We start from the raw sequence: 53,971 nt of genomic DNA, 5'->3' as shown, positions 1-53,971 counted from the left end.
GTCAATTACCATTCGCCCTTTCAAGAAGGCACTCCCACGCTTTCATCACATAACTAATGGCACGCCGAAGTGCCTTTTTTGTGCCTGTCGCTTGCCTTTCGGCACGCTGGTGGATCACAAGTTTTTTTCTACATGCTGTAAACAGGAGCCAACCACATCATGCAGCTACGCAATCGACAGGATTTCTGGTCGGGGGTGATGTTCATCATCCTCGGGCTGGGATTCGCCTGGCAGGCCAGCAGCTACCAAATGGGTACTGCCGCCCGCATGGGCCCAGGGTATTTTCCTTTCTGGCTCGGCATCGTGCTGGCGTTGTTGGGAGCCGTGGTATTGCTCGGCGCGCTGTCCAAGAAAGCCGAGGAAACGCATGTCGACAAATTCGACTGGCGCATCGTGTTCCTGGTGGTAGGCTCCGTCGTCGTGTATGGCCTGGTGCTCAAGCTCCTGGGCGTGTACATCTCCGTCTTCATCCTGGTCCTCATCAGCAGCCTGGCCAGCCATGAATTCAGCCTGAAGGTCGCCGTCGCCAATGGCATCTTCCTGGTGGTCTTCACCTACTTGGCGTTCATCAAGGGGCTGGGGCTGATTTTCCCGCTGTGGCCGTCGTTTCTGGGCATGAATTGAGGAGCTAACGGCCATGGAATTGTTTGACAACCTGATGCTGGGTTTCTCGGTCGCGTTCACGCCCGAGAACCTGCTGTACGCGCTGCTGGGCTGCGTCCTGGGCACCCTGATCGGCGTGCTGCCGGGCATCGGCCCGGTCCCGACCATCGCGATGCTGCTGCCGATCACCTACGTGCTGCCGCCGGTGGCCGGCCTGATCATGCTGGCCGGCATTTACTACGGCGCCCAGTACGGCGGCTCCACCACGGCCATCCTGGTGGCCCTGCCTGGAGAAACATCCGCGGTGGTGACCGTGCTGGACGGGCACCAGATGGCCCGCAACGGCCGTGCCGGCGCCGCCCTGGCGATCGCCGCCCTGGGTTCGTTCTTCGCCGGCTGCGTGGCCACGCTGCTGCTGGCTGCCTTCGCGCCCCCGCTGGCCGAGGTCGCCTTCAAGTTCGGCCCCGCCGAGTACTTCTCGCTGATGTGCCTGGGCCTGGTGGGCGCCGTGGTGCTGGCCTCGGGCTCGCTGCCCAAGGCCATCGCCATGATCATCCTGGGCCTGTTGCTGGGCATGGTCGGCACCGACGTCAACTCGGGCGTGGCCCGCTTCGACTTCGGCGTGCCGGAACTGCAGGACGGCATCGACTTCGCCATCGTGGCTATGGGCGTGTTCGGCTTCGCCGAAATCATGACCAACCTCGAGCAGAAGGAAAACCGCGTCGACATCACCGACAAGATCGGTTCGCTGTACCCCAACAAGCAGGAGTTCAAGGAATCGTATCCCGCGGTGCTCCGCGGCACGGCCCTGGGCTCGGCGCTGGGCATTCTGCCGGGCGGTGGCGCCGTGCTGTCGTCGTTCGCGTCGTACACGCTGGAAAAGAAGATCTCGCGCAATCCGGAACGCTTCGGCAAGGGCCACCCGGCCGGCCTGGCTGGCCCGGAATCGGCCAACAACGCCGCCGCGCAGACCTCCTTCATCCCGCTGCTGACGCTGGGCATCCCCGGCAACGCCGTGATGGCGCTGATGGTCGGCGCGATGACGATCCACAACATCCAGCCGGGTCCGCAGGTCATGACCAGCCACCCGCAGCTGTTCTGGGGCCTGATTGCCTCCATGTGGATTGGCAACCTGATGCTGGTGGTGCTGAACCTGCCGCTGATCGGCCTGTGGGTCAAGCTGCTGAAGGTGCCCTACCGCATCCTGTTCCCCGCCATCCTGGTGTTCTGCACGATCGGCGTGTACTCGCTCAACTACAACCCGTTCGACGTGTTCACCACCGCCATGTTCGGCATCGTGGGCTACGTCTGGTCGAAGTTGAAGTGCGAAGGCGCGCCGCTGCTGCTCGGCCTGGTGCTGGGCCCGATGATGGAAGAGAACTTCCGCCGCGCCCTGCTGCTGTCGCGCGGCGACTTCACCACCTTCATCACGCGCCCCCTGTCGGCCTCGCTGCTGGCGATCGCGGTCTTCCTGGTGATCCTGGTCGCCCTGCCCGCGATCCGCAAGAAGCGCGAACAGACGTTCGTCGAAGAAGACTGACGCAGGACGCTGCCGCCTCACGGCAGTCCTTGCGCGCAAGAGCCCCCGGCCCGTCCGGGGGCTTTTTTTCGTCGAAATTTGACCCTTTAAAAGAAACCAATAACTACAACAAACTACAAACTGTGGTAGAACCGTTTTCTTCTACGTTAAGCTACGGGTTTACCCCACGCGATCGTTCGACATGAATTTCGACTGGAACAACCCCTATCCCACCACGCGGATTCCAGTGTTCGCCCGCAATGTCGTCGCCACCTCGCAACCCCTGGCCGCCCAGGCCGGATTGCGTGTTCTGGCCAGCGGCGGCAATGCGGTGGACGCCGCCATCGCCGCGGCCGCGACGCTTGCCATCGTCGAACCCGTCAGCAACGGGCTGGGGTCGGATTGCTTCGCCATCGTCTGGGACGGCTCCCGGCTGCATGGCCTGAATGCCTCCGGCCCGGCGCCGGGCGCGTGGAACCTGGACTACTTCCGCCGCAAGCACCAGGGCGCGATTCCGATGCGGGGCTGGGACAGCGTGACCGTTCCAGGCTGTGTGGCCGGCTGGGCTGCCCTGCATGGCAAGCTGGGCAAGCTGTCCTTCGCCGACGTGCTGGCGCCCGCCATCGAATATGCCGAGCGCGGCTATGCGGTAACGCCCGTCGTGCAACGCAAATGGGCCGCGCAGGCCGACATCCTGCAGCCCCAGCCCGGCTTTGCCACGCATTTCATGCCACGCGGCCGCGCGCCGCAGGTCGGCGAGCACTTCGTGCTGCAGGGCGCGGCAGCGACCCTGCGCCGCATCGCCGCCAGCGCGGGCCGGGACTTCTACGAAGGCGAGACCGCCCACAAGCTCGTGGCCCACGCGCAGGCGCACGAAGCCGCGCTGACCCTGACTGACCTACGCAACTACGCGCCCGAATGGGTTACGCCCATCAGCCAGGCCTATCGCGGCCACACGCTGCACCAGATTCCTCCGAACGGGCAAGGCATCGCGGCGCTGATCGCGCTTGGCATCCTGCAGCATTTCGACCTGGCCTCGCGTCCCGTCGACCATCCGGAAACGCAGCACCTGATGATCGAGGCCATGAAGCTGGCCTTCGCCGACGTCTACGCCCACGTGGCCGACGCGCGGCACATGCAGATACCGCCTGAACAGATGCTGCAGGCCGACTACCTGGCCTCGCGGGCGCGGCTCATCGATCCGAATATCGCCCAGGCCTACGGCTCCGGCCATTCGCCCCAGGGCGGCACGGTCTACCTCACCGCCGCCGACCGCAGCGGCATGATGGTGAGCTTCATCCAGTCCAATTACATGGGCTTCGGCTCCGGCGTGGTGGTGCCGGGCACCGGCGTCAGCCTGCAGAACCGCGGCTACTGCTTCGGCCTGGATCCCGAGCATCCCAATGTGGTGGCCGGCGGCAAGCGGCCCTTCCACACCATCATCCCGGGCTTTCTGATGCGCGACGGCGCGCCGGTGATGAGTTTCGGCGTCATGGGCGGCAACATGCAGCCCCAGGGACAGTTGCAGACCCTGGTGCGCATGCTGGACTACGGCCAGCAGCCGCAGGCGGCCTGCGACGCGCCTCGCTGGAAATGGAACAGCGGCCTGACCGTGGACGTCGAGCCCGCCCTGGGCGCGAGCATGGCCGAAGGACTGCGCGCGCGCGGCCATGTCCTGGAAGGGCTGGACGACCCTTACATGGACTTCGGTTCCGGCCAGTTCATCTGGCGTCTGGGCGACCCCGCCGTGGACGGTTATGTCAGCGCCAGCGACAGCCGGCGCGACGGGCTTGCCGCCGGCTTTTGATTGCCCCGCTATTGCGGTAACGTTGCGGTTGAAAACAACCGGAGTTCCCTGCATGGCATCGATCGGTACCAAGAGCTACGACGCGGTCGTGGCTCAGAAAGTCGCATTCCTCGGCCTGGGCGTCATGGGCCTGCCCATGGCCGGCCATCTGGCGCGCGCCGGCCACCACGTCACCGTCTATAACCGCACGCCCGCCAAGGCGCAGGCCTGGGCCTCCGAATTCGGCGGCCGCCATGCCGCCACGCCGCGCGAAGCGGTCGCCGGTGCGCAGATCGTGTTCGCCTGCGTCGGCAACGACGACGACCTGCGCAGCGTGGTGCTGGGCCCGGACGGCGCGTTCGCCGGCATGGCGCCGGGCGCGGTCTTCGTCGACCACACCACGGCCTCGGCGGACGTGGCCCGCGAACTGTACGTGCAAGCCAAGGAACTGGGACTGAACTTCATCGACGCGCCAGTTTCCGGCGGCCAGGCCGGCGCCGTGAATGGCGCGCTGACCATCATGTGCGGCGGCGAGCAGGCCGTCTTCGACGCCATCAAGCCGGTGGCCCAGGCCTTCGGGCGCGCCGTCACGCTGGTGGGAGCCCCCGGCGCCGGCCAGCTTGCCAAGATGGTCAACCAGATCTGCATCGCAGGCATCGTGCAGGGCCTGTCGGAGGCCGTGGCCTTCGGCCAGGCGGCCGACCTCGACATGAAGCTGGTGCTGGACGTCATCAGCAAGGGCGCCGCGCAAAGCTGGCAGATGGAAAACCGTGGAGGCACCATGGTCGATGACAAATTCGACTTCGGCTTCGCGGTGGACTGGATGCGCAAGGACCTGGGCCTGGTGCTGGCGGAAGCGCGCAACAACGGCGCCCGGCTGCCCCTGACCGCGCTGGTGGACCAGTTCTACGGCGACGTGCAGAAAATGGGCGGCGGCCGCTGGGATACGTCCAGCCTGGTCAAGCGCCTGCGCGACTGACGCCGCGCCTGCGTCCATGCGAAAGCGGGTCTGCGGCCCGCTTTTTTCATTGCTGATCGCGTCAGGAAGAGCGCCCCGTGGACGCGGTAGCACGCTACATGACGGACATCGCTCAAGCCGCCTGCAAGGCCGGCTGGACCGCGCCCGGCACCGACTCGTCGATGCGCTGCTTGGCCAGGGCCAGACCTTCCATCGCGGCCAGCTCGCCCATCGCCAAGCCTTCGGCCGCGATAAACGTAACATCCGTCATCCCCATGAAAGCCAGCATCTGGCGCAGATAAGGCGTCATCGTGTCCGACGGCGTGCCTTCGGCCTTGCCGCCCCGGGCGCTCAGCACAAACACCTGCTTACCCTTGACCAGCCCTTCGGGCACGCCTTCCGGCGTATAACGGAACGTGACGCCGGCGCGGGCCAGGTAGTCCAGGTAGCTCTTGAACTGCGCCGGCAGATTGAAGTTGTACACAGGCACGGCGAACACGATGCGGTCGGCGGCCATCAGTTCCGCCACCAGCTTGTCGCTCAGTTCGACGATGCGCCGCTGCTCCAGGCTGCGGGCGTCGGCGGGCGTGAACAGCGCGCCGGCGGTGGCGCCGTCGAAGTAAGGGATGGGTTCGGCGCCGATGTCGCGCAACGTGATGGATGCACTCGGATCCGTCTGCTTGATGCGGGCGACCATGTGGTCGGCCAGTTGCCGGCTCTTGGAACGGTCGCCGAGAATCGAGGAAAGAATCACCAGGGTTTTCATTGCAAATATCTCCGTAATTGCCCCGCCATGCCGCGGGTCGCCAGGGTCTGCAAGCGCCAGGCCCTGCACCGCAGGACCCGGGCCGGTCTGGCTCGCCGCCCGGCGGGCGGTGGCAGATCCCGAACACATGGCGTCACTGTAGCGGGCATCATTAGCAACATAAACCCGGTTAACATGAACTGTTCGTTCCAAACTTAGAACAATCATGCAAGATCTCAATGACCTGTACTACTTTTCCCAAGTCGTCGAGCAAGGCGGTTTCAGCGCCGCGGCCAGGGCGCTGGACATTCCCAAGTCGCGCCTGTCGCGGCGCATTTCACATCTGGAGGAAAGCCTGGGCGTGCGCCTGCTGCAGCGGACCACGCGGCGGCTGCGCCTGACGGCGGCGGGTGAGCGTTATCTGCACTACTGCAAGGAAATGGCCGCGTCGGCGCGCGCCGCCGACGACGCCATGCGTCAGCTGCAATCCGAGCCCGCCGGGCCGGTGGTGGTGAGTTGCCCGGTGTCCATCGCCCAGGACATCCTGGCGCCGCTGCTGCCCGAATTCCTCGATGCCTGGCCCGCGATCTCGGTGCAACTGCTGGTGTCCAACCGGCGCGTCGACCTGATCAGCGAAGGCGTGGACCTGGCGTTGCGGGTCCGCACCAAGCTCGACACGGACGCCGAACTGGTCGTGCGCCACCTGGGCACCGCGCGCGGCACGCTGGTCGCCAGCCCCGGCTACCTGCAGCGCCACGGCGCGCCGGATACGCCCCAGGACCTGGCCGCCCACACCACGCTGAGCTTCAGCGACCCTCAGCACGAGGTGCGCTGGCCACTGCGCAACGACAAGGGCGAAGAGGTCCATATCGAGCTGAAGCCGCAGCTGTCCTGCAACGACTTCATCGTGCTGGTCGAGGCCGCGGTGCGCGGGCGCGGCATTGCGCTGCTGCCGTCCATCGCCACGCAAGAGGAACTGCGCCGCGGCCAGCTGGTGCCCGTGCTACCGCAATGGCAGTCGCCCGAAGGCATCGTGCACTGCATCTACCCGTCGCGGCGCGGGATGATGCCCGCCGTGCGCACGCTGCTGGACTTCCTGTCGCAACGCATCCCCGCCACCTACCAACGGCTGGAACGCGCCCCATCGCCAACGGTGACGGCCGCATAAAAAAACCGAGCCTGTCGCATGAGGCGGGCACCGCCACATCGGGATACCGCGGATCCGGCTCAGCCGGTCCGCAGATATGCCCCCTTGAGGGGGAAGCGCCAAAGGCGCTTCGGGGGTGGGCTATCAATACCCGCGATTGCGTTCCACCACGCCGCTGATCGGCTCGCCGCGCATCAGCTGCGCGACCTTGGCCGCGATCTGGGCGATGCTCTCGTCGCGCAGCGTGCGCGCGGCGATGTGCGGCGTCACATGGACACGGGGATCGCGCCAGAAAGGATGGTCCTTCGGCAAGGGTTCGGTGCGGAACACGTCCAGCGTCGCGCCGGCGATCTCGCCCTCTTCCAGCATCTCGACCAGGTCTTCCTCGACCAGATGGTCGCCGCGGCCGACGTTGACCAGGTGCGCGTCCGGCAACAGTTGCGACAAGGTATCGCGGTTGAGAATACCCACGGTATCCGGCGTCAGCGGCAGCACGTTCACCAGGAAGCGGGTGCGGGCCAGGAACGCCGGCAGCGCCTGCTCGCCGGCATAGGATTGCACGCCGGGCAGATCCCGCGGCGTGCGCGACCAGCCAGCCACCGGATAGCCGAACCCGGCCAAGGTCTGCGCCACGCGCGCGCCCACCTGGCCCAATCCCAGCACACCCACCGGCCAATCCGCCGGGCGCGTGCCTTCGCGCGTGTCCCAATGCTGACGCGCCTGGGCTTCGTCGAAGGCCTGGAAATCGCGCGACACGCGCAGCAACGCATACAGCGCGTACTCGGCCATCTGCACCGACATGCCGGCGTCTTCCAGCCGCACGATGCGGACTTGCGGCGGAATTTCCTTCATCTTGAGCAGCGCGTCCACGCCCGCGCCCAGGTTGAACAGCGTCCTGATGCCCGGCTCATGCGCGAACAACTCGGCCGGCGGACGCCAGACCAGTGCGGCCTCGGCGCCGGAAGGCGGACCTTCCGGGTCCCATACGGAAATGCGGCAACCGGGCATGGCCGCCTGCAGGCGCGGCACCCAGGCATCGGGATCGTGTAGCGGACAAGCGAAGAGAATGTGCATGAAGGATCGTCCAGCGCTGAGCAATGGGGAAGGTGCAAGCATGCGGCAAGGTGCCGCACAAATCAAACGGCCCGGCGGAATACTCCGCCGGGCCGTCTTCCCAGCCGCCTCGAACCGCTTCAGGCCGCGGGCGCGACTTCGGGCTTGTCCTTGGCCTTGCCACGACGCAGGAAGGCCCAGACCTGCAGCAGGATCAGCAAGGCGCTGGCGCCGATGAACCAGGCGCTGATGGGCCGCTGGACGAACACCATCAGATCGCCGCGCGACAGCAGCAGCGCGCGCCGGAAGTTCTCTTCCACCATTGGGCCGAGCACGAAGCCCAGCAGGATGGGCGCCACCGAAAACTCCAGTGTCATCAGCACGGCGCCGATCACCCCGAACGCCAGCACTTCCCAGATCTGGAACAGGCTGTTCTGGGTACTGAATACGCCGACCGCAATAAAGAACAGGGCCGACGGAAACAGGTAGCGGTAGGGCACCTGCAGCAGTTTCACCCAGACGCCGATCAGCGGCACGTTCAGCACCATCAGCAGCACGTTGCCGACCCAGAAGCTGGCGATCAGCCCCCAGAAGATGTCCGGATGCTCGGTGATGAGCTGCGGACCGGGCTGAATGCCCTGGATCAGCAGCGCGCCCAGGATCAGCGCCATGACCGCGTCGCCGGGTATGCCCAGGCTCATTGTGGGGATGAAGTCCACCTGCGTCTTGGAGTGCGAGGACGCCTCGGGCGAGGCCACGCCCGCGATCATGCCGGTGCCGAATTTCTCGGGCGTCTTGGATATCTTGCGCTCCAGCGCGTAGGCCACGAAGGTGGTAATGGTGGGGCCGGTGCCCGGCATGGCGCCGAACAGCGTGCCCACCAGCGTGCCGCGCACCATCGGCATGAACGCGGTCTTGAGCTCCTGCTTGCTGGGCCGCATGTCGCGCAGGCGCAGCTTGGCGCCGCTGCCGATGATCGTCATGCGGTTCACGCTCATCAGGAAGTCGGCCACGCCGAACAGGCCCATCGAGATCGCCACCAGCTCCAGGCCGTCGGAAAGGTCCAGCAGGCCGAACGAGAAGCGGATGGTGCCGGTGTTCACGTCGGTGCCGACCACGCCGCACATCAGGCCGAACAGCGTCATCGCCACGCCCTTCAACGGCGAACCCCGGGACATGGTGGCGCCGGCCAGCAGGCCCAGCAGCATGATGGAGAAAATCTCCGTCGGCCCGAACTTGAACGCCACCTCAACCAACAGCGGCGAGGCGAAGATCATGACGATGATGCCCACCGATGCCGCGAAGAACGAGCAGATCATGGTGATGCCCAGCGCGGTGCCGCCCTTGCCCTGCTTGGTCAGCGGATAGCCATCCAGGCAGGTGACCGCGTGCGGTGGGTGTGAAGGCAGGTTCAGCAGGATCGCGCCGATGGCGCCGCCATACTGCGAACCGTAGAAGATGCCGGCCAGCATCAGGATGGCCGGCACCGGCTGCATCACATAGGTGAGCGGCAGCAGGATCGAGATCGCCGACAGCGCGCCCATGCCAGGCAGCACGCCGATGAGGTTGCCCACCAGCACGCCGAAGAACGACCACATCAGGTTGTGTAACTGGAAGGCGACGCCGAAGCCGTACCAGAGGTCCATCAAGGATTGCGAGATCATGGCGCGTCAACCCCAGCGAAAGAGCGGCAGCTGCAATTGCAGCGCCCACCAGAAGACCACGACCGCGATCACCGACATGCCCAAGGCAAGCACCAGGGCCTGCTTGATCGTGTTGTTGCGGTCGCCCAGCGCGGAAATGAAGACGATGGCGAAGGTCGCCGGCAGCAGGCCGCCGTAGTGGCCCAGGCCCAGAAACGCCAAGGTGCCCAGCAGGATGCAGACGCTGCCGCGCAGGTCGGGCAGGCTATGGCTGTGGGCTTCGCCCGGCACAGGCTCGGACGGCGTGCTGGAACGCGCGGAAATGGCGATCAGCACGCCTGTCAGTGCGAGCAGGCCGCCCAACGCGGCGGGAAAGCACCCCGGCCCCATGTGGCTCAGGGTGCCGATGTGGTAGTCGCTGCCGCCGTAGATCGCCCCCAGCCCGATCAAGACCATCAGGGCGCCCCCGTAATAGTCTTTTCTGTTGATTGTTTTCTGCACTTCCATCCTCCTCAAGCAGGACCCGTGCCGGTCCTTGAGACGCCGTCCGAAATGCGCGGCGCCCAGCCCATTGCTGCAGGCTGGAAGTCAGGTTACGCAAGCAAGCTGCGAATCCGCTTTCCATCCGCTGTCGCGCCCCTGAATCCAGGGGTAATCCCTGAGCACGGACGCCAGCCCTTTGAAAGCCGGAGGAAAAACAGGAGGGGGTTACTGATCGCCCTTGAGTTCGATTTCGACGGCGCGGGGATATGGCGACACCGTCGGCGCCAACGGCAGCCACAGCACCGACGCCAGGCCGACGCCGCCCTGGTCGTTGGGCTCTCCGTCACGCAGCTCGATGTCGCCGTCGTTACGGCGCGCATAGGCCCGCGCGATCGCCAGGCCCAGGCCCGAACCCGACGAGGCGGCCTCCGGCCGGTCCGTGCCGACACGCTCGAAACGCGCGAAGGCGCGCGCGCGCAGCTCCGGATCCAGGCCCGGCCCATTGTCGGACACGGCGACTTCGACGCGGCCGTTGGTCCGGCCGACCGAGACCGTGATGCGCGCGCCGGCAGGCGCGTAGTGGATCGCGTTGTGAACCAGGTTGGACAAGGCCTCGTGCAACTCGGCCTCGCTGCCGGACACGGGCAACGACGCATCCACGCCGTCCTCGGCGTCGGCGCAGCTCCAGCCCAGGTCCTGCTGCTTTTCGTGCGCCAGCGGCAGATACTTCAGCACCACTTCGCGCGATACGTCGTTCATGTCCAGCAGTTGGCGCGGCAAGGATTCGGCCTGGTTGGCGTGCGCCAGCGACAGCAGCTGCTCGGTCAGCCGGCGCGTACGCCCCAGCTGGCCGACGATGGCCCGCAGGCCTTCCTGCGCGCGCGCCGGATCGCGCTCGCGGAGCGCGTATTGCGCCTGAGTCAACATGATCGCCAGCGGCGTGCGCAGCTGGTGCGAGGCGTCGGCCAGGAATTGCGACTGCTCGTCCAGCACCCGCCGATAGCGCGCGATGTGGTGATTGACGGCATCGACCAGCGGCGCCACTTCGCTCGGCACGCGCGCCGCGTCCAGCGGCGTCAGGTCATCCGGACGGCGGCCGCGGATGTCGGCGCGCAGCCGGCGCAGCGGCTTGAGCGCCCAGGACACTCCCCACCAGACCAGCAGCGCCACCAGCGCCAGCATGCGCGCGTCGCGCAGTATTTCCTGGCGCTGCGCGTTGCTCTCGGCCTCGATGCGCTTGCCCGTACTTTCCGCCACCATCACCAGCACCTGCCGGTGCATGCCCTGGTAGTACAGGTCGCGCACCACGGCCACCACACGCACGGGATCGTTGCGGTACACACTGTCGTAGAAAATGGGCAGGCCGTTCGAACGCGGCCATTCAGGCGGACGCGGCATCTCGGGCATGCCCAGCAAGGTCTTGCCCTGCTCCGTGGGCACCGGCGCGCCGTCGGGCAACGGCGGATTGATTTCCTCGATGCGGAAGTACTTGCGCAGGCCGGCGCGGGATTCCAGCATGACCTGAGCGTAGAGCGGCGTCGCCACCTGCAGATTGCCCTCGGGCGTGAACTCCAGGCTGCTTTCCAGCACCCGGGCGGGCTCCACCAGGGCGCTGTCGTAGGCCTCGTTGGTGATCGCCGCCAGCGTGCGGTAGTCGTACAGGCTGTCGATGACCAGCAGCGCGATCACGCCCGGCAGCAGCAGGATAATGAGCAGCGCCCGGATGCCGATCCGTGGCGGTCGGGATGGGCGCGCGCCCGCCGAGTCGGATGCGTCGGAATCGGATCTGGGTTCTTTCACGACCAGCCTGCTCTGGGAACGGGAGCCCGCCACACGGCGGAAAGCGCGATTATGGCACTGGAAGCGTCTTTCATCGGGATGCGCGAGCGGCGATCCCTGAGGAGACAGGGCAATGGCCGGCCGCCGGCGGAACCGGCCCGCCGCCGGTCGAGCCGTCCTGCGAACAGGCCGTCAGCGCTGACGGCAGCTAGTTGCCTTCGGCAGGCGCTGCGGCCACGCTTTCCAGCATGTAGCCCAGCCCGCGCACCGTGACGATGCGCACGTCGCTGCCCGCCAGTTTCTTGCGCAGCCGGTGCAACACCACCTCGATGGCATCCGGGTTCGCTTCGCTGTCGTGGGTGAAGACCTTGCCGAACAGCTGCGACTTGTCCACCGGATAGCCGCTGCGGGTCAGCAGCGCCGCCAGGGCGGCGTGCTCGCGCGGGGTCAGGAACAGCAGGGAGCCGTCCAGCGTGAAGGCGCGGCTTTCGCTGTCGTAGGACAGCGAACCGCATTGCAGCCGGGGATGCTGGCGACCGCGGCTGCGCCGCACCAGGGCGGTCAGGCGGGCTTCCAGCTCTTCCAGGGCGAAGGGCTTGGTCAGGAAGTCGTCGGCGCCCAGGTTCAGGCCGCGCACGCGGTCCTGCAGCGCGCCCTGGGCGGTCAGCAGCAGCACCGGCGTGCGGTCGTCGCGGTTGCGCATTTCGCGCAGCACCACCAGGCCGTGCTTGTCCGGCAGGCGCAAATCCATGACGATGGCGTCGTACTCGTTGCCGGCCATGAAGGCTTCGGCGCTGCGGGCGTCCGCTGCGTGGTCGGGCACGAAGCCGCTCTGGGCGAGCGCGCGCATCAGCCAGGACGCCATGTCCCGTTCGTCTTCAACCAACAATATGCGCATGACCGTCCGTTCCTTCGGGCAAGTTCTCAGCAGCCCGCTGGCCATGCACGCGCTGGCGCAGGTAGCGGGTTTCGTGATGACGCCGGAAGAGTATGGCAGATAGCTCGTTCAACGCCTGGGTATAGACATCGCGCTTGAACTCGATGACGGCGTCCAGCGGCACCCAATACTGGCTCCAGCGCCAGGCGTCGAATTCGGGATGCTGCGTCGCGCGCAGGCATACGTCGCTGTCGCGTCCGATAAGGCGCAGCAGGAACCAAATCTGCTTTTGTCCTTTATAGTGGCCCCGCCACTCACGCCGGACGAAATGATCTGGCACGTTATAACGTAACCAATCTCGTGTACGCCCCAAAATACGGACATGCTCGGGCTTCAAGCCCACCTCTTCATGGAGCTCGCGATACATGGCCTGCACCGGGCTTTCGCCGTACTTGATGCCACCCTGAGGGAACTGCCAAGCATGTTCCCTGATCCGCTTGCCCCAAAAGACCTCGTTCCTGCCATTGACGAGAATGATGCCGACATTGGGGCGGTAGCCTTCGCGATCAAGCATGGGCCACCCCCACCGAATTCAATACAATTACAGTCGATTATACGTATCTGCAGCCACCTTTAACCATGCGCGCATCTACCTACCACCTCAATACCCTCAAAGAAGCCCCCTCCGAAGCCGAAGTCGCCAGCCATCAGCTGATGACGCGGGCCGGCATGATCCGCAAGCTGGCCGGAGGCATCTACACCTACATGCCCCTGGGGCTGAAGGTCATCCGCAAGATCGAGGCCATCGTCCGTGACGAGATGAACGCCGCCGGCGCCCTGGAGCTGCTGATGCCGGTGGTCCAGCCGGCCGAACTCTGGCAGGAATCGGGCCGCTGGGAGCAGTACGGCGCCGAACTGCTGCGCATCAAGGACCGCCACCAGCGCGATTTCGTGCTGCAGCCCACGTCCGAGGAAGTCATCACCGACATCGCGCGCAACGAGATCCACAGCTACCGCCAGCTGCCGGTGAACTTCTATCACATCCAGACCAAGTTCCGGGACGAGCGCCGTCCCCGCTTCGGCCTGATGCGCGGCCGCGAATTCACCATGAAGGACGCCTACTCCTTCGACCGCGACGAAGCCGGCGCCCAGCGCAGCTACGACACGATGTACGCCGCCTACATGCGCATCTTCAGCCGCCTGGGCCTGGAGTTCCGCGCCGTGGCGGCCGATACCGGCTCCATCGGCGGCACCCGCAGTCATGAATTCCAGGTCATCGCCGAAACCGGCGAGGACCTGCTGGTCTACAACAGCGACTCCGAATACGCGGCCAACATCGAGCTGGCCGAGGCGCCCAACCTGTACCCGGTGCGCGGCGAGGCCCGCCAGCCCATGGCAGAAGTGGCCACCCCCGGCGCGGCCAAGTGCGAGGACGTGGCCAAGCTGCTCGGCATCCCGCTGGAACAGACCGTCAAATCCATCGTCCTGGCCACCGAAGGCGACAAGGGCCAGGTCCAGATCTGGCTGCTGATGCTGCGCGGCGACCACGAGCTGAACGAGATCAAGGCCGGCAAGCTGCCCGGCCTGGCGGGCTTCCGCTTCGCCACCGAAAGCGAGATCGTCGAGCATTTCGGCTGCAAGCCCGGCTATCTGGGCCCGGTCGGCACCGCCAAGCCGGTCCGCGTCGTGGCCGACCGCACGGTCGCCCACATGGCGGATTTCGTCTGCGGCGCCAACAAGGAAGACTTCCATATCCAGGGCGTGAACTGGGGCCGCGACCTGCCCGAGCCCGAGCAGGTCGCCGACCTGCGCAACGTGGTCGCCGGCGACCCCTCGCCGGACGGCAAGGGCACGCTTTCCATCATGCGCGGCATCGAAGTCGGACACGTCTTCTATCTGGGCAAGAAGTACTCCGAGGCCCTCAAGGCCACGTTCCTGGACGAGACCGGCAAGCCCGCCACGCTGGAAATGGGCTGCTACGGCATCGGCGTGACCCGCATCGTGGGCGCCGCCATCGAACAGAACCACGACGCCCGCGGCATCATCTGGCCGCGCGCCATCGCCCCCTTCGAAGTGGTGATCTGCCCGGTTGGCTGGGGTAAAAGTGAAACGGTGCGTGACACCGCCCAGAAGCTCTACGAATCGCTGCTGGCGCGCGGCGTGGACGTCATCCTGGACGACCGCGACGCCCGTCCCGGCGTCATGTTCGCCGAGTGGGAACTGATCGGTGCGCCGCTGCGCGTAACAGTTGGAGAACGCGGCCTGAACGACGGTGTGGTGGAATTGCAGGCCCGTCGGGAAACCGAAGCGGTCAAGATTCCGGTACAGTCCGCGCTTGAGCAAGTGCTGGCAAAGCTGGACACGCTCTAACCCTATAGCTACTACGGACTTTTCGCGTCCCGAATACGCAACGCCCATATCAGCATCGTGACCGATCCGAAGTCCCCAGAATCCCTCTTCCAGGTCCGCGTCTACTACGAAGACACGGACGCTGGAGGAGTGGTTTTCTACGCCAACTACTTGAAATTCCTCGAACGCGCCCGCACCGAGTGGCTGCGCGATCTGGGAATCAACCAGTCCGGCCTGGCCGTATCAGAGCAGCGGCTGTTCGTCGTCAAGGCGCTGGACATGGCCTACCGCAAGCCGGCCCGGCTGGATGACTTGCTTACCATACGCAGCCGAGTCACACGACTGGGCCGAGCTTCGATACACTTCGCGCAGCGCGCGGAACGCGACGGGGAACTGCTTGCCGAAGGCAACATCCAAGTCTGCTGTGTCGACGCCGTTCAAATGCGGCCGGCGGAACTGCCGGCCGACCTACGCGCCAAACTGGGATCAATTCAGGAATAACCATGCAAGCCACCAACGACATGTCGTTGCTTTCGCTGATTTCGCACGCCAGCGTGCCGGTCCAGCTGATCATGCTGATGCTCCTGGGCATCTCGATCATGTCCTGGACCTACATCTTCGCCAAGCGCCTGGCCATCAAGCGCGCCGACTCCCAGACTCGCCGCTTCGAGGATGACTTCTGGTCGGGCGGCGACCTGTCCATGCTGCAGCAGGCCGTGGCCTCGCGCCGCGACGAACAAGGCGCCCTGGCCCGCATTTTCGACGCCGGCATGACCGAATTCCTGAAGGCTCGCCGCGGCGGCGGTTCCGGCGGCGACGCCACCGCCCTGCTGGACGGCCCGCGCCGCGCCATGCGCGCCGCCTACCAGCGCGAAATGGACTCGCTGGAATCGCACCTGAACTTCCTGGCCTCGGCTGGCTCGGTGTCGCCGTACATCGGCCTGCTCGGCACGGTCTGGGGCATCATGCACGCCTTCATCGGCCTGTCGAACATGCAGCAGGCCACGCTGGCCTCGGTCGCGCCCGGCATCGCCGAAGCGCTGATCGCCACCGCCATCGGCCTGTTCGCGGCCATCCCGGCCGTGGTCGCCTATAACCGCTTCACCAATGACATCGACCGTCTGTCGATCCGCTTCGACAGCTTCGTCGACGAGTTCCTGAACATTCTGCAACGGCAGGTGCGCTAATGCCCTCGGTAAGCTCGCGCGGCAGGTCCGGCCGCCGCATGAAGGCCGACATCAACGTGGTGCCCTACATCGACGTGATGCTGGTGCTGCTGGTCATCTTCATGGTGACCGCGCCCCTGATCACGCCGGGCCTGATCCAGCTGCCGTCGGTCGGCGCCGCCTCCGACGTGCCGGTCAAGCCGCTGGAAGTGCAGATCTCCGAAGACGGCAAGATCGCGCTGCGCATGCGCGAGCCCGGCGCGACGATGCAGGACATCGCCCGCCCCGAGCTGGTGGCGCAGGTGCGTTCGCGCATCACCGCGGAAACCCCGGTGGTCATCGCCGCCGACGGCAAGGTGCCCTACGAGACGGTCGTGAAGGTCATGGACGAGCTGCGCACCAACGGCATCACCCGCCTGGGCCTGCTGGTGGACCAGTCCGCCGGCGGCAACCAGCCCGCTCCCGCGAAGAAACGCTAACGCGACGCTCTCCCGCCGGCTCGCCGGCACGCAACGCCCATGACGCCACCCATCATTCGACACCGCAGCGGCCCCCCGGCCACGCCGCCCAACAATGACAACCGGAAAGCCTTGCTTCTGGCCTTGTTGGTGCACGCGCTGCTGCTGGCCGTGTTGATCTTCAACCTGAACTGGCGCACGGAAACGCCCGGCCCGGTGGAAGTGCAGCTCTGGGCGAACGGCAATTCGCCCGTTTCGCCGCCGCCCACGCCCGAGCCGCCCAAACCCCAGCCGCAGCCCAAGCCGCAACCGGAACCCGAGCCACAGAAGCAGCCGGATCCTCCCCCGCCTCCGCCCGAGCCCAAGGTCCAGCCGCCCAAGTCGGAAGTCGACCCCGAGATCGCGCTGCAGCAAGCCAAGAAGAAGCGCGAGGAAGAGGAAAAGGCGCGCGAAGCCGCCGAGGCCGCCAAGGAAAAGGCGCGCCTGGAGGAAGAGCGCAAGCAGGCCGAGCTGAAGGAAAAGAAGCGCCTGGAGCAGGAACGCCAGGCCGCTGACAAGGCTGCCGCCGAGAAGGCCGCCGCGGAAAAAGCCGCGGCCGAGAAGGTCGCCGCCGAGAAGAAGGCCAAGGAAGACGCCGCCAAGAAGGCCGCCGCCGACAAGGCTGCTGCCGAGAAGGCGGCCGCCGAAAAGGCAGCGGCTGAAAAGGTCGCTGCCGAAAAGGCCGCCGCCGAGAAGAAGGCCAAGGAAGAGGCCGCCAAGAAGGCCGCCGCCGACAAGGCCCTCAAGGACGCTTTCCGCAACGACGCGCTCGGCGCGGCAGGCATCCCGGGCGGCACCGCCGACCGCAACCAGACCGGCGGATCCGGCGGCCGCGACGCGGGCTACGGCGCCAAGGTCCGTGCCTGCGTGCAGCCGGGCGTCGCTTATCCGACGCCTCCCCGCAGCGGCGCGGAGAACCCCACGGCCGAATACCAAGTAAAGTTGAATACTTCTGACGGCAAGGTCACCGCAGTTACGATTACCCGCTCTTCGGGCATCCCGGCGTTCGACCGCGCGATCGAAGCCGGCATCCGCCGCTGCAACCCCTTCCCGAAACCTTCGAATGGCCGCTACGAACCGAGTATCTACGGTGAGTACAGCATGTACTAATAGACAGGAGATTGCTGATCATGACTCCCGCCCATAGCCGAAGCGCCCCCCTCCTTGCGTTCTGGCGAACGTACGGACTGGCGCTGCTGCTGGCGTTCGCCAGCCTGCTGGCCGTCCGGCCTGCCCACGCGCAACTGCGCGTCGACATTTCCGGCACCGGCGCCACCCAATACCCGGTGGCCATCGCCGATTTCGCCGTGGACGATGCCCACGGCCGCGCCCTGGCCGAGGTGATCCGCGCCGACCTGACCCGCACGGGCCAGTTCCGCCTGATCAGCGCCGCCGGCGCCGGCCTGAACGTCGATTCGGCCATCTCGCACGACGACTGGCGCTCGAAGGGCGCCGACTTCCTGGCCTATGGCAGCATCGTGCGCGGCGCCGACGGCCGCTACGACGTGCGCTACCGCCTGGCCGACACGGTCAAGAAGGGTCAGCTGGACGGCGTGGCGTTCTCGGGCACCGAGCAGGAACTGCGCCGCGTCGCCCACCAGATCGCCGACCGCATCTACGAAAAGATCACCGGCGTTCGCGGCGTGTTCTCCACCCGCATCGCCTATGTGCTCAAGCAGGGCCCGACCTACGAACTGCAGGTCGCCGACGCCGACGGCCAGAATCCCCAGGTCGCGCTGCGCTCGCGCGAGCCGATCATCTCGCCCTCCTGGTCGCCCGATGGTTCGAAGCTGGCCTATGTGAGCTTCGAATCCGGCAAGCCGGTCGTGTACGTGCACACCCTGGCCACCAGCGCCCGCGTGCCCGTGGCCAACTTCAAGGGCAACAACAGCGCCCCGGGCTGGTCGCCCGATGGCACCCAGCTGGCCGTGGCGCTGACGCGCGACGGGTTGTCGCAAATTTACATCGTCAGCGCGGCCGGCGGCTCGAATATGCGCCGAGTTACGCGTTCTCCCGGGATTGACACCGAGCCGAGCTTTACGCCAGACGGCCGTTCCATTATCTTTACCAGTGACCGCAGCGGCGGGCCGCAAATCTATCAGACCGGCCTGGACGGTGGCGATGCTCGCCGCCTCACGTTTAATGGTGGTTACAACATCTCACCCCGAATTTCCCCCGATGGATCGACGTTGCTGTACGTTGCAAGACGCGACGGCGCGTTTCGAATCGCCTCGTTGAACCTGTCCTCAGGCTCCGAATCCTTGCTGACTGATGGTCGTGACGATCAGTCTCCGAGCTTCGCGCCGAATGGCATGCAAGTCCTCTACGCCGCCGTGCAGAACGGCCGTAGCGTGCTTGCGGGTGTGTCGAGCGATGGCCGCGTACGGCAGACGCTTTCGGTACTGAATGGGGAAATACGTGAACCGACTTGGGGCCCATTTACCCGATAACACGTGTGACTCTCTTTGCAAAGGAACTATCATGAAGTCGCGCATTGCCAAAAGCCTAACCATCGCCGCTCTGGCCGCCACCCTGGCAGCTTGCAGCTCCGTCCCTCTCGACGATAAAGCGGGTCAGGGCGGAGGCGCTGGCCAAGGACAGGCCTCTGGCCAGATCCTTGATCCCTTCAACCCCCAAAGCATCCTGGCGCAACAGCGCTCGGTATACTTTGACTTCGACAGCTACTCGGTGTCGGACCAGTACCGCAGCCTGGTGGAAACCCATGCCCGTTACCTGGCCTCGCACCAGCAGCAACGCATCAAGATCGAAGGCAACACCGACGAGCGCGGCGGCGCCGAATACAACCTGGCCCTGGGTCAGCGCCGCGCTGACGCGGTTCGTCGCATGATGACCCTGCTGGGCGTCAGCGACAACCAGATCGAAACCATCAGCTTCGGCAAGGAAAAGCCGAAGTCGAGTGGCACGTCGGAAGCCGACTTCGCGGAAAACCGCCGCGCCGATATCGTTTATCAGCGCTAAGCTTTTCGTATAGTCGATTGCCCCACGACGCGTCGGGACGGTCAGCCGGCCGTCCCGGCGTTTCTTTTTTCACCCGGGAATTTTCATGCGCGATAACGTTCTGTCCCTGCGTCCCCTGATTGCCTCCGCCGGTCTGGCGCTGGCCGCCCTGGCCGCTCCCGTCCAGGCTTTCGCCGACGACGAGGCCCGCCGGGCCATCCTAGACTTGCGCCAGCAGGTGCAACAGCAGAACGAACAGAACCAGCGCGCCCGGCTGCAACTGGCCGACCAGATCCAGGCCTTGCAGCAGGAAGTCGCCCAATTGCGCGACCAACTCGAACTCGTATCCCGCCAGCAGCCCGGCGCCAAGGGCGGCGGCGCGGCCGGCAGCGCCAACCCGCCTGGCGCGAATGCCGGCGATCCGCAGGAACAGGCCGCCTATGACGGCGCGATCGACCTGTTCCGCAAGGGCCAGTACAAGGAAGCCTCGGAATCCTTCGCCGCCTTCACCGCGCTCTATCCGGCCAGCCAGCTCGCTCCGAGCGCCCAGTTCTACCTGGGCAGCAGCCGCTACGCGCTGAAGGACTTCAAGGGCGCGATCGAGCAGCTCACCAGCATGGTCCAGAAGGCCCCCGACAACGCGCGCGCCCCCGATGCCCTGCTCGTCATCGCCGGCAGCCAGATCGAACTGAACAACCGCGCCGGCGCCAAGACGACGCTGCAGCGCATCGTCCGCGACTATCCCAGCGCGCCCGCCGCCGGCACGGCCAAGAGCCGTCTCCAACTGCTGCAGTAATGGCGGCAGCCGCGTCCGCGGTCACCGCCTATCGGCACATCCTGCGCCGCCGGGCAGGGCTCATCGCCCTGCTGCTGGCGGCGATTTTCATTGCGCTGCTGGCTGACTTCACGACAGGGCCTTCCGCCCTGTCCTGGAGCGAACTGTGGCGCGCGCTGAGCGCGCCCGCCGCAGCCGATCCCAGCACCCGCGTCATCGTCTGGGACATCCGCCTGCCGCAGGCCTTGATGGCCGCGCTGGTTGGCGCCGCGCTGGGCCTGGCCGGCGCCGAGATGCAGACCATCCTCAACAACCCACTGGCCAGCCCGTTCACGCTGGGCGTGTCTTCGGCGGCCGCCTTCGGCGCCTCGCTGGCCATCGTGCTCAACCTGGGCCTGCCCGGCGTGCCCGCGGGTTGGCTGATTGCCGGCAACGCCTTCCTGTTCGCCGCGCTGGCGGCGCTGGCGCTGGACGCCGCGGCGCGCTGGGCGGGCATGAACACCCAGGGCGTGGTGCTGTTCGGCATCGCCATGGTGTTCAGCTTCAACGCGCTGGTGTCGCTGGTGCAATTCGTCGCCAGCGCCGAAGCGCTGCAGAACCTCGTGTTCTGGACCATGGGCAGCCTGTCACACTCCAGCTGGGCGTCCGCCGGCGCGTTGGCCGTGGCCTTGGCGCTGGCCCTGCCGCTGGCCTTACGCCAGTCCTGGAAGCTGACCGCGCTGCGACTGGGCGAAGAACGCGCCGCCAGCTTCGGCGTGGACGTGCGACGTGTGCGAGTGGCGGCGCTGGCGCGCGTCAGCCTGCTGTCGGCGCTGTCCGTGGCTTTCGTCGGCACCATCGGCTTCATCGGCCTGGTGGCGCCCCACATCGCCCGCCGGCTGTTCGGCGAGGACCATCGCTATTATCTGCCCGGCAGCGCCCTGATCGGCGCCACCATCCTGTCGCTCGCCTCGCTGGCGTCCAAGAACCTGATGCCCGGCGTGATCATCCCGGTAGGCATCGTGACCTCGCTGGTCGGCATCCCCTTCTTCGTGTCGGTGGTCATGCGCCGCCGTCAGCCATGACCCAGGCCCCCTCTCCTCCTGCCATGCTGGAAGTGGAGGGCCTGGCTGCCGGTTACGGCCGCCAGGAAGTGCTGCACGGACTGACCCTGCCGCCAATGGCCGCCGGCGAGATCACCGCGCTGCTGGGCCCGAACGGCAGCGGCAAATCCACGCTGCTCAAGACGCTGGCCGGCCTGCTGCGCGCCCGCGCGGGCAGCGCCCGCCTGGACGGCTGCGACCTCGCCGCAGCCAGTCCCGCAGACCGTGCGCGCCATGTCGTCTATCTGCCCCAGGGCCTGCCCGCCGAAGTGCATCTGCGGGTGTTCGAATCCGTGCTGGTGGCGTCCCGCGCCAGCGACGGACTGGCGCCCTCGGCCAGTCCCGCCGAGATCGAGACGCTGCTGGAGCGCCTAGGCATCGCCCCCCTGGCCCTGCACTATCTGGACGCGCTCTCGGGCGGGCAGAAGCAGCTGGTGGGCCTGGCCCAGGCCTTGATCCGCCGTCCGCGCGTGCTGCTGCTGGACGAGCCGCTGTCGGCGCTGGACCTGAACTACCAGTTCCACGTCATGCAATTGCTGCGGCAGGAGACGCGGCAGCACGGACTGATCAGCGTCATCGTGCTGCACGACCTGAACGCGGCCCTGCAGCATGCCGATCAGGCGGTGCTGATCCACCAGGGCCGGCTGGCGGGCGCCGGCGCGCCCGCGGATGTGATCACGCCGCAGGCGCTGGCCGCCGTCTATGGGGTGCAGGGACGCGTGGAAAGCTGCAGCCGGGGCCTGCGCCAGGTGCTGATCGACGGGCTGTTGGCGCATCCGCACTGACAGCCCGGCCGCGCGGCGGCCAGCGGGGTCAGGCGCGCTGCGCCACGTCCGCGACCGGCGCGCCGGTCATGTCGGCCAGTTGTCGCGGCGTCAGGTTGAACACCGCGTGCGGATGCCCGGCGGCGGCCCACAAGCTGTCGTACTGGAACAGGTCCTGATCCAGCAGCATCACCGGCTTGACCGCGTGGCCGATCGGGCAGACGCCGCCGATGGCGTAGCCCGTCATGTCCCGCACGAACTTGGCGTCGGCCTTGGCCAGTGCGCCCACCTGCGCCGACACCTTGGCCTCGTCCACCCGGTTGGTGCCGCTGGCGATTACCAGCACGGGCGCGTTGTCGGCGGCGCGGCGGAAGATGATCGACTTGGCGATCTGCGCCACCTCGCAGCCCAGGCCCGCCGCCGCTTCCGCCGAGGTCTTGCCGGTCTGCGGCAGGACTACCACGGGCTTGTCGTGGCCCAGCTCCAGCAGGAGGCGGGCGACACGTTGGACGGATTCGGGCAAGGCGGCAAGGGACTCCGGGGACATCGGGACAGCTCCGATCAAATGAGTGTTCGCAAAAACCCGCCGGACGACGGGCGATCCGCAATTAGCATATCAGCAGTTCACGGAGCAGCCGTTCCGGCCTCGGCGCCTCAAAGGGCGCGGCGCATCGGGCTAGAATGCGACCCTGGCCCTCCCAACCCTGCACCAATGCGTTCCGAACCCGTCCTGCCCCAGCAGACCGCCATCATCGGCGGCTATGCCATGTCCTACACCGAATATGGCAGCGGCGACCCGCTAGTGCTGGTGCACGGTTCGCTGTCGGACAGCCGCTACTGGAAATCGCAGATGGGCCCGCTAGGCCGCAACCGCCGGGTGCTGGCTGTCTGCCTGCGCCGGTACTGGCCGGAAGCCTGGAACGGCGAAGGCGGCGGCTTCTCGGTCGCGCAGCATGCCGAGGACGTGCTTGAGTTCATCGACCAGGTGGCCGGCGGACGCGCCGATCTCGTCGGCCATTCGCGCGGCGGCCGCGTCGCGCTGGAAGTCGCGCTGCGGCGGCCCGACGCCCTGCGCAGCCTGACGCTGGCCGATCCCGGCCTGCCGCTGCCCGGCGAAGACGATCTGCGCGGCAGCTTCCGCCAGGAGGCGCTCGCGCTGATCCGGCAAGGCGAGGTGGACACCGGCCTGGCGCTGTTCGTGGACACGGTGACCGGCCCCAACACCTGGCAGCGCATGGTGCCCTGGTTCAAGGAAATGGTGCGCGACAACGTCGGCACCCTGTTCGGACAGGTCGACGAGAAACCACCCGTCCTGACCGCCGCACAGATCGGCAGCCTGGCCTTGCCCGCCCTGCTGATCGGCGGCGCCCTCAGCCCGCAACCCTATCCCGCCGTGCTGGATGCGCTGTCGCGCTGGCTGCCACAGGCTCGGCGCATCGATATCGCCGGTTCTTCGCATGGCATGAACCTGGGCAATCCGCGGGCCTTCAACGGCGCGATCGACGAGTTCCTGAACGGACTGGGCTGAACCGTCCCGGCTCCGCGCCGGGCGCGCCCGACGCGCGCGTCACGGCTCGACCGACGGCGTGTGCTTGAGCCGCCGCAGCACGAACGTGGAACGGCTGTGCCGCACGCCCTTGAGCGTGTACAGGCGCTTGCGCAGGAATTCCTCGTAGCCCTCGGTGCCCGCGACCGCGACCTTGATCAGATAGTCGTATTCGCCCGTGACCAGGAAAGCCTCGACCACCTCCGGCAGGCGGGTGATCTCTTCGCCAAAGCGCGCCAGCGTGTCATCGTCGTGATGTTCCAGCGTCACCTCGATCATGACGGTATCCGGCAGGCCCAGCGCCTTCTGGTTCAGCAGCGCCGCATAGCCCTCGATCACGCCCGCCTCTTCCAGCGCCCTGACGCGATTCCAGCAAGGCGTGGGCGACAGCCCGACCTGCTCGGCCAGTTTCAAGTTGGTCAGCCGGCCGTCGGCGCGCAGCGCGCGCAGGATCTTGCGGTCGGTTTCATCGATTTTGGGTGGCGTGGACACGCGGGGCGCTCCTGCTTTAGAGAATATCCCTTCAAAACCGAATTCTAGAGGATATTAATTTTCCTTATCCGCCAGATCAGGCGTGAATACGGAAACCTATTTTGCGAATCTGCCGATAGACTCTCTAGCAAGACGGGCACTACCCCGCCTGTCCGATCCGGCGCCCGAGCGGCGGCACAACCCCGCCCGGACACCGGCGATTCATCGCAGCAAGCCGCGCGCCGACCCGCGCGGCCGGACATCATGCCTCACACCGCAGCACCCGCAGCACGCCCCGGCCTTGCCGGCACGGCCATGCTTTTCAGCGCCCCCGCGCTTTTCGCCTCCAACATGGTGGCGGCCCGATGGGCCCACGACGCCGCCCTTCCCCCCGTTTTCCTGGCCTTCGGCCGCTGGCTGATCGCACTGCTGATCCTGCTGCCGATCACCGCGCCCGCGCTGTACCGGCACCGCCAGGCGCTGCGCCGCGGCCTGCCCTCGCTGCTGCCCCTGGCGGTGCTGGGCATGGGCGTGGCGGTGGCGCCGCAATACATCGGCGCCCAGAACACCAGCGCCACGAACATCGCGCTGATCTTCTCGTGCAGCCCCATCCTGGTATCGCTGCTGGAAGCGCTGATCTGGCGCAAGCCCCTGCCGGCCACGCGCGTGGCCGGCCTGTTGCTGGCGCTGGGCGGCGTGCTGACGGTGCTGTCGCGCGGCGACGCCGATGTGCTGGCGCGGCTGGCCTTCGGCCAGGGCGATCTGTGGGTGCTGCTGGCCGCCACCGGCTGGGCCTTCTACACGGTGCTGCAAAAGCGCCTGCCCCAGCCCGCGGTGCCTGCCAGCGCCAAGCTGGCCGTGATGATGGCCGCCGGCGCGCTGGCGCTGGCGCCCTTCGCCGCCGTTGAAACGCTGACCGGCGCCGCGCCGGCCTGGAGCGATCCGCGCCTGGCCGCCACGCTGCTGTTCCTGGCCGTCGTGCCCAGCCTGGGCGCGTACTACGTGTACGGCCGGCTGATCAGCCAGGCCGGCCCGGCCACGGCGGGGCTGTCGATGTTCCTGGTGCCGGTCTACGCGGCGCTGCTGGCCTGGCCGCTGCTGGACGAAGCGCCGCAGCTGTTCCACGCCTACGGCTTCGTGATGATCCTGCTGGGGGTGCGCCTGGCATCGCTGCGCGGGCGCGGCCGGACGGCAACCGCCGCCGCCCCGGCCTGATCCGCCCGCGACGCGATCAGCGGCCGCCGCCCTTGGCCGCGATGACTTCCTGCATCACCTGGCGCGGCGCCTCGGCGTAGTGCTTGAACTCCATGGTGTAGGTGGCCCGTCCCTGCGTCAGCGAACGCAGGGACGTGGAGTAGCCGAACATCTCGGCCAGCGGCACCTCGGCCCGCACCAGCTTGCCGCCACCGCCCGCGATGTCTTCCATGCCCTGCACCATGCCCCGACGCGAGGACAGGTCGCCCATGACGTTGCCGGTGAAGTCCTCCGGCGTTTCCACCTCGACCTGCATCATCGGCTCCAGCAGCACCGGATCGGCGCGCCGCATGCCTTCCTTGAACGCCATGGACGCGGCCATGCGGAAGGCGTTTTCATTCGAGTCCACGTCGTGGTATGAGCCGAAGAACAGCGTCGCCTTCACGTCCACCACCGGATAACCCGCCAGCACGCCGGCGTTGAGCGATTCGCGGATGCCCTTGTCCACCGCGGGGATGAATTCGCGCGGCACCACGCCGCCCTTGATCGCGTCAACGAACTCGTAGCCCTTGCCCGGTTCCTGCGGCTCCAGTTTCAGCACCACATGACCATACTGGCCACGGCCGCCCGACTGCTTGACGAACTTGCCCTCGACCTCGTCGCAGGTCTTGCGGATGGTCTCGCGATAGGCCACCTGCGGCTTGCCCACGGTCGCCTCCACGCCGAACTCGCGCTTCATCCGGTCCACCAGGATCTCCAGGTGCAGCTCGCCCATGCCGGAGATGATCGTCTGCCCCGACTCTTCGTCGGTGCGCACGCGGAACGACGGATCCTCCTGCGCCAGCCGGCCCAGCGCGATGCCCATCTTTTCCTGGTCGGCCTTGGTCTTGGGCTCCACCGCCTGCGAGATCACGGGCTCGGGGAACACCATACGTTCCAGGATGATGACGTGCGCCGGATCGCTGAGCGTATCGCCGGTGGTGACGTCCTTCACCCCCACCGCCGCCGCGATGTCGCCGGCATAGACCTCGGTGATCTCGCGCCGCTCGTTGGCGTGCATCTGCAGGATGCGGCCCAGCCGCTCCTTCTTTTCCTTGCCGGGGATGTAGACGGAATCGCCCGACTTCACCACGCCGGAATACGCGCGGAAGAACACCAGCTGGCCGACGAAGGGATCGGTCATGATCTTGAAGGCCAGGGCCGAGAACGGTTCCTTGTCGGTCGGATGGCGCTCGATCTCGCGGTCGCGCTCGTCGTGGCCCTTGATCGCCGGCACGTCCACCGGCGACGGCAGGTAGTCAATCACCGCGTCCAGCATGGCCTGCACGCCCTTGTTCTTGAAGGCGCTGCCACACAGCATGGGCACGATCTCGTTGGCCACGGTGCGGGCGCGCAGGCCCTGCTTGATTTCCTCTTCGGTCAGCGCCTCGCCGGACAGGTATTTCTCCAGCAGCGTCTCGTTGGCCTCGGCCGCCTTCTCGACCATCTTCTCGCGCCAGGCATCGGCCTCGGCCTGCATGTTCGCCGGAATGTCGCGGTACTCGAAGCGCACGCCCTGGCTGGCATCATCCCAGATGATGGCCTTCATCTTGACCAGGTCGATGACGCCCTCGAAGTGATCCTCGGCCCCCACGGGCAGCTGGATCGGCACGGCGTCGCCCTTCAGGCGCTCGACGATCTGGCGCTGCACGCGCAGGAAATCCGCGCCCACGCGGTCCATCTTGTTGACGAAGGCCAGGCGCGGCACCTTGTACTTGTTGGCCTGGCGCCAGACTGTCTCGGACTGCGGCTGCACGCCGCCGACGGAGTCATACACCATGACGGCGCCGTCCAGCACGCGCATGGAGCGCTCGACCTCGATGGTGAAGTCCACGTGTCCCGGTGTGTCGATGATGTTGATGCGGTGCTCGGGATAGTTGCCAGCCATGCCCTTCCAGAACGCGGTGGTGGCAGCCGACGTGATCGTGATGCCACGCTCCTGCTCCTGCTCCATCCAGTCCATCACGGCGGCGCCGTCGTGCACCTCGCCGATCTTGTGAGTGATGCCGGTGTAGAAGAGGATGCGCTCGGTGGTGGTCGTCTTGCCCGCGTCGATATGGGCGCTGATGCCGATATTGCGGTAAAGCTCGATGCGCGTCTTGCGAGTCATGGCCTCTTCCCTTGCTGAATGCAGATGGGCGAAGACGGCAAGCCCGACCGGGCGTTGCCGCGGCGGGCGCGTAGCCGCGGCCAGATGCGTTGCGTACCGCGCGCCCGCACTTGCATCGCCAATATTACGCGCGGCGCGTCAGGCCGCAAGAGGGAAATCAACGGGAACGCTGCACGGAGCGGACGAAACGCGCGGCCAAGCAAAAGCCCCTCCGGTGGGAGGGGCTTGATGCCCGCGCGGGCTGCGCACTGACGGACGGCTGAAGCCACCCGCGCGCTTACTTCTTGTCTTCCTTGACGCGATACACCAGCACGGCGGTGCTGGCCAGCGACAGCACCTTGGCGGTGACGCTGCCCAGCAGCAGGCGCGACAGGCCGCTGCGGCCGTGGCTGCCGATGAAGATCAGGTCGCAACCCTGGTCAGCGGCGGCCTGGACGATGCCGTCGGCCACGTTGAAGTTGGACACGGCGCGCGACTCGGACTTCACGCCGGCGGTGTCGGCGCGATCGGTGATCTGCTTCAGGTACTTGTCGGCCTGCTCGGCCGAGGCCTTCTCGTAGTCTTCGTCGGTGATGGCATAGGCGGCCGCCATGCCGTCAAAGCCGATGGTGGCCGCGAAGGGCTGGGTCACGTACAGGGCAACGACTTCGGCGCCCACGGAGCGCGCGAACGAAATACCCGCGTTGGCGGCCTGCGCGGACAGCGGCGAACCGTCGGTGGGAATCAGGATCTTCTTGAACATCTTGCCTGCTCCTGGTTTGAGGACAGTCTCCATGCTACCGGAAAAACCCGCCAGGTTCGCATCAAGCGAACCTGGCGCCCTTGACGCCGATCAAGCCAGCTGCTGGGCGGCGGCGTAAAGATTGGTGCACCGGGTGCCCGTGCGGCAGTAGGCCAGCACCGGGCCGGGCAAGGTATGCAGCAGCTCGGCGAAACGCTGCACGTCGGCAATCGTCATGGCGCTGCCGACGACCGGCTGGTATTCGATCTGCAGGCCGGCGGCCTGGGCGGCCTTGGACACGTCCGCGGCCGTGGGCTGGTCGGGACCGCCCTCGAAATCCGGACGGTTGATGATGACGCTCTTGTAGCCGGCGGCGGCCACGTCGGCCATGTCGTCGGGGCCCAGCTGCGGCGCGACGGCGAAGTTCTCGGTAAGGGGCTTGATCGGTGCGGACATGGCGGTTCCTTCAGGTGGAGTGCTGCCCATTATTATTGCAGGAGAGGCCGGGCGTGAAGAGTTTTTCCAGCTTGGCCCAGATGTCATTGTGGTCCACCATCGTGACGGAAAAACGCACCATGGCGGACGGCGCCTGCGACGGCGAGAACAGCGTGCCCGGCGCCAGCAGCAGGCCCTGGTCGGCCGCCTCGCGCGCCAGCACCTCGCTGTCGCGTCCGCAGTCGGCCCACACGAACATGCCGGCATGCGGTTCGCGCGGCACGGTCAGACCCAACGCCGTCAGCCCTTGCACGCAGCGCCGGCGGGCCTCGTCGACCCGGGCGCGGACGCGCTCGGCGTGGCGGCGGTATTGGCCTTCCATCAGCACGCGGTGGATGACCCTCTCGCCCAGCTCCGGCGAGGTCAACCCGGCCAGCATCTTCAGGTCCGCCAGCTTCTGCAGGATGTCGGGGTGCGCCGCCACGTAGCCCACCCGCAGGCTGGCGGCCAGCATCTTGGAATAGCCGCTCACCAGGATCACGCGCCGCAGCCGGTCCAGCACGGCCAGCTTCATGGCGCCGCCCGGATGCAGATCGCCGTAGGTATCGTCCTCGACCACCAGGAAATCATGGCGTTCGGCGATTCGCAGGATGTCGTAGGCGATGCCGGCCGACAGCGTATGGCCCGTGGGATTGTGGACCGCGCTGTTGATGATGAAAAGCTTGGGCTTGTGCTCGGCGGCCAGCTGTTCCAGCAGCGCCGTGTCCGGACCGTCCGGTCCGCGCGGCACGCCGATCAGCCGGGCGCCAAACGCCGCCAAGCGGCCAAAAATCAGGAACCACGCGGGATCCTCGACCAGCACCGTATCGCCGGGCTTGACCAGGTGCCGCGCGATCAGGTCCAGCGCGTGCGTGACGCCGTTGGTTGTCAGCAGATTGCGTTCGGGATGGGCGGGCACGCCCTCGCTCTGCAGCGATGCGGCGATCTGCTGGCGCAGCGGCAGGAAGCCCTGCGGGTGGCCGTAGGACACGAGCTGGCCGCGCACCGACCGGCCCACCGCGCGCACGGCGCCCGCCACCATTTCGGGATCCAGCCAGTCCGGCGGCAGCAGGCCGGCGCCGCCCGGCATGCCGTGGGCGGACGTCTCGCGGAACATGCTGCGCAGCAGCCAGGCCACGTCCACCCTGGCCGGCGCGGCCAGGGTATTGGCAGGCGCGGGCGCGACGGCGGCCAGGGAGCCGCTGCGGGCGCGCACGAAAAAGCCCGCCCCGCGCCGCGACTGCACCAGCCCGCGAGCGACCAACCGGTCGTATGCTTCCACCACGGTGAAGCGGCTGACGCCGGATTGCTCGGCCATCTTGCGGATGGATGGCAGGCGGGTGCCGGGGCGCAGGCCCTGTTCGTCGATACGGCGGGCCAAGCCCTCGGCCAACTGCGCCACCAACGTGGCATCGGCCTGGCGCACGGGCTGCCAGGGCAGGGTTGAAGACGTGGCGGGAGCGACTGTCATGGGATTACCACCAGGCCAGTTGATAAAGTGAGTTGCCAAAGTGTACCGGTACTGTACCGATAACTATGCGTAGAGTGACAGCAATGCCGCCGACCCGCAAGTGCGCGTCCGGCAGCTCGCCCCATCGCACAGACATTTCCGTAAGCGAATGCCGGGCACCCATAAGGACCGCAACATGAGTTTGATCCCCGCCAGCTGGGCCGACGTGCCCCTCACCTCCCTGTCGCTGCTCGGCCCGTTGGCCCTGTTCGCGCTGGTCAGCTCGATCACGCCCGGGCCCAACAACGTGATGCTGGCCACGTCCGGGCTGAATTTCGGCTTCCGGCGCACCATTCCGCACCTGCTCGGCGTGAGCATCGGCTTCACGCTGATGGTGTTCCTGGTCGGCATCGGCCTGGGCTCGGTGTTCCAGCAGGTCCCTTCGCTGTACACCGTGCTGAAGTACGCCGGCGCGGCCTATCTGCTGTACCTGGCCTGGAAGATCGCCAATGCCGGCGAGATGAAGGACGGCGTCAGCCGCGCCAGGCCCGTGACCTTCCTGCAGGCCGCCGCGTTCCAGTGGGTCAATCCCAAGGCCTGGGTCATGGCGGTGGGCATCATCGCGACCTACACGCCGCAGGCCAGCTTCTTCGCCAATCTGGTCATCGCCACCGTGGTCTGCGGGCTGGTCAACCTGCCCAGCGTCGGCGTCTGGGTCACCTTCGGCACCGCGCTGCGCCGCGTCTTGCACAAGCCCGCCGCGATCCGCGCCTTCAACGTCGGCATGGCGCTGCTGCTGGTGGCCTCGCTGTATCCAATCGCGCTGGACCTGCTGCGCTGAAACCCGTCAATGGGCCAGCAGGCCGGCCACCACGGCCGGCGTGACCAGCACGTTGAACAGGCCCGCCATCACCATCACCAGGCCCGCGACCGCGCCCTCCTCGGCCGCCAGCTCACGGGCCTTCGCGGTTCCCGCCCCGTGCGCGCCCATGCCGAACAACGCGCCGCGCGCCAGCGAGGAGCGCAGCGGCAGCCAGCCGCGCACCAGCTGCCCGATCGCCGCGCCGGCCACGCCGGTCACGATCACGAACACGGCGGTCAGATCCGGCACGCCGCCCACATGCGATGACACCGTCATCGCGAACGGCGTGGCGACCGAGCGCGGCAGCAGGCTCAGCCGCAGATCCGCCGGCAAATCCAGCATGCCGCCCAGCAGCCAGGCGCTGACGCCGGCGATGATGCTGCCCACAGCCACCCCGGCGGTCAGCACCGGCCAGTAACGGCGGATCAGCGCGCGCTGCTGGTACAGCGGCAGGGCAAAGGCCACGATCACCGGACCGAGCATGGCGGTGAGCCAATGCGATCCCGCCATGTATTCCCGATATCCCGTGTGCAGCGCCAAGGCCAGTGCCAGCAGCAGCGCCGGCGCCAGCACCAGCGCCGACGTCCACCAGCGCGCATGGCGCCGGTACGACAGCCGCGCGCAGACATAGGCCAGCACCGTGGCCGCCGGCCAGAACAGCAGATGGAATTCAGGATGCATGGCGGTTCATCCAGCGATGGCACAGCTCGATGGTGATCGCCGTGCCCGCCATGACCAGGGCGGTGCCCAGCACGATCACCAGCAACAGCTTCAGGCCCAGCATGCCGATGAATTCGCGGTGATCCAGCAGCGACATCACCGCCGGCACGAAGAACAGCAGCATCTCGCCCAGCAGCAGGCTGGCGCCGCGCTGCAGGTTGCTGGCGCGCAGCAGGCGCGACGCCAGCAAGGCCAGCACCAGGCCCAGACCGATGACGCCGCCGGGCAGCGGCAGGCCGGACCAGCCGGCCAGCGCCTGGCCAAGCAGGGAAAACAGGATCAAAAGCCCGATTTGCAGCAGGCGGCTGCGGCGCAGGGCGATGCGCGCGTATAGAAGACGACGGGACAAGAACATATGAGGATTCCTACGGCCCTTTCGTTTTACGCCCGCCGGACACATAGATAAAATGAATTCGATGAATTCATAGAATTCTATTTAGGAATACCCATGGAATTGCGCCCCTTGCGCGCCCTGGTCGAGGTTGTCCGCCAGGGCGGCTTTTCCCAGGCCGCCAAGACCATCCACGCCACGCAACCCACGGTCAGCAAGGCGATCAAGCAGCTGGAAGACGAGCTTGGCATGCCCTTGCTGGACCGCCAGGTCTACCCGCCCCGGCTGACCGAGGCCGGCGAAATCGTCTATCGACGCGCCTTGTCGATGTTGGCGGAACGCGACGATCTGCGCGCCGAGCTGGATGCGCTGCGCGGCCTGCAGCGCGGCGTGCTGCGCCTGGGCCTGCCCCGGCTGGGCAGCAGCTCGCTGTTCGCGCCCTTGTTCGCGCGCTTTCGCAGCCGCTATCCGCGCATCGAAATCAGCCTGGTGGAACACGGCAGCCGGCGGCTGGAAGAGATGGTGATGGCGGGCGAGATCGAACTGGCCGCCACGCTGCGCCCGGTGCCCGACAACTTCGACTGGCAGCCGGTGGCGCGCGAACCGCTGATCGCGCTGATGCCGGCCGATCATCCGCGCGCCCGCGCGGCCGCGGTCGGCCTCGTCGAGCTGCGCGATACGCCCTTCATCCTGTTCGAGACGGGTTTCGCGTTGAACCGCATCATCCAGGATGCCTGCCAGCGCGCGGGCTTCACGCCCACCGTCGCGGCGCGCAGCGGGCAGACCGACTTCATCGTCGCCCTGGTCGCCGCCGGCCTGGGCGTGGCCTTCCTGCCACGCATCAAGGCCCACGAGGAAACCCACGCCGGCGTCAGCCGCGTGCCGTTGCACGATCCCGGCACCGATTGGGAAATGGTGCAGGTCTGGCGCCGCGGCGGCTATCTGTCGCACGCGGCGCAGGCCTGGCTGGCGCTGACGCGCGATCCGCGTCCAATCACGCAGTAGGCAAGTACATTTGGACACCAGGCGCGCGCCGAGTCCGTGCGCGCACGGGGTATGCTCTAGCCGCCCTTCCGGCGCCCTGGGGAACCACCCTTGGCGCCCAACCGTCGCACCGAACATGCCCGCCTTGTCCCGCCCCGCCTTCCGCCGCCTGATCGGCGTCGCCGTGCTCGCCACCGCCAGCGTCGTCGGCTGCACACAGCTCGACGCCTGGCAACGGCAAAGGATCTTCGCGCCCGAACCCCAGCCCCAGACCTGGTGGCGCGAACCTGCCGCCGGCACCGAGGTCTTCGACCTGGATGTCGGCAGCGGCGAACGCGTGCGCGCCTGGTACTGGCAAAGTCCGCGCGCCGACGCACCTACGGTGCTCTACCTGCACGGCGCGCGCTGGAGCCTGAACGGCGCCGCCTTCCGCATCGAGGGCTGGACCCGCATGGGCTATTCGGTGCTGGCGATCGACTATCGCGGTTTCGGCGCGTCCACGCCGCGCCTGCCGTCCGAGGCCACCGCGCAACAGGACGCCGTCGCCGGCCTGCGGGAACTGGCCCGGCGCCAGCCCGACCCGTCGCGCCGTTTCATCTATGGGCACAGCCTGGGCGGCGCCATCGCCATCGACCTGGCGTCCCGGCCCAACCAGCCGCCGTTCGCCGGCCTGATCGTCGAATCCAGCTTCACCAGCATCGGCGCGATGCTGGCCACGATGAAATGGGGCAAGCTGCCCGGCGCCAGCCTGCTGATCACGCAGCCCTTCGATTCAATCGAGAAGGTGGCGCTGATGCGCACGCCCATGCTGTTCATGCATGGTACCGCCGACCGCGTGGTGCCACACACCATGAGCGATCAACTGTACGAGGCGGCCCACAACGTCACGCCCGGCCTGAAGCGGCTGGTGAAGATCGAAGGCGCTTCGCATTCGGGCGCGTTCCGCAGCGGCGCGCAGTACGAAACGGCGGTGGGCGCCTTCATGCGCGACGCCTCGCGGGCCTACGGCCGCAAGCAGGGCTAGCCGCGCAAGACGACTGGGCACACCCCGCCAGCTGCGCGCGGACGCCCGGATACGCCGCCAGGGAACCTGGTTGCGCCGGTTTGGCTCAGCGGGGCGTGACCGCGGCCGCCTCGCACGCGTCGCCACGGCGGCGCTCCAGCCAGCGCATCACCCGCGAACGGGATTTGTCGTAGGCCAGGTTGTAGAAAAACGCGTAGGGCAGGTAGAACAGCACCAGCGCGATATCCAGCACGAAGGCCTGCCACAGGGTGATTTCCAGCCACCACGCGGCCAGCGGGATCACGATCAGGATCAGGCCCAGTTCGAAGCCGAAGGCGTGGATGACGCGCAGCCGAAGATTGCGCGTCAGGCCATAGCGGTTTTCCAGGCGGTCGAAACCGGCGTTGTAGATCATGTTCCAGACCAGCGCGATCCAGGCGATCACGGCGGTCAACACGCCCATTTCGAACAGCGATTTGCCCATGGCCCATGCGGCGACGGGCGCGCACAGGCCGATGGCCAGGATTTCGAACAGGAAAGCGTGCAGGAATCGTTCTTTGAGGGTTTTCTTGGCTTGCGTCATGGACCCACCTGAGGTCGTTTGTTTCATCAACGGGGCAGATTGTCCACGACTATTCCGGTACCATAAAGATGGTTTCCATCGGAAAAACCGATAACACCATGAGCCCCCATCATGCGCCACTCCCTGGAATCGCTGGCCGCCTTCGCGCTGGTGGCCGCCGAAGGCTCGTTCTCCGCCGCCGCCCGCAAGCTGGGCAAGAGCCAGTCCACCATCAGCGAGACCATCGCCAACCTGGAGGTGGACTTGAATGTGTCCCTGTTCGACCGCCGCCAGCGGCAGCCGTCGCTGACCGAAGCCGGCCAGGCCCTGTTGGCGCAGGCGCAACAGGTGCTGGCGGCCAATGACCGGCTCAACCGCTGCGCCAGCCAATTGTCCGAAGGACAGGAACCCCGGCTGACCGTGGTGCTGTCCGATACCTTCCAGTCCGAGACCTTCGCCACCATGCTCCGCCAGATCGACCGGCGCTATCCCACGCTGCGGTTCGAATGCCTGATCGCGGAATACGAGGACGTCGTGGCCCTGGTGCAGCAGGGCCGCGCGCACCTGGGCCTGATGGCGGCGCAGGACAGCTATCCGCCGGACGTGGGCTATTCGGCGTTGAAGGAAAAATCGGAGCTGGTGCTGTGCGTGGGCCGTGGCCACCCGCTGGCCGCCTTGCCGCACGTGTCCAGCGAGCAGCTGCGCGCGGAACGCGAATTGCGGCTCAGCACCTACGAACTGGACAACAAGGACGATAGTCCGGCGCAATCGACCTGGTCGGCGCCGGGTTATCTGATGCTGTGCGAAATGGCCAGCCAGGGATATGGCTGGACCGAGCTGCCGCGCTGGATGGTGCAGCGCTACGGCGCCGATCAGCTGGTGGAGCTGCCCGTGCCGGGCTGGCCTCGGCACACCCGGGTGGACGCCGTCTGGTCCATGCGGCGCGCGCTGGGTCCCGCCGGCGCCTGGCTGTTGCAGAGCCTGATCGAGGCGTGAGACCGCGCGGGATCAGTGCGGCGCGGCGTCCAGGCGCGCGATGCGCACGCCGTTGGTGCGCAGCCATTCGCCCATCTTCGGGCAGGCCAGCACTTCGTATTCCGCGCGGCGCTGGCGCGACATGGCGCAATCGCCGCTGCTGTCCTTGGCGGGATGGCACATCAGCAGATCACCGTCGCAGGCATTGAAAAGCCAGTTCTGCAGCAGCTCTGCATAATGCCGTTTGCCGCCCTCGAATCCATAGACGCCCAGCATGCGCCGATTGGTGCGCAGGCCATCCCTGGCGGCGTCCCGTCCCAGCGCGGCAGCGCCCAGCGCGCCGATCACACGGGCCTTGAACGATTCCTTGAGCGGAATGCCGCTGAGCACGCCAGGCGCGGTCTGCCGAAGCCAGGGCATGCGTCCGCCGTAGCGACGCTTGAGCAAGGCCAGCAGGCGCTGACGGACGACTGGCAACTGATGCACATGCTGGTGGCCGTCGACATAGTCGGGCATGCGCCCGAACGCGGCCTCGAAAGCGTCGAACTGGCGTTCGAGCTGCGCATCGACCCAGGCGGCGTCCAGCCGTCCGGCATAGGCGCGCATGATCAGGCGGGACAGGGGCGGCATGATCTCGGCGCCATCCGACAGCGTCTCGGTCAGGTTCAGGTGCAGCCCGAGATCGATGTCGCACATGGCCAGGCGCGCCGCGTTCGCCTGGAACGTCGGCCCCAGCGTCAGGCAGCTGACCGCGCTCATGCGCCCCAGCCCGGCCAACGAAATCATGGCTTCATCGATGTCGGCGTTCATGCCAAAATCATCGCCGCACACAATCACGTGCTTGATCAAGAACTCACCCCGTACTTCCATATCTGCACGCCCCGCATGCGCGCCCTGTTCAAACAACTCGTTTTTTTTGTCGCCGTCGGATGCGCTGCCGCCGCCACGCACTGGGCGGTGGCCGTGGCCTGCGTCGAACTCTCCGGCGCGGCGCCGCTGGTCGCCAACCTGCTCGGCTGGCTGGTCGCATTCGCGGTGTCCTTCATTGGACACTACCGGCTCACGTTCCGCCATAGTCGCATACCCTGGACGATAGCCATCCGACGTTTCTTCCTCGTGTCCGCCGCGGGCTTTCTGGTCAACGAGGGCGCCTATGCCTGGCTGCTGCACGCCACGGCGCTCCGCTATGACGTGCTGCTCGCCTTGATCCTGATCGGACTGGCCGTGCTCACATTCGTGGTCAGCCGGCTTTGGGCGTTCCGCCACAAACCCGCTGCCTGAGCGCCGGCCCGCCCTCGACCTTCCAGATCAGGAACTTGACGCTGGTCGCCGCCGGCGTCAGGCCTTGCAGCGCCGGGTAGTCCGCCCCGTCAGAATTGTTGCCCCAGACCCAGTAGCGAGCGCCGTCCGGCGCGGCGCACAGCCTGGCCTTGAATTCCTCGTTGCTGATCAGCACCTGCCTGCCCATCGCCGGATCGAACTTGGCGGCGTCGTACAGCTCCTTGCGCCAGTTGTCGCGGATGGGGATTTCGGGATTGAGCCAGTCATCCACCACCCATGACGGCTTGGGCGCGCGCATGTAGAGCGCAAGGTCGAACGGATAGGCATGCAGGGACACGAAGGTATCGTCCGCCTGCAGTTGCGGCCGGATCACATCGGCCAGGGGTTCCGCGCTGCCCCGGGCGTTGTGTCCGGCGATACCCACCGCCAGCACGCAGATGAAGGCGCCAGCGCTGGCGCTGATGCGCACCAGCCTGGGCGTGATCGTGTCGTGCTCATTGCGCCAGGCGGCCACCACCACCTCGGCCAGCAGGAAGGCCAGCGGCGGCAAGGTCGGCAGCACATAGCCCACCAGCTTGGACGCCGGCAGCGAGAAGAACGCCAGAATGACCACCGCCCAGATGGCCGCCAGCAGGCGCAGCTCGCGCGTCGGCCCGGTCCAGAAGGTCTTGCGCAGGATGCCGCCGCCCCACAGGGACCAGGGCAGCGCCAGGCCGACAATCACCGGCAGGTAGAACCAGAATGGCTGGGCATTATTGAACCCGGCCGCGGCGAAGCGCTGGAAGTGCTGGTAGACGAAGAAGTAATCGTAGAAGCCCGAGAAGCGCGTCTGCATCAGCCAGAACCACGGCACCGCGACCGCCGCGAACAGCAGCAGCGCGGGCGGCCAGACCAGCGCCTTCAGGCCGCGCCAGCGCTTGCCGGCCACCAGCCAGATGAACAGGACGGCGCCAGGCAGCACCAGCCCGATCAGGCCCTTGGCGAGCACGGCCAGGCCGGCCAGCGCCGCCGCGGCCAGCGACATGGCGCGATAGGCCTGGCCCCGCTCGGCCCGCAACGCGGTCTCTGCCGCGGCCAGCACGCACAGCGAGATCATGCCGGCCACCAGCATGTCCAGGTTGGCGAACTGCGCGCCACCGTAGAAGAACGGCATGCTGGCCAGGATCAGCGTGGTCATGGTGGCGGTGGCACGATCGCGATGGCGCAACACGAAGAAATACAGCGCGATCGACGTGCCCCAGGCGGCCAGCCAGGACGGCAGGCGGGCCAGCCACGGATGCGGCCCGAACAGCGCGAAGAAGAACTCCGACAGCCAGTAGTACAGCGGCGGTTTGTGGAAATAGGGCATGCCGTCCAGCAAGGGCACCCCATGCGAACCGGCGCGCAGCATGTCCCAGGCCACGCCGGCGTAGCGGCCCTCGTCGGGCAGCGTCAACGGCCGGTACCAGATCAGGGCGGCCAGCCAGGCGCCGATGACAAGCAAGAACCATCCCGCCGGCGGCGTCCATTCGGAGCGGGCCGGCTGTTGCATGATCTTGGCCATCAGTCCGTCGCCCCGTCGCTGGAGACGGGGCGTCCCTGTCTGCGGCGCACGACATACAGCGGCCGCCCTTTGACCTCATCAAAAATGCGGGCGACGTACTCGCCCACCACGCCCAGCGAGATCAGGTTCACGCCGGCGAAGAACAGCACGGCCGTGACGATAGTGGTCCAGCCGGAGACCGGGTTGCCCAGCACCAGATACTCAGCCACCAGGTACGCGGCGTAGCACAGGCCAAGCAAGGCCATGAGCACGCCGGCCAGGCTGACCATGCGCAGCGGCCAGGTCGTGAACGCGGTCAGGCCGTCCAGGGCCAGGCGGAACAGGCGCAATCCGCTGAAGCGGCTGCTGCCATGCAGGCGTTCGTCTGGCGTATAAGGCAGGGCTTCGCCCTTGAATCCGACCCAGGCGTACAGCCCCTTCATGAAACGGGTGCGCTCGGGCAAGGCATTGAGCGCGTCCACCACGCTGCGATCCATCAGGCGGAAATCACCGGCGTGAGCGGGCACATCGACGCCACGCGCGCCGCTCAGCAGCTTGTAGAACCAGCGCGCGCCGGCGCGCTTGGCCCAGGACTCATCGGCGCGGGTCTCGCGCACGGCGTAGACCATTTCGGCGCCCGCGGCCCAACGGGCCAGCATCTGCTCGATCAGCGCGGGCGGGTGTTGCAGGTCGGCATCCAGGCAGATCACGGCATCGCCGGTGGCCGATTCCAGGCCCGCGCTCAGCGCCGCCTCCTTGCCGAAATTGCGCGACAGCTGCACGTAGCGGAAGCCCGCGTGCTCGGTCCATTCCTGCATCAGCGCCTCGGTGCCGTCGGTACTGCCATCGTCGGCGACGATGATCTCCCAGCTCGTGCACAAGGCAGACAGCCGGTTGCGCAGCAAAGGCAGCAGAATGCCCAGGTTGGCGCTTTCGTTCAGACACGGGATGACGCAGCTCACCCTGGCGTCATAAGGCGCCCGCGCGGCCGCCACGGACCGGGCGGCCCCGAGCGGGAACACGTTGGGCAATATTTGGGGTGGCACGGAAGCAGACCGGAATTGGCTATGCATGGGCTCTCTGTCGTAACTCGTAATACGGGGTACTGTGGCGGGCAGTATGAGCAGGGCCTCGTTGAATTTTCATGAAATGCCGCCGAGCGCCTGGCTGCGGAAATGCACGTGTGAACCAGTCTAGGGATCCCGGCGCCGCAATGAATAAACTCGCGTTCAGTTCCCGTAAAACTATGTCCCCAATTTGTAAAGCCGCGTAAAAGCAGCACTTCCCCGCCCACCGGTAAAATGCGCGGAAGTCTTTGTTTTCACAGGTTGTTATGCATTATCAAGTCCGCCCGATGCGGCCCGGCGACGTGGACGGCATTCTTGCCGTCCAGGCCCTGGCCTACCCCGGTTTCCTGCTGGAGAGCGCCGGATTCTTCCTGAACCGGCTCGCGCTCGCGCCCGGACACTGCTGGATCGCCGACGGCGCGGAATCCGGCACGCTCGGCTATCTGATCTCGTATCCCTGGGACGCGGGCCTGCCGCCCGTGCTGGATGTCGAGCTTGACGTCCTGCCCGACGGCGCCGACCACTGGTTCCTGCATGATTGCGCGGTGTCGCCGGCGGCCCAAGGCTTGGGCGTGGGCCAGGCGTTGCTGCGGCAGGCGGCCGGCCAGGCCGCCTCGCAGGGTCTGCTGCGCGCCAGCCTGGTGTCGCTGCAAGGCGCGGTGAGCTACTGGCGCCGCCACGGCTACGCGCCCGTGGACGCCGGCGCCGCCGGACTGGCCGAAAAGCTGGCCGGCTATGGGCCGAACGCCAGTTACATGGCGCGCGCCTTCCCGTTCTGAATCCGGGGGCCCCGCCCCCCTTCCGGCAGGCGCGCCGCCTGCCCACGCCCGTATGCCGCCGGCGGCCACGACATGGCCGCGTGACCTATTAAGATAGGACGCAGCTTTGCGATACGGCGGCGACGGCTCCGACAGCCTGAATTTGCTGCGCCCAGACAGGGCGCGAAGGATTCCATGATTTCTCTCACGCCCGTCCAATCCCTGCTGGCCTGCTGCCTGGTGCTCGTCATCGGCCGCGTCCTGACCTCCCGCATCGGCGTGCTGGCGCGCTACAGCATCCCCGATCCCATCGTCGGCGGCCTGCTGTTCGCCATCGCCGCCTACCTGCTGTCGAACTGGGGCGGCGTCAGCGTCTCGCTGGACACCAGCATCCGGCCCACGCTGCTGCTGCTGTTCTTCGGCTGCATCGGCTTGACCGCCAACCTCAAGCTGCTCGCCAAGGGAGGCCCGCGATTGATCGCCTTCCTGCTGGCCCTGATCCCGTTCCTGGTGCTGCAGAACGCGGTGGGACTGGGCATGGCCTGGCTGCTGGACATGCACCCGCTCATGGGCCTGCTGGGCGGCACCATCACGCTGGTCGGCGGACACGGCACCGGCGCGGCCTACGCCACGCGCTTCGCCGACTTCAACAACATCCAGGACGTGATGGCGCTGGCCATGACTTCCGCCACGCTGGGCCTGGTGCTGGGCGGCGTGGTCGGCGGCCCGGTCGCCGAATGGCTCATGCGCCGCCACAAGCTGGCCGGCAGCCTGGACCATGCCGCGGCCAGCCATGACGCGCCGGACCTGAGCGAGGAACAGGCGCCGTCCACGTCCGGCTCGTTCATCGTGTCGCTGACCGCGGCCTTCATCTGCCTGGCGCTGGGCGGCTATCTCGCCACGCTGGTCGAGAATGCGCCGGTCAGCCTGCCCAACTTCCTGTGGTGCCTGGCCACCGGCGTGCTCATCCGCAACGGCGGCGCGCGCCTGGGGCTGAAGCTGGACGACCGCGCCACGGAGATCATCGGCACCGTCGCGCTGTCGCTGTTCCTGGGCATGACCATGATGACGCTGGACCTGTCCAGCGTGGCGCGCCTGGCCGGGCCGCTGGCGCTGATGCTGGCGGTGCAGACGCTGTTCTGCGCGCTGTACGCCTCCCTAGTCATGTTCCGCGCGCTCAAGCGCGACTACGAGGCCAGCATCATGTCGGCCGCCTTCTGCGGCTTCGCGCTGGGCGCGACGGCGACCGCCATCGCCAACATGCAGGCGTTGACGCGCCGCCACGGCCCCGCGCCCGAAGCCTTCATCGTGGTGCCGGTGACCGGCGCCTTCCTGGTCGACATCCTCAACGTGATCGTGCTGACCTCGCTGATCTCGCTGCCGTTCGTGGGAGGGATGTAAGCATGCTCAAGCGCATCGCCCTCATCGCCCTTTGCCTGACGCTGGCCGCCTGCGGCCGCGCCCCCGATACCGACGCGCTGCGCGCCGACGTCGAGCGCGGCCTGACCGCCACCTACGGCGCGGACCAATTCAAGATCGCCGACCTCAAGCGGCGCGGCTCGGCCGCGGACAGCACCGCGCCGGCCGGCGAAACCCGACGCGTGGTCTATTACGACGTGGAACTGCGGCTGAACCGCGACATCACGCTCGGCGCCTGGGACAAGCCCGGCGCCGCCTCGCTGGTGACGCTGCTGGGCGCGGGCCCGCGCAGCATCAGCGGCGTCAAGTCCAGTGGCAACCAGGCTGGCGACCGCATCGTCGCGCACGCCAGCGCGATCTACCGCAAGGACGGCGACGCCTGGACCCTGGTCACGCCAGCCGGCTTCAAGGCCGCCGAAGCGCCCACGCTGGATAGCGGCACGCCGCCCACCGTCACGCGCCAGTTGCTGGACACGCTGGACCAGATCACGCACTCTGTCGCCTACAGCGCCTCCAGCACCGCGCAGCATGTCGTACAGCAGGAGCTGGAACGCTCGGTGTCGCGCATCAACGGCCGCCTGAGCCGGCTGCAGCACGGCTATCCGCTGGCCGGCGGGCCGGACCGAGGCGAGTACGTGGCCTTTGCCCGCGCCCTTGCCGGCGCCAGCCGCTTGCAACAGATCCGCATCACCCCGCTCATCACCGGCGGCGGCGCGGAGAACATTGCGCTGCTGCGCGCAGGCGACGTAACCGTGGCGCTGGCCCAGGCCGACACCGCCCGCCTGGCCTACGAAGGCAAGGGCCCCTTCGCCGACCAGGCGCCGTTCTCGTCGCTGCGCGCGCTGGGCAGCCTGTATCCGGAAATGGTGCACATCGTGGTGCGCCGGGACGCCGGGCTGCGCAACGTGCGCGACCTGAAAGGCAAGCGCATCGCCCTCGGTCCGCAAGGCTCGGCCGTGCGCGCGACGCTGGAACGCGTACTGGCCGCGCATGGCATGCAGGCCGGCCGCGACTACACGGTGGTCGACACGCCATTCAGCGCCTCGCTGCCGGCGCTGAATGCCGGCGACCTCGATGCCGCCGCCCAGGTAATCGGCGTGCCGGCCACGCCGCTGCGCGACGCCCTGGCCCAGGCCAAGCTCCAGCTGCTGCCGCTCGATCCCGCCGCCATCAAGGCGCTGACTGCCGGCGAGGACGGTGTGCTGATGCCGATCGACATCGCCGCCGGCACCTATCCGGACCAGCCCGTAGCGGTGGCGACGGTAGGCACGGCCGCCCTGCTGCTGACCACGTCCGAGCTGACCCGCGATGAGGCGCTGAGCATCGTGCGAGCCGTGTACCAGACCGGCCAGGACCTGCTGGCAGGCGGCTCGCCCCAGGGCGCTCAGGTGGGCGTGGCGACCGCCCGGCGCGGCCTGAGCGTGCCGCTGCATGACGGCGCGGAGGAAGGCCTCAGCGCCCTGGAAAACCCCAAAACGCCAACGCGGCCCTAGGCGGCCTGCGTATATGATGGCGCTCCCTCACAGGAAATCGCGATGAACAAATTCGATCTGCAAAAGAACCAGGCCCTGAAACTGGCCGGCCAACTCAAGCAATCCGGCACGCCGGACCGCTTCGGCACGGCCTCCCAGCTGCCCGACCGGCGCGAACAGCGCAAGCTGGACCAGGCCGCCGGCCTGGTGCCCTTCCCGCTCAAGCTGTCCCAGGTCCACGCCGACCAGATCCGCGCCATGGCCGTGGCCCGCGGCGTCTCGACCAACGAGATCGTGGCCGAACTGCTGCAGAAAGCGCTGGACGCCTGAGCATGCACATCTGGGTCGATGCCGACGCCTGCCCGGTGGTGGTCAAGGACATCCTGTTCCGCGCCGCCCAGCGCGCGGGCCTGCCCTTGACCCTGGTGGCCAACCAGCCGCTGCGCACGCCGCCCTCGCCCCTGATCCGCGCGGTCCAGGTGCCGCGTGGCTTCGATGTCGCCGACGCCCACATCACGCAGCACGCCGAGGCCGGCGACCTGGTCATCACGGCGGATATCCCGCTGGCGGCCGACGTGCTGGCCAAGGGCGCGATGGCGCTCAGCCCGCGCGGCGAACGTTACGACGCCGGCACGATCCGTGAACGGCTGGCGATGCGCGACATGATGGAAGAACTGCGTTCCAGCGGCGTGGACATCGGCGGCCCGCCGGCCCTCAGCCAGGCGGATCGCCGCGCCTTCGCCAGCCAGCTCGACGCCATCCTGGCGCGCGCCGCCCGCGCGGCCGCGAAATCCGGCGCTTGATTCACGCCCGCGCGTACCGCGCGCAGGCTGCGCCAGGGCGTCCTCGCCCCGTCAATTGAACGTGATGTAGGCCTTGTAGATGATGGTGCCCAGCGCGGTCACCAGGCCGATGCCCATCAGCCCCATGCCGATGTTGCGGTCGCGCAGGCCAAAGCCCAGCAGCATGAGCGCCACGCCCGCCACGATGATGATCAACATGGTGTTGGTGTCGGGGTGCATGGCGTTCTCCTGTTTTCGTGTCCGGTCCGCGGCTGCGGACCGGCGCCGCCTCATCGCGCCGCCAGGCCGAGGCTGCCTGCCCGGCTGGCGGCCCGTCGGGGCCGCGCTTTCATGATAGGCATGCGCGGGCCGTGGCAACGACAAGCCCAGGAACGATGATTGAGGTAGATCAAGAATGCCTGCCGCCGCTCGGCAGCCAGGCGCATGCCCGGCCCGCAATCGCGCGGCGGCATGAGGCGTGAAAAGATGGAAACCGCGCGTTGCGCAATCGGCGATCCGCCCAGCCGGCGCAAAGAAAAAAGCCAACCCGCAAAGGTTGGCTTTTTTGATCCCGCTGAGCGAGCAAACTGGCTGATGCCGGGTTCTTCGCTTCGGGATGCCAGGCGCCGCAAGCGGCATCTGGTGAAATTGGTGGGTGGTACAAGTTTCGAACTTGTGACCCCTGCCGTGTGAAGGCAGTGCTCTACCACTGAGCTAACCACCCCGAAAGAGGCGAAATATTAGCACGTTTTTTTCTGGGCGTGCAAGTCGGTCGCCAATTTATTTGTTGGCGGCGCGAATTCAGCCCGCCGCCGGCTCCATCTTGCGCCACAGGCATTCGCCGCCTACGGACTTGTCCAGCGCCGCCAGATATCCTTCGTGCTCGGAAAGCTCGGCGGCATCCGCGCGCAACACCGGCAGCCCGGACGCATCGAACTTGGTCAGCACCACGCCCGCGCCGCCGGCCGAGGCGTCTTCCTCGACATCGATCAGCAGCGCGTCCTGGCCGCGCGTCATGGCCAGCCAGACCTCGGCCAGCAGCTGCGCGTCCAGCAAGGCGCCGTGCAGCGTGCGGTGCGCGTTGGAAATGCCGAAACGGTCGCACAGCGCGTCCAGCGAGTTGCGCTTGCCGGGGAACAGCGAGCGCGCGTGCAGCAGCGAATCGGTGACGGTCTCGCAGTATTCGGTGATCGGCTTGCGGCCGGTCTTGGCCAGTTCGGCGTTGAAGAACTTCACGTCGAACGCGGCGTTGTGCGCGATCAGCTCGGCGCCGGCGATGAACTTCACGAACTCGTCGGCCACGTCGGCGAAGCGCGGCTTGTCCGACAGGAACTCGGTGGTCAGCCCGTGCACCGCCAAGGCCTCGGGATCGCTGTCGCGGTCCGGGTTCAGGTAGATGTGCAGGTTGTTGCCGGTGGACATCCGGTTGACCAGTTCCACGCAGCCGATTTCGACGATGCGATGGCCCTGCGCGGGGTCCAGTCCGGTGGTTTCCGAGTCAAAGATGATCTGGCGCATATGTGTAAAGCTATTCCGACGCTGGGGCCGACGCCGCGGACGCGGGAGCGGCCGGCGGCTGTGCCGGGGCTTGCGGTTGCGTGCCGCCGGCATGGCCGGGTTTCTGCCGCGCGGTGGCGATCAAGGTATAGGCCACCGGCACGACGAACAAGGTCAATAGTGTACCCAGCATCAGCCCGCCCACCAGGACCCAGCCGATCTGCTGGCGCGATTCGGCGCCGGCGCCGTGCGACAGGGCCAGCGGCACGGTGCCCAGCACCATGGCGCCCGTGGTCATCAGGATGGGACGCAGGCGCAGCACGCTGGCCTCGGTCACGGCCTCGAACAGTTCCCTGCCCTCGTCGCGCAGCTGATTGGTGAATTCGACGATCAGGATGCCGTGCTTGGTGATCAGACCCACCAGCGTGATGAGCCCGATCTGGCTGTAAATCGACAGCGTGCCGCCGCTCAGCCACAGCGCCAACAGCGCGCCGGTCATGGACAGCGGCACCGACAGCATGATGATGAAGGGATTGCGCCAGCTTTCGAACTGCGCCGCCAGCACCAGGTAGATGAAGGCCAGCGCCATGGCGAACACCAGGTAGATGCTGCCCGAGGAATCGCGGAACTCGCGCGACTGGCCGTCCAGGTCCGTCACCACCGTGGTCGGCAGCACCTCGCGCGCCACCTGGTGCATGTGCGTCAGCACCTCGCCCAGCGCATAGCCGGGCGCCACCGCGCCGTCGATCTTCACGGCGCGCAGGCGGTTGAAGTGGTTGAGCGACTGCGGCGACACGCCCTCGTGCACGCCCAGCAGATTATCCAGCTGCACCATGCTGCCGTCGCGCGCCCGCACGTAGATGCCGGAGATATCCGTGGGATTGGCGCGGTCGCGCGGTGTCACCTGCACGATCACGTCGTACTGCTCGCCCTCGTCCTTGTAGCGCGTCACCTGGCGCCCGCCCAGCATGGATTCCAGCGTCCGGCCAACGGTGTCCACGTTGGCGCCCACGTCGGCCATCTTGTCGCGGTCCACCCGCACCCGCAGTTCGGGCGTGTTCAGGCGCAGGTCGGTGTCCAGGTTCATCAGGCCCGGATACTTGCGCAGCTCCGTCAGGAACACCTCGGTCAGGCGCGCCAGCTCGGCATACGAGGCCTGGCTCATGATGATGAACTCGACCGGCTTGGAACGGGCCGACTGGCCCAGCGACGGCGGGTTGGTCGGGAAGGCGCGCACGCCCGGCAGCGAGGCGAACTTCGGCTGCAGCTCCTGGGTGATGGCCTGCTGCTTGCGGTTGCGCTCTTCCCAGGGTTTGAGCCGCAGGATGGCCGTGCCGTCGGTGACCGTGGGAAAGCCCACCGTGACCTGGCTGCCGCTGGCTTCGCCGATGTCAGCGTAGAACTGCTCGATGCCCAGCATGCTCTCCAGCGTGTAGTTCAGCGTGGCACCCTCGGGCGCGCTGACGATGCCGAACACCACGCCGCGATCCTCGATCGGCGCCAGCTCGCTCTTGACCACCTTGAACAGCACGCCGCTGGCCGCCGCCACGGCCACGCCCACCGCGACCACCGCCCAGCGGTGCCGCAGCGACACGCCCAGCGCTTTGCGGTAGCCCTTGCCCAGGGCTTCGAGCCAGCCTTCGATCAGGTTGTACCAGCGGCTGTGGCTGCTCTGGTGGCGCAACAGCACCGAGCACATCATCGGCGTGAGCGTGAGCGCGACGAAGCCCGACACCAGCACCGCGCCGGCCAGGGCCAGCGCGAACTCGATGAACAGCCGGCCGGTCCGGCCGGTGGCGAAGGCCAGCGGCGCGTACACCGTCACCAGCGTCAGCGTCATCGCGACCACGGCGAAGCCGATCTCGCGTGAACCCTGCAACGCGGCCTGCTTGCGCGGCATGCCATCCTCGATGTGGCGGAAGATGTTCTCCAGCACCACGATGGCGTCGTCCACGACCAGGCCGATGGCCAGCACCATGGCCAGCAGCGTCAGCGTGTTGATCGAAAAGCCGAACAGGTACATCAGCGCGCAGGCGCCCACCAGCGACACCGGGATGGTGACGATGGGGATGATGCTGGCGCGCAGGTTGCGCAGGAAGAAGAAGATCACCAGCACCACCAGGATGATGGCCTCGACGATGGTGCGGAACACCGAATCGATGGAGCGTTCGATGAACACCGACGAGTCATAGGCGATGTTCAGCTTCATGCCGGGCGGCAGGTTCAGGTTCAGCCGCTCGACTTCCTCGCGCGCCGCCTTGGACAGCTCCAGCGGATTGGCGGTGGACTGCCGGGTGACGCCGATATTGATGGCGGGCTTGCCGTTGAAGCGCGACAGCACGCGGTCGTTGGCCGCGCCGATCTCGATCCTGGCCACGTCGCGCAGCCGCACCGGATAGCCCTTGACGTTGGCGACGATCACATTCTCGAACTGCTTTGGCGTCTGCAAGTCGGTGGACGACACCACCGAGAACTCGCGCGCCCGCGACTCGATGCGGCCGGCCGGGATCTCGACGTTTTGGCTACGCAACGAGGCCTCGACGTCCTGCACCGTCAGCCCGTAGGCCGCCAGCTTGTCGCGGTCCACATAGATGCGCATGGACGGCAGCCGCTCGCCGAACACGCGCACCTCGGCCGCGCCGGGCAGCACCGACAGGCGCGTCTTGATGTAGCGGTTGATGTAGTCGGAGGTCTGGATGGCGGACAGCGAGCCCGATTCGACGGCAATGTAGATGATGGGCTGGGAATCGGCCTCGACCTTGCCGATGATGGGCTCGTCGATCTCGTCGGGCAGGAAGCGCCGCGCGCGCGAGACCTTGTCGCGCACCTCGGCCGCCGCCGCGTCCGGATCGCGCTTCAGGTTGAACTTGATGTTGATCAGGCTGCGCTCGGAGCGGCTGCGCGAGGTCATCACGTCCACGCCCTCGATGCCGGCCAGCTGGTCTTCCAGCGGCTTGGTCACCTGGGACTCGATCACCTCCGGCGAGGCGCCCTTGTAGGTAGTGTCCACCGACACGATGGGCTCGTCGATCTTGGGGTACTCGCGCACCGTGAGGCGGGAATACGAGATCAGGCCGATCAACACGATGATCAGCGACAGGACCGATGCGAACACCGGCCGCTGGATGCAGGTTTCGGAAATGCGCATGGCGAACCGCCTTGAAGAATGGCTGGGACCGGCGCCTCAGGCGCCGTCGCCCACGATCTGGACGGGCGCGCCGTCGGTCACGCGCTGCAGGCCGGCCACGACCAGCTGGTCGCCCTCGCCCACGCCCGTCAGGATCTCGACCAGGCCTTCGCGGCGCTCACCGATGGTCACGGCGCGCCGCTCGGCCACGCCGTCGCGTACCCGATAGACGTACTGCGCCTGGCCCGAAGGCGTCAGCGCGGCCTCCGGCGCGACCAGCGCCTGGTCCTGCGCGAACTGCAGTTGTACGCGGGCGAACATGCCAGGACGCAGCACCGCGTCGCGGTTGGCCACCGTGGCCCGCAGCAGGATGGAACGGCCGCCGGCATCGACCAGCGGACTCACGGCATAGACCAGCCCGGGCCGATCCTCGCCGGGCAGCGCGTCCATGCGCAAGGTCAGCTGCTGGCCCACGCCCACCTTGTTCAGATACATTTCCGGCACGCGGAAATCCACCTTGAGCGGGTCGATGGCTTCCAGCGGCGCCAGGTCCTGCCCCTGGTTGACGTAATCGCCCACCGACACGCTGCGCAGGCCGGCGATGCCGGAAAAGGGCGCGGTGATGGTCATCTTGTCCAGGCGTGCCTGCGCCAGCGCCACGGCGGCTTCCTGTACCTTTAGCGAGCTGGCGGACTCGTCCCGCGCCTTCTGGCTAACGAAGCCCTTGCCCTGCAGCTCGACCGCGCGCCGGTAATGCGTCTGGGCCAGCGTCAGATTGGCCCGCGCCTGCGCCAGCTCGGCGCGCGGCACGGAGTCGTCCAGGCGCACCAGCGCCTGCCCGCGCGCCACGGGCTGCCCTTCCTTGAAATCGATGCTCTGGATGCGACCGGCCACTTCCGGCCGCAGCACCACCGACTCGTCCGAGCGCAGGCTGCCCACGGCCGAGATGCCGCGCGCGAAAGGCACCTGCCTGACCGCGGCGACTTGCACCCGTTGCGCCGCCGGCTTGGCGGGCGCCTGCGTGGACGCAACCGCCTGCGGCGCCCCCGCGCCAGACGCGAACCAGCGCGGCGCATAGACGCCCAGCGCGGCCCCGACGACCAGGCCCGCCGTCACGGCGGCCAACAACGCCGGCTTATTCATCGCGCGACGCTCCCTGGACGGCGCCCTGCCCCGCCGCGGCAGCGGCAGGCCCGGACCAGGCCTGCGCCAAGGGCGCGGCATCGCGCGCCCGGTCCTGTACGGATGCCCCGCGTCCAATCGAGACGCGGCCGGCGCGCGCGGCGTCCGCGGCACAAGAGATATTTTTCATCACGATGGAGATGGCGTCGTGGCGGCGCCGGCCGGTCGACCCCGCCCGTTCGGGCGCCGCGGGAACAGATTAGAGGGTAGGCACTGTAGCACCCGGATTTACATACTGGAACAATCCGGAAGCGCGATGAAAGAACTAAATCGACCCGATTCCCTGGATTTCAGGGTATTTCCCAATGCCACCCCGGGCGCGACGCGCCATTCAGGAGCGCCGCGCCACTTCCACGCCCTGGTTGGCCAGCTGATCCGCGCGCTCGTTGCCGGGGTCGCCGGCATGCCCCTTGACCCAGCGCCAGGACACCTGATGGCGCCCCACCTGCTCGTCCAGCGCCTGCCAGAGTTCGGCATTCTTCACCGGCTTCTTGTCCGCCGTCATCCAGCCGCGACGCTTCCAGTTGGCCAGCCATTCGGTCATGCCCTTCATCACGTACTGGGAGTCCGTGTGGATGGTGACGACGCAGGAGCGCTTCAGCGCCCGCAGGCCCTCGATGACGGCCAGCAGCTCCATCCGGTTGTTGGTGGTCTGGCGCTCGCCGCCGTGCAGCGTTTTTTCGTGGGCGCCGGCGCGCATCAGCACGCCCCAGCCGCCCGGCCCCGGATTGCCCTTGCAGGCTCCGTCGGTCCACATTTCCACTTTCTGTTCTATCGGCTTGCTGTCCTGCATAGGGCTGGCTGGAGTTCCTGTTGATGCGATACGCGAAAGCGGCCGGCTCAGGAGCGCGGCCAGTCTTGGTCGGCCTGGCGGTTGACCACCACGGAAGCGGCGCGGGCGCGCTTGCGGCGGGTTTTCCAGGCAGGCCCAATGATACGCATCCCGGGCACCCGCTTGACGGCCGACACCAGATACACGGCGCCGCCCAGGCTCCACCAGCGCGCCCCGGCCGACTCCAGGAAGCCCCAGCGACGCAGCCATTTCTCGCTGCGGCAGGCCGGTGCGTAGCAGCCGAAATGGCTTTGCTTGACCTCCAGCGACAGCAGCTTGAACCAGTCCTTGAGCCGAGGCAGCGACACCTGAGACGACGGCGGCTGCGGCAGCCAGGGTTCCATGCCGGGCATGCGCGTGCGCGCGCCCCACATGCTCCAGGGGTTGAAACCGGAAATCACCACGCGGCCCTCGGGCACCAGGACCCGCTCGACCTCGCGCAGCACATTGTGCGGCTCGGCGGTGCATTCAAAGGCATGGGGCAGCACCAGCAGGTCCACGCTCTGCGATTCGAACGGCAGCGCCTCGGGCTGGGCCAGCACCACGCGGGATTGCCAGGACTCGGCATGCTCGGGCGCTGGCGCCTCGGTGCCCACGCAACCCTTGAAGGGCATGCGGTTCGCCCGCAGCAGGTTCCAGTCGGCCAGCCCCACCTGCCAGGCGTAGTAGCCGAACACGTCCGCCACGGCCGCGTCGAACTGCGCGCGCTCCCAGGCCAGGACATATTGCCCCGGCGGCGTCTGGAACCATTCGGCCAGTTCTACAATCGGCGGAGTCTCTTCTGCCACGTTCGCTATCCTTCTATCCCATGCAAGCCCAGACCGCCCCCGCAGGCGGCCGCGAGCCTACTGCCGCGGTCTTGCCGCTACCCGCCTTCAACGACAACTATATATGGGCCATCGTCCGCGGCGGCCAGGCCGCCGTGGTCGACCCCGGCGAGGCCGGCCCGGTGCAGCGCTTCCTGGAGCAGCAGGGCCTGACGCTGCGCGCCATTCTACTCACGCACCACCATGGCGACCATGTCGACGGCGTGCTGGAATTGTCCCGCAACGCGGACCTGACCGTATACGGCCCCGCCCGCGAACGCCTGCCGCGCTGCGACGTGCCGCTGGCCGAAGGCGACCGGGTGACGCTGCCCGAGCTGGACCTGGACCTGTGCGTGCTGGACGTGCCCGGCCATACCGCCGGACATATTGCCTACACCGGCCGCGCGGCGGGAATAGGACCCGTCCTATTCTGTGGCGACACTCTGTTCGCGGGGGGCTGCGGCCGCCTGTTCGAGGGAACTCCTGCGCAAATGCTTGATTCCTTGGAAAAATTTTCCGTTTTACCGCCAGATACACAGGTTTTCTGTGCGCACGAGTACACTCTAGCGAACTTGCGCTGGGCCTTGGCAGTAGATCCGGCCAACCGCAGCCTTCAACAGTGCTATCAGCGGGCCCAGCATCTCCGCGCGGCAGGTCTTCCCACGCTTCCTTCCACCATTGGCCAGGAACGCGAGGTCAATCCTTTCCTGCGCACCCAGCAAGTCGATGTCGTGCGTGCCGCAGCAAGCTGGGCCGGACACGGCCACCCTACGCCGGTAGAGGTTTTTGCCTCCCTTCGTGAATGGAAGAACGATTTCAAGTGACCGCCCGATGAATCTATCCCGACTCCTTCTGCCACTGATGCTGGCAGTCCTCGCCGGTTGCGCAGGAACCAAATCCCACGACAGCAAGAACCTCACCACCAACTCCCAAGGGCGCTACATCGCCCGCGACACGTCCCGCACGGTCGACCTGACCAATCCGCCCTCGGACGCCTGGGACCGCATCCGCCGCGGCTTCGCCATCCCCAACCTGAACACCGAGCTGTCGCAGCAGTGGACGGACTATTACGCGTCCCACCCCGAATCGGTTCAGCGCATGGCCGAGCGCGCCGGCAAGTACCTGTATTTCATCGTCGACGAGATCAACCGCCGCGGCCTGCCGACCGAGCTGGCGCTGCTGCCCTTCGTCGAAAGCGCCTACAACCCCACCGCCCTGTCGCGCGCCCAGGCCTCCGGCCTGTGGCAGTTCGTGCCGGCCACGGGCCAGCACTTCAACCTGAAGCAGGACTGGTGGCGCGACGAGCGCCGCGATCCCATCGCCTCGACCAACGCGGCGCTGGACTACCTGGAAAAGCTGTTCGAAATGCAGGGCGACTGGTACCTGGCCCTGGCCTCGTACAACTGGGGCGAAGGCTCGGTGCAGCGCGCCATGGCCAAGAACGAGGCCGCCGGCCAGCCCACCGACTACCTGTCCCTATCCATGCCGGACGAGACCCGCAACTACGTCCCCAAGCTGCAGGCCATCAAGAACATCATCGCCGACCCGCAGCGCTACGCGGTGGCGCTGCCGCCGGTCGGCAACACGCCCTACTTCGTCACGGTGCGCAAGAACAGCGACATCGACCTGGAAATCGCCGCCAAGCTGGCCGAGATGCCGCTGGACGAGTTCAAGGCGCTCAATCCCTCCTTCAACCGCCCGGTCATCCGCGGCGACCACGCGCCCACCCTGCTGCTGCCGGCCGACCGCGTCGAGATCTTCAACGCCAACCTGACCAACTACAAGGGCGACCTGAGCGCCTGGAAGGTCTACCACTCGCGCCGCGGCGAATCCTACGCATCCATCGCCAAGCGCTTTGGCGTCAGCGAGGCCAAGCTGCGCGAAACCAATGACATCGGCTCGCGCCAGAAGGTCGCGGCCGGCCAGTCCATGCTGGTGCCGGGCGACCCCGGCCCCGGCGGCATCCAGGTGGCCTCGCTGGCCCCCGCCGTCGGCGCGCTCGATTCCGCGCCGGCAAGCAGCAGCAAGGCCGCGCCACATGGCCGCGCGACGCCGACGCCTCCGGCGCGCGTCTCCAGCGCCCGCCCCAACGTCCGCACCCACAAGATCCGCCAGGGCGACACCCTGTTCTCGCTGGCCAAGCAGTACGGCACCACGGTCGACGCGCTGCGCGCGCTCAACAACCTGAAGGGCAACGCCCTGAAGGTGGGCGGCCAGCTGCGCGTGCCGGGCACCAACGCCCGGGGGTAGGGGAGCCCACCCCCGAGCGCTGCGCGCTCCCCCCTCCAGGGGGCGCCGCTGCGGACCGGCAAAGCCGGCTCCGCGCGGCCCTGGTCTGGCGCGGCCCCGGGTTGGTGCGGTTCGGCGCTTACGTGGCCCCGGTTTGGCGTGGCTGGCTGGGCGTGAGGCGTGCCACTAAAATGGCGGCCTTCGGAAGGACAAAATCAAAGGATTGAATATGGGCTTTCTCGCCGGCAAACGCATTCTGGTCACCGGGGTGCTCTCGAACCGTTCCATCGCCTACGGCATCGCGCGCGCCTGTCATCAGCAGGGCGCCGAGCTCGCCTTCACCTATGTGGGCGACCGTTTCAAGGAACGCG

Annotated in this window: 55 protein-coding genes and 1 tRNA gene (1 of these 56 running past the window's edge); 30 read left to right on the top strand and 26 right to left on the bottom strand. The window is 67.2% G+C overall.

The window, feature by feature from the left end; genetic code table 11:
* Positions 1-159: 159 nt before the first annotated feature.
* From AC6LJ9_RS01715 to AC6LJ9_RS01700, 4 genes are all read left to right on the top strand, one after another.
* A complete protein-coding gene (locus tag AC6LJ9_RS01715; protein WP_103272472.1) occupies positions 160-624 on the top strand; it encodes a tripartite tricarboxylate transporter TctB family protein in 465 nt (154 codons plus the stop codon).
* 13 nt (positions 625-637) lie between these two features.
* Positions 638-2,143 (top strand): tripartite tricarboxylate transporter permease, encoded by a 1,506-nt coding sequence (locus AC6LJ9_RS01710; RefSeq protein WP_212312414.1) that lies wholly within the window; start codon positions 638-640, stop codon positions 2,141-2,143.
* A 181-nt stretch (positions 2,144-2,324) separates the two neighbouring features.
* On the top strand, positions 2,325-3,929 hold the full coding sequence (locus AC6LJ9_RS01705) for a gamma-glutamyltransferase family protein (protein WP_498146228.1): 1,605 nt from the start codon (positions 2,325-2,327) through the stop codon (positions 3,927-3,929).
* Positions 3,930-3,981: 52 nt separating this feature from the next.
* The gene (locus AC6LJ9_RS01700) at positions 3,982-4,887 is read left to right on the top strand and encodes an NAD(P)-dependent oxidoreductase (RefSeq protein ID WP_212312412.1); all 906 of its coding nucleotides are present in this window, start codon (positions 3,982-3,984) and stop codon (positions 4,885-4,887) included.
* 112 nt (positions 4,888-4,999) lie between these two features.
* Here AC6LJ9_RS01700 and AC6LJ9_RS01695 read toward each other — a convergent pair whose 3' ends face one another.
* Positions 5,000-5,632, bottom strand: coding sequence for an FMN-dependent NADH-azoreductase (locus AC6LJ9_RS01695; protein WP_212312411.1), 633 nt, complete (start codon positions 5,630-5,632; stop codon positions 5,000-5,002).
* A gap of 205 nt (positions 5,633-5,837) precedes the next feature.
* On the opposite strand from AC6LJ9_RS01695, the gene AC6LJ9_RS01690 reads away from it, so the two are divergent.
* The gene (locus AC6LJ9_RS01690) at positions 5,838-6,779 is read left to right on the top strand and encodes a LysR family transcriptional regulator (RefSeq protein ID WP_498146227.1); all 942 of its coding nucleotides are present in this window, start codon (positions 5,838-5,840) and stop codon (positions 6,777-6,779) included.
* Between the two features lie 123 nt (positions 6,780-6,902).
* On the opposite strand, the gene AC6LJ9_RS01685 is transcribed toward AC6LJ9_RS01690, so the two are convergent.
* The 6 genes from AC6LJ9_RS01685 to AC6LJ9_RS01660 form a co-directional block, all read right to left on the bottom strand.
* Positions 6,903-7,832: a 2-hydroxyacid dehydrogenase gene (locus tag AC6LJ9_RS01685; RefSeq protein WP_498146226.1), complete on the bottom strand. Its 930-nt coding sequence runs from the start codon at positions 7,830-7,832 to the stop codon at positions 6,903-6,905.
* Positions 7,833-7,951: 119 nt separating this feature from the next.
* Positions 7,952-9,475, bottom strand: a complete 1,524-nt coding sequence (locus AC6LJ9_RS01680; protein ID WP_498146225.1) for a tripartite tricarboxylate transporter permease — start codon at positions 9,473-9,475, stop codon at positions 7,952-7,954.
* A gap of 6 nt (positions 9,476-9,481) precedes the next feature.
* The gene (locus AC6LJ9_RS01675; RefSeq protein WP_498146224.1) at positions 9,482-9,961 is read right to left on the bottom strand and encodes a tripartite tricarboxylate transporter TctB family protein; all 480 of its coding nucleotides are present in this window, start codon (positions 9,959-9,961) and stop codon (positions 9,482-9,484) included.
* A 201-nt stretch (positions 9,962-10,162) separates the two neighbouring features.
* The gene (locus AC6LJ9_RS01670) at positions 10,163-11,668 is read right to left on the bottom strand and encodes a sensor histidine kinase (protein ID WP_212312433.1); all 1,506 of its coding nucleotides are present in this window, start codon (positions 11,666-11,668) and stop codon (positions 10,163-10,165) included.
* A gap of 256 nt (positions 11,669-11,924) precedes the next feature.
* Positions 11,925-12,614, bottom strand: a complete 690-nt coding sequence (locus tag AC6LJ9_RS01665) for a response regulator (RefSeq protein ID WP_103272456.1) — start codon at positions 12,612-12,614, stop codon at positions 11,925-11,927.
* Complete coding sequence (locus tag AC6LJ9_RS01660) at positions 12,595-13,167, bottom strand: RNA pyrophosphohydrolase (RefSeq protein WP_103272455.1); 573 nt, start codon at positions 13,165-13,167, stop codon at positions 12,595-12,597. The genes AC6LJ9_RS01665 and AC6LJ9_RS01660 overlap by 20 nt, the downstream gene beginning before the upstream one ends.
* 65 nt (positions 13,168-13,232) lie before the next feature.
* Here AC6LJ9_RS01660 and AC6LJ9_RS01655 point away from each other — a divergent pair, with 65 nt between their 5' ends.
* The 10 genes from AC6LJ9_RS01655 (at position 13,233) to AC6LJ9_RS01610 (ending at position 22,205) form a co-directional block, all read left to right on the top strand.
* Entirely contained in the window at positions 13,233-14,963 is a 1,731-nt protein-coding gene (locus AC6LJ9_RS01655) for a proline--tRNA ligase (RefSeq protein WP_212312392.1), read from the top strand.
* A 57-nt stretch (positions 14,964-15,020) separates the two neighbouring features.
* Entirely contained in the window at positions 15,021-15,443 is a 423-nt protein-coding gene (gene ybgC / locus AC6LJ9_RS01650; RefSeq protein WP_103272453.1) for a tol-pal system-associated acyl-CoA thioesterase, read from the top strand.
* Positions 15,444-15,445: 2 nt separating this feature from the next.
* The gene (gene tolQ / locus AC6LJ9_RS01645) at positions 15,446-16,129 is read left to right on the top strand and encodes a protein TolQ (RefSeq protein WP_103272452.1); all 684 of its coding nucleotides are present in this window, start codon (positions 15,446-15,448) and stop codon (positions 16,127-16,129) included.
* Positions 16,129-16,587, top strand: a complete 459-nt coding sequence (locus AC6LJ9_RS01640) for an ExbD/TolR family protein (RefSeq protein WP_006388741.1) — start codon at positions 16,129-16,131, stop codon at positions 16,585-16,587. Before tolQ ends, AC6LJ9_RS01640 begins: the two co-directional genes overlap by 1 nt.
* A 39-nt stretch (positions 16,588-16,626) precedes the next feature.
* Complete coding sequence (gene tolA, locus AC6LJ9_RS01635; RefSeq protein WP_498146223.1) at positions 16,627-17,715, top strand: cell envelope integrity protein TolA; 1,089 nt, start codon at positions 16,627-16,629, stop codon at positions 17,713-17,715.
* 20 nt (positions 17,716-17,735) lie between these two features.
* Positions 17,736-19,055, top strand: coding sequence for a Tol-Pal system beta propeller repeat protein TolB (gene tolB / locus AC6LJ9_RS01630; RefSeq protein ID WP_392409354.1), 1,320 nt, complete (start codon positions 17,736-17,738; stop codon positions 19,053-19,055).
* A 31-nt stretch (positions 19,056-19,086) separates the two neighbouring features.
* Positions 19,087-19,584, top strand: coding sequence for a peptidoglycan-associated lipoprotein Pal (pal, locus tag AC6LJ9_RS01625; protein WP_212312389.1), 498 nt, complete (start codon positions 19,087-19,089; stop codon positions 19,582-19,584).
* Positions 19,585-19,669: 85 nt separating this feature from the next.
* A complete protein-coding gene (ybgF, locus tag AC6LJ9_RS01620; RefSeq protein ID WP_212312388.1) occupies positions 19,670-20,359 on the top strand; it encodes a tol-pal system protein YbgF in 690 nt (229 codons plus the stop codon).
* A complete protein-coding gene (locus AC6LJ9_RS01615) occupies positions 20,359-21,402 on the top strand; it encodes a FecCD family ABC transporter permease (RefSeq protein ID WP_498146222.1) in 1,044 nt (347 codons plus the stop codon). The genes ybgF and AC6LJ9_RS01615 overlap by 1 nt, the downstream gene beginning before the upstream one ends.
* The gene (locus AC6LJ9_RS01610) at positions 21,399-22,205 is read left to right on the top strand and encodes an ABC transporter ATP-binding protein (protein ID WP_498146221.1); all 807 of its coding nucleotides are present in this window, start codon (positions 21,399-21,401) and stop codon (positions 22,203-22,205) included. The genes AC6LJ9_RS01615 and AC6LJ9_RS01610 overlap by 4 nt, the downstream gene beginning before the upstream one ends.
* 28 nt (positions 22,206-22,233) lie before the next feature.
* Here AC6LJ9_RS01610 and AC6LJ9_RS01605 read toward each other — a convergent pair whose 3' ends face one another.
* On the bottom strand, positions 22,234-22,731 hold the full coding sequence (locus AC6LJ9_RS01605; protein WP_498146220.1) for a YbaK/EbsC family protein: 498 nt from the start codon (positions 22,729-22,731) through the stop codon (positions 22,234-22,236).
* A gap of 165 nt (positions 22,732-22,896) precedes the next feature.
* Here AC6LJ9_RS01605 and AC6LJ9_RS01600 point away from each other — a divergent pair, with 165 nt between their 5' ends.
* Positions 22,897-23,712, top strand: coding sequence for an alpha/beta fold hydrolase (locus tag AC6LJ9_RS01600; RefSeq protein ID WP_498146219.1), 816 nt, complete (start codon positions 22,897-22,899; stop codon positions 23,710-23,712).
* Positions 23,713-23,751: 39 nt separating this feature from the next.
* On the opposite strand, the gene AC6LJ9_RS01595 is transcribed toward AC6LJ9_RS01600, so the two are convergent.
* On the bottom strand, positions 23,752-24,222 hold the full coding sequence (locus AC6LJ9_RS01595) for an Lrp/AsnC family transcriptional regulator (protein ID WP_498146218.1): 471 nt from the start codon (positions 24,220-24,222) through the stop codon (positions 23,752-23,754).
* Positions 24,223-24,516: 294 nt separating this feature from the next.
* Here AC6LJ9_RS01595 and AC6LJ9_RS01590 point away from each other — a divergent pair, with 294 nt between their 5' ends.
* Positions 24,517-25,416, top strand: coding sequence for a DMT family transporter (locus AC6LJ9_RS01590; RefSeq protein ID WP_498146217.1), 900 nt, complete (start codon positions 24,517-24,519; stop codon positions 25,414-25,416).
* A 16-nt stretch (positions 25,417-25,432) separates the two neighbouring features.
* Here AC6LJ9_RS01590 and fusA read toward each other — a convergent pair whose 3' ends face one another.
* The 4 genes from fusA to AC6LJ9_RS01570 all read right to left on the bottom strand — a co-directional run bounded on the left by fusA (position 25,433) and on the right by AC6LJ9_RS01570 (position 30,165).
* Complete coding sequence (gene fusA, locus AC6LJ9_RS01585; RefSeq protein ID WP_498146216.1) at positions 25,433-27,544, bottom strand: elongation factor G; 2,112 nt, start codon at positions 27,542-27,544, stop codon at positions 25,433-25,435.
* 277 nt (positions 27,545-27,821) lie between these two features.
* A complete protein-coding gene (locus tag AC6LJ9_RS01580) occupies positions 27,822-28,286 on the bottom strand; it encodes a universal stress protein (protein WP_103272441.1) in 465 nt (154 codons plus the stop codon).
* 90 nt (positions 28,287-28,376) lie between these two features.
* On the bottom strand, positions 28,377-28,721 hold the full coding sequence (locus AC6LJ9_RS01575) for a protein tyrosine phosphatase family protein (protein WP_498146215.1): 345 nt from the start codon (positions 28,719-28,721) through the stop codon (positions 28,377-28,379).
* Between the two features lie 10 nt (positions 28,722-28,731).
* Positions 28,732-30,165, bottom strand: a complete 1,434-nt coding sequence (locus tag AC6LJ9_RS01570; RefSeq protein WP_498146234.1) for an aminotransferase-like domain-containing protein — start codon at positions 30,163-30,165, stop codon at positions 28,732-28,734.
* 220 nt (positions 30,166-30,385) lie between these two features.
* On the opposite strand from AC6LJ9_RS01570, the gene AC6LJ9_RS01565 reads away from it, so the two are divergent.
* Positions 30,386-31,030 (top strand): LysE family translocator, encoded by a 645-nt coding sequence (locus AC6LJ9_RS01565; protein ID WP_498146214.1) that lies wholly within the window; start codon positions 30,386-30,388, stop codon positions 31,028-31,030.
* A 6-nt stretch (positions 31,031-31,036) separates the two neighbouring features.
* Here AC6LJ9_RS01565 and AC6LJ9_RS01560 read toward each other — a convergent pair whose 3' ends face one another.
* Positions 31,037-31,732 (bottom strand): LrgB family protein, encoded by a 696-nt coding sequence (locus tag AC6LJ9_RS01560; protein ID WP_498146213.1) that lies wholly within the window; start codon positions 31,730-31,732, stop codon positions 31,037-31,039.
* Positions 31,722-32,126 (bottom strand): CidA/LrgA family protein, encoded by a 405-nt coding sequence (locus AC6LJ9_RS01555; protein ID WP_498146212.1) that lies wholly within the window; start codon positions 32,124-32,126, stop codon positions 31,722-31,724. Before AC6LJ9_RS01555 ends, AC6LJ9_RS01560 begins: the two co-directional genes overlap by 11 nt.
* 93 nt (positions 32,127-32,219) lie before the next feature.
* On the opposite strand from AC6LJ9_RS01555, the gene AC6LJ9_RS01550 reads away from it, so the two are divergent.
* Entirely contained in the window at positions 32,220-33,107 is an 888-nt protein-coding gene (locus tag AC6LJ9_RS01550; RefSeq protein ID WP_498146211.1) for a LysR family transcriptional regulator, read from the top strand.
* A 115-nt stretch (positions 33,108-33,222) separates the two neighbouring features.
* Complete coding sequence (locus AC6LJ9_RS01545) at positions 33,223-34,110, top strand: alpha/beta hydrolase (protein ID WP_498146210.1); 888 nt, start codon at positions 33,223-33,225, stop codon at positions 34,108-34,110.
* 85 nt (positions 34,111-34,195) lie between these two features.
* Here AC6LJ9_RS01545 and AC6LJ9_RS01540 read toward each other — a convergent pair whose 3' ends face one another.
* Complete coding sequence (locus AC6LJ9_RS01540; protein ID WP_498146209.1) at positions 34,196-34,672, bottom strand: multidrug/biocide efflux PACE transporter; 477 nt, start codon at positions 34,670-34,672, stop codon at positions 34,196-34,198.
* Between the two features lie 111 nt (positions 34,673-34,783).
* Between AC6LJ9_RS01540 and AC6LJ9_RS01535 the strand changes: the two genes are divergently transcribed.
* Positions 34,784-35,647, top strand: a complete 864-nt coding sequence (locus AC6LJ9_RS01535; protein ID WP_212312360.1) for a LysR family transcriptional regulator — start codon at positions 34,784-34,786, stop codon at positions 35,645-35,647.
* A 12-nt stretch (positions 35,648-35,659) separates the two neighbouring features.
* On the opposite strand, the gene AC6LJ9_RS01530 is transcribed toward AC6LJ9_RS01535, so the two are convergent.
* Positions 35,660-36,436 (bottom strand): ChbG/HpnK family deacetylase, encoded by a 777-nt coding sequence (locus AC6LJ9_RS01530; protein WP_498146208.1) that lies wholly within the window; start codon positions 36,434-36,436, stop codon positions 35,660-35,662.
* Positions 36,437-36,511: 75 nt separating this feature from the next.
* Here AC6LJ9_RS01530 and AC6LJ9_RS01525 point away from each other — a divergent pair, with 75 nt between their 5' ends.
* Complete coding sequence (locus tag AC6LJ9_RS01525; protein ID WP_498146233.1) at positions 36,512-36,907, top strand: GtrA family protein; 396 nt, start codon at positions 36,512-36,514, stop codon at positions 36,905-36,907.
* Here the strand turns inward: AC6LJ9_RS01525 and AC6LJ9_RS01520 are convergent.
* Both AC6LJ9_RS01520 and AC6LJ9_RS01515 read right to left on the bottom strand, forming a co-directional pair.
* Positions 36,867-38,450 carry an ArnT family glycosyltransferase gene (locus AC6LJ9_RS01520; RefSeq protein ID WP_498146207.1) on the bottom strand — a complete coding sequence of 528 codons (1,584 nt, stop codon included), beginning with the start codon at positions 38,448-38,450 and terminating at the stop codon, positions 36,867-36,869. The two genes, AC6LJ9_RS01525 and AC6LJ9_RS01520, sit on opposite strands and share 41 nt — an antisense overlap.
* Positions 38,450-39,502 (bottom strand): glycosyltransferase family 2 protein, encoded by a 1,053-nt coding sequence (locus AC6LJ9_RS01515; protein WP_498146206.1) that lies wholly within the window; start codon positions 39,500-39,502, stop codon positions 38,450-38,452. The genes AC6LJ9_RS01520 and AC6LJ9_RS01515 overlap by 1 nt, the downstream gene beginning before the upstream one ends.
* Positions 39,503-39,783: 281 nt before the next feature.
* On the opposite strand from AC6LJ9_RS01515, the gene AC6LJ9_RS01510 reads away from it, so the two are divergent.
* From AC6LJ9_RS01510 to AC6LJ9_RS01490, 5 genes are all read left to right on the top strand, one after another.
* Positions 39,784-40,275 carry a GNAT family N-acetyltransferase gene (locus AC6LJ9_RS01510; protein WP_212312425.1) on the top strand — a complete coding sequence of 164 codons (492 nt, stop codon included), beginning with the start codon at positions 39,784-39,786 and terminating at the stop codon, positions 40,273-40,275.
* 174 nt (positions 40,276-40,449) lie between these two features.
* Positions 40,450-41,655 carry a sodium/glutamate symporter gene (gltS, locus tag AC6LJ9_RS01505; protein ID WP_212312355.1) on the top strand — a complete coding sequence of 402 codons (1,206 nt, stop codon included), beginning with the start codon at positions 40,450-40,452 and terminating at the stop codon, positions 41,653-41,655.
* A 2-nt stretch (positions 41,656-41,657) separates the two neighbouring features.
* A complete protein-coding gene (locus tag AC6LJ9_RS01500; protein ID WP_498146205.1) occupies positions 41,658-43,166 on the top strand; it encodes a TAXI family TRAP transporter solute-binding subunit in 1,509 nt (502 codons plus the stop codon).
* Positions 43,167-43,208: 42 nt separating this feature from the next.
* Positions 43,209-43,475 carry a hypothetical protein gene (locus AC6LJ9_RS01495; protein WP_498146204.1) on the top strand — a complete coding sequence of 89 codons (267 nt, stop codon included), beginning with the start codon at positions 43,209-43,211 and terminating at the stop codon, positions 43,473-43,475.
* Between the two features lie 2 nt (positions 43,476-43,477).
* A complete protein-coding gene (locus AC6LJ9_RS01490; RefSeq protein WP_103272425.1) occupies positions 43,478-43,948 on the top strand; it encodes a YaiI/YqxD family protein in 471 nt (156 codons plus the stop codon).
* 51 nt (positions 43,949-43,999) lie between these two features.
* Here the strand turns inward: AC6LJ9_RS01490 and AC6LJ9_RS01485 are convergent, their stop codons facing one another.
* The 7 genes from AC6LJ9_RS01485 to AC6LJ9_RS01455 all read right to left on the bottom strand — a co-directional run bounded on the left by AC6LJ9_RS01485 (position 44,000) and on the right by AC6LJ9_RS01455 (position 51,353).
* The gene (locus AC6LJ9_RS01485) at positions 44,000-44,167 is read right to left on the bottom strand and encodes a tellurite resistance TerB family protein (RefSeq protein WP_103272424.1); all 168 of its coding nucleotides are present in this window, start codon (positions 44,165-44,167) and stop codon (positions 44,000-44,002) included.
* A gap of 409 nt (positions 44,168-44,576) precedes the next feature.
* A tRNA-Val gene (locus tag AC6LJ9_RS01480) sits at positions 44,577-44,651 on the bottom strand.
* A gap of 77 nt (positions 44,652-44,728) precedes the next feature.
* On the bottom strand, positions 44,729-45,445 hold the full coding sequence (dnaQ, locus tag AC6LJ9_RS01475) for a DNA polymerase III subunit epsilon (protein WP_498146203.1): 717 nt from the start codon (positions 45,443-45,445) through the stop codon (positions 44,729-44,731).
* A gap of 10 nt (positions 45,446-45,455) precedes the next feature.
* The gene (locus AC6LJ9_RS01470; protein WP_212312350.1) at positions 45,456-48,572 is read right to left on the bottom strand and encodes an efflux RND transporter permease subunit; all 3,117 of its coding nucleotides are present in this window, start codon (positions 48,570-48,572) and stop codon (positions 45,456-45,458) included.
* A gap of 36 nt (positions 48,573-48,608) precedes the next feature.
* Positions 48,609-49,694, bottom strand: a complete 1,086-nt coding sequence (locus AC6LJ9_RS01465; RefSeq protein WP_498146202.1) for an efflux RND transporter periplasmic adaptor subunit — start codon at positions 49,692-49,694, stop codon at positions 48,609-48,611.
* A 370-nt stretch (positions 49,695-50,064) separates the two neighbouring features.
* A complete protein-coding gene (gene rnhA, locus AC6LJ9_RS01460) occupies positions 50,065-50,526 on the bottom strand; it encodes a ribonuclease HI (RefSeq protein WP_212312348.1) in 462 nt (153 codons plus the stop codon).
* Positions 50,527-50,573: 47 nt separating this feature from the next.
* On the bottom strand, positions 50,574-51,353 hold the full coding sequence (locus AC6LJ9_RS01455; RefSeq protein ID WP_498146201.1) for a class I SAM-dependent methyltransferase: 780 nt from the start codon (positions 51,351-51,353) through the stop codon (positions 50,574-50,576).
* Between the two features lie 20 nt (positions 51,354-51,373).
* Between AC6LJ9_RS01455 and gloB the strand changes: the two genes are divergently transcribed.
* From gloB to fabI, 3 genes are all read left to right on the top strand, one after another.
* The gene (gene gloB, locus AC6LJ9_RS01450) at positions 51,374-52,195 is read left to right on the top strand and encodes a hydroxyacylglutathione hydrolase (RefSeq protein WP_498146200.1); all 822 of its coding nucleotides are present in this window, start codon (positions 51,374-51,376) and stop codon (positions 52,193-52,195) included.
* 7 nt (positions 52,196-52,202) lie between these two features.
* The gene (locus tag AC6LJ9_RS01445; RefSeq protein ID WP_103272417.1) at positions 52,203-53,621 is read left to right on the top strand and encodes a transglycosylase SLT domain-containing protein; all 1,419 of its coding nucleotides are present in this window, start codon (positions 52,203-52,205) and stop codon (positions 53,619-53,621) included.
* Between the two features lie 208 nt (positions 53,622-53,829).
* Positions 53,830-53,971, top strand: partial view of an enoyl-ACP reductase FabI gene (gene fabI, locus AC6LJ9_RS01440; protein ID WP_498146199.1) — the 5' portion only. The gene runs 644 nt beyond the window's last position; 142 of the gene's 786 nt are visible here — the first part of the coding sequence; it begins with the start codon at positions 53,830-53,832; its stop codon lies beyond the right edge, outside the window.

Source organism: Achromobacter sp. 1011811831, from assembly GCF_059760905.1.
This window is presented reverse-complemented; position numbering and strand designations above follow the sequence as displayed.

What these genes read in the sequence shown, in the direction of transcription:
- AC6LJ9_RS01715 (WP_103272472.1), top strand. Translation starts at nt 160, where the DNA reads ATGCAGCTACGCAATCGACAGGATTTCTGGTCGGGGGTGATGTTCATC.
- AC6LJ9_RS01710 (WP_212312414.1), top strand. Translation starts at nt 638, where the DNA reads ATGGAATTGTTTGACAACCTGATGCTGGGTTTCTCGGTCGCGTTCACG.
- AC6LJ9_RS01705 (WP_498146228.1), top strand. Translation starts at nt 2,325, where the DNA reads ATGAATTTCGACTGGAACAACCCCTATCCCACCACGCGGATTCCAGTG.
- AC6LJ9_RS01700 (WP_212312412.1), top strand. Translation starts at nt 3,982, where the DNA reads ATGGCATCGATCGGTACCAAGAGCTACGACGCGGTCGTGGCTCAGAAA.
- AC6LJ9_RS01695 (WP_212312411.1), bottom strand. Translation starts at nt 5,632, where the DNA reads ATGAAAACCCTGGTGATTCTTTCCTCGATTCTCGGCGACCGTTCCAAG.
- AC6LJ9_RS01690 (WP_498146227.1), top strand. Translation starts at nt 5,838, where the DNA reads ATGCAAGATCTCAATGACCTGTACTACTTTTCCCAAGTCGTCGAGCAA.
- AC6LJ9_RS01685 (WP_498146226.1), bottom strand. Translation starts at nt 7,832, where the DNA reads ATGCACATTCTCTTCGCTTGTCCGCTACACGATCCCGATGCCTGGGTG.
- AC6LJ9_RS01680 (WP_498146225.1), bottom strand. Translation starts at nt 9,475, where the DNA reads ATGATCTCGCAATCCTTGATGGACCTCTGGTACGGCTTCGGCGTCGCC.
- AC6LJ9_RS01675 (WP_498146224.1), bottom strand. Translation starts at nt 9,961, where the DNA reads ATGGAAGTGCAGAAAACAATCAACAGAAAAGACTATTACGGGGGCGCC.
- AC6LJ9_RS01665 (WP_103272456.1), bottom strand. Translation starts at nt 12,614, where the DNA reads ATGCGCATATTGTTGGTTGAAGACGAACGGGACATGGCGTCCTGGCTG.
- AC6LJ9_RS01660 (WP_103272455.1), bottom strand. Translation starts at nt 13,167, where the DNA reads ATGCTTGATCGCGAAGGCTACCGCCCCAATGTCGGCATCATTCTCGTC.
- AC6LJ9_RS01655 (WP_212312392.1), top strand. Translation starts at nt 13,233, where the DNA reads ATGCGCGCATCTACCTACCACCTCAATACCCTCAAAGAAGCCCCCTCC.
- tolQ (WP_103272452.1), top strand. Translation starts at nt 15,446, where the DNA reads ATGCAAGCCACCAACGACATGTCGTTGCTTTCGCTGATTTCGCACGCC.
- AC6LJ9_RS01640 (WP_006388741.1), top strand. Translation starts at nt 16,129, where the DNA reads ATGCCCTCGGTAAGCTCGCGCGGCAGGTCCGGCCGCCGCATGAAGGCC.
- tolA (WP_498146223.1), top strand. Translation starts at nt 16,627, where the DNA reads ATGACGCCACCCATCATTCGACACCGCAGCGGCCCCCCGGCCACGCCG.
- tolB (WP_392409354.1), top strand. Translation starts at nt 17,736, where the DNA reads ATGACTCCCGCCCATAGCCGAAGCGCCCCCCTCCTTGCGTTCTGGCGA.
- pal (WP_212312389.1), top strand. Translation starts at nt 19,087, where the DNA reads ATGAAGTCGCGCATTGCCAAAAGCCTAACCATCGCCGCTCTGGCCGCC.
- ybgF (WP_212312388.1), top strand. Translation starts at nt 19,670, where the DNA reads ATGCGCGATAACGTTCTGTCCCTGCGTCCCCTGATTGCCTCCGCCGGT.
- AC6LJ9_RS01615 (WP_498146222.1), top strand. Translation starts at nt 20,359, where the DNA reads ATGGCGGCAGCCGCGTCCGCGGTCACCGCCTATCGGCACATCCTGCGC.
- AC6LJ9_RS01610 (WP_498146221.1), top strand. Translation starts at nt 21,399, where the DNA reads ATGACCCAGGCCCCCTCTCCTCCTGCCATGCTGGAAGTGGAGGGCCTG.
- AC6LJ9_RS01605 (WP_498146220.1), bottom strand. Translation starts at nt 22,731, where the DNA reads ATGTCCCCGGAGTCCCTTGCCGCCTTGCCCGAATCCGTCCAACGTGTC.
- AC6LJ9_RS01600 (WP_498146219.1), top strand. Translation starts at nt 22,897, where the DNA reads ATGCGTTCCGAACCCGTCCTGCCCCAGCAGACCGCCATCATCGGCGGC.
- AC6LJ9_RS01590 (WP_498146217.1), top strand. Translation starts at nt 24,517, where the DNA reads ATGCTTTTCAGCGCCCCCGCGCTTTTCGCCTCCAACATGGTGGCGGCC.
- fusA (WP_498146216.1), bottom strand. Translation starts at nt 27,544, where the DNA reads ATGACTCGCAAGACGCGCATCGAGCTTTACCGCAATATCGGCATCAGC.
- AC6LJ9_RS01580 (WP_103272441.1), bottom strand. Translation starts at nt 28,286, where the DNA reads ATGTTCAAGAAGATCCTGATTCCCACCGACGGTTCGCCGCTGTCCGCG.
- AC6LJ9_RS01575 (WP_498146215.1), bottom strand. Translation starts at nt 28,721, where the DNA reads ATGTCCGCACCGATCAAGCCCCTTACCGAGAACTTCGCCGTCGCGCCG.
- AC6LJ9_RS01565 (WP_498146214.1), top strand. Translation starts at nt 30,386, where the DNA reads ATGAGTTTGATCCCCGCCAGCTGGGCCGACGTGCCCCTCACCTCCCTG.
- AC6LJ9_RS01560 (WP_498146213.1), bottom strand. Translation starts at nt 31,732, where the DNA reads ATGCATCCTGAATTCCATCTGCTGTTCTGGCCGGCGGCCACGGTGCTG.
- AC6LJ9_RS01555 (WP_498146212.1), bottom strand. Translation starts at nt 32,126, where the DNA reads ATGTTCTTGTCCCGTCGTCTTCTATACGCGCGCATCGCCCTGCGCCGC.
- AC6LJ9_RS01550 (WP_498146211.1), top strand. Translation starts at nt 32,220, where the DNA reads ATGGAATTGCGCCCCTTGCGCGCCCTGGTCGAGGTTGTCCGCCAGGGC.
- AC6LJ9_RS01545 (WP_498146210.1), top strand. Translation starts at nt 33,223, where the DNA reads ATGCCCGCCTTGTCCCGCCCCGCCTTCCGCCGCCTGATCGGCGTCGCC.
- AC6LJ9_RS01540 (WP_498146209.1), bottom strand. Translation starts at nt 34,672, where the DNA reads ATGACGCAAGCCAAGAAAACCCTCAAAGAACGATTCCTGCACGCTTTC.
- AC6LJ9_RS01535 (WP_212312360.1), top strand. Translation starts at nt 34,784, where the DNA reads ATGCGCCACTCCCTGGAATCGCTGGCCGCCTTCGCGCTGGTGGCCGCC.
- AC6LJ9_RS01530 (WP_498146208.1), bottom strand. Translation starts at nt 36,436, where the DNA reads ATGAACGCCGACATCGATGAAGCCATGATTTCGTTGGCCGGGCTGGGG.
- AC6LJ9_RS01525 (WP_498146233.1), top strand. Translation starts at nt 36,512, where the DNA reads ATGCGCGCCCTGTTCAAACAACTCGTTTTTTTTGTCGCCGTCGGATGC.
- AC6LJ9_RS01520 (WP_498146207.1), bottom strand. Translation starts at nt 38,450, where the DNA reads ATGGCCAAGATCATGCAACAGCCGGCCCGCTCCGAATGGACGCCGCCG.
- AC6LJ9_RS01515 (WP_498146206.1), bottom strand. Translation starts at nt 39,502, where the DNA reads ATGCATAGCCAATTCCGGTCTGCTTCCGTGCCACCCCAAATATTGCCC.
- AC6LJ9_RS01510 (WP_212312425.1), top strand. Translation starts at nt 39,784, where the DNA reads ATGCGGCCCGGCGACGTGGACGGCATTCTTGCCGTCCAGGCCCTGGCC.
- gltS (WP_212312355.1), top strand. Translation starts at nt 40,450, where the DNA reads ATGATTTCTCTCACGCCCGTCCAATCCCTGCTGGCCTGCTGCCTGGTG.
- AC6LJ9_RS01500 (WP_498146205.1), top strand. Translation starts at nt 41,658, where the DNA reads ATGCTCAAGCGCATCGCCCTCATCGCCCTTTGCCTGACGCTGGCCGCC.
- AC6LJ9_RS01495 (WP_498146204.1), top strand. Translation starts at nt 43,209, where the DNA reads ATGAACAAATTCGATCTGCAAAAGAACCAGGCCCTGAAACTGGCCGGC.
- AC6LJ9_RS01490 (WP_103272425.1), top strand. Translation starts at nt 43,478, where the DNA reads ATGCACATCTGGGTCGATGCCGACGCCTGCCCGGTGGTGGTCAAGGAC.
- AC6LJ9_RS01485 (WP_103272424.1), bottom strand. Translation starts at nt 44,167, where the DNA reads ATGCACCCCGACACCAACACCATGTTGATCATCATCGTGGCGGGCGTG.
- dnaQ (WP_498146203.1), bottom strand. Translation starts at nt 45,445, where the DNA reads ATGCGCCAGATCATCTTTGACTCGGAAACCACCGGACTGGACCCCGCG.
- AC6LJ9_RS01470 (WP_212312350.1), bottom strand. Translation starts at nt 48,572, where the DNA reads ATGCGCATTTCCGAAACCTGCATCCAGCGGCCGGTGTTCGCATCGGTC.
- AC6LJ9_RS01465 (WP_498146202.1), bottom strand. Translation starts at nt 49,694, where the DNA reads ATGAATAAGCCGGCGTTGTTGGCCGCCGTGACGGCGGGCCTGGTCGTC.
- rnhA (WP_212312348.1), bottom strand. Translation starts at nt 50,526, where the DNA reads ATGCAGGACAGCAAGCCGATAGAACAGAAAGTGGAAATGTGGACCGAC.
- gloB (WP_498146200.1), top strand. Translation starts at nt 51,374, where the DNA reads ATGCAAGCCCAGACCGCCCCCGCAGGCGGCCGCGAGCCTACTGCCGCG.
- AC6LJ9_RS01445 (WP_103272417.1), top strand. Translation starts at nt 52,203, where the DNA reads ATGAATCTATCCCGACTCCTTCTGCCACTGATGCTGGCAGTCCTCGCC.